The organism is Arthrobacter sp. DNA4, from assembly GCF_024362385.1.
GTDB lineage: Bacteria > Actinomycetota > Actinomycetes > Actinomycetales > Micrococcaceae > Arthrobacter.
Genome location: NZ_CP101466.1, coordinates 1,015,721 through 1,072,193 on the forward strand (window position 1 = coordinate 1,015,721; position 56,473 = coordinate 1,072,193).

Annotated in this window: 53 protein-coding genes and 3 rRNA genes (1 of these 56 only partly in view); 32 read left to right on the forward strand and 24 right to left on the reverse strand. The window is 65.7% G+C overall.

From position 1 onward, the window contains the following. Positions 1-103: 103 nt before the first annotated feature. The 11 genes from NMQ03_RS04780 to NMQ03_RS04835 all read right to left on the reverse strand — a co-directional run bounded on the left by NMQ03_RS04780 (position 104) and on the right by NMQ03_RS04835 (position 11,314). Positions 104-874, reverse strand: coding sequence for a glycerophosphodiester phosphodiesterase family protein (locus NMQ03_RS04780; protein WP_255174610.1), 771 nt, complete (start codon positions 872-874; stop codon positions 104-106). Further along, the gene (locus NMQ03_RS04785) at positions 816-1,181 is read right to left on the reverse strand and encodes a glycerophosphodiester phosphodiesterase family protein (RefSeq protein WP_303694808.1); all 366 of its coding nucleotides are present in this window, start codon (positions 1,179-1,181) and stop codon (positions 816-818) included. Before NMQ03_RS04785 ends, NMQ03_RS04780 begins: the two co-directional genes overlap by 59 nt. Before the next feature lie 197 nt (positions 1,182-1,378). Continuing rightward, positions 1,379-2,620: an MFS transporter gene (locus NMQ03_RS04795; protein ID WP_255174611.1), complete on the reverse strand. Its 1,242-nt coding sequence runs from the start codon at positions 2,618-2,620 to the stop codon at positions 1,379-1,381. A gap of 182 nt (positions 2,621-2,802) precedes the next feature. After that, the gene (locus NMQ03_RS04800) at positions 2,803-4,056 is read right to left on the reverse strand and encodes an AGE family epimerase/isomerase (protein ID WP_255174612.1); all 1,254 of its coding nucleotides are present in this window, start codon (positions 4,054-4,056) and stop codon (positions 2,803-2,805) included. 43 nt (positions 4,057-4,099) lie between these two features. Continuing rightward, positions 4,100-4,843: a sulfite exporter TauE/SafE family protein gene (locus NMQ03_RS04805; protein WP_255174613.1), complete on the reverse strand. Its 744-nt coding sequence runs from the start codon at positions 4,841-4,843 to the stop codon at positions 4,100-4,102. Next, positions 4,844-6,283 carry an NAD-dependent succinate-semialdehyde dehydrogenase gene (locus NMQ03_RS04810; protein ID WP_255174614.1) on the reverse strand — a complete coding sequence of 480 codons (1,440 nt, stop codon included), beginning with the start codon at positions 6,281-6,283 and terminating at the stop codon, positions 4,844-4,846. Between the two features lie 64 nt (positions 6,284-6,347). Continuing rightward, on the reverse strand, positions 6,348-7,163 hold the full coding sequence (locus NMQ03_RS04815) for a carbohydrate ABC transporter permease (protein ID WP_255174615.1): 816 nt from the start codon (positions 7,161-7,163) through the stop codon (positions 6,348-6,350). A 4-nt stretch (positions 7,164-7,167) separates the two neighbouring features. Beyond that, positions 7,168-8,124, reverse strand: a complete 957-nt coding sequence (locus tag NMQ03_RS04820) for a carbohydrate ABC transporter permease (RefSeq protein WP_255174616.1) — start codon at positions 8,122-8,124, stop codon at positions 7,168-7,170. After that, complete coding sequence (locus NMQ03_RS04825; protein ID WP_255174617.1) at positions 8,121-9,410, reverse strand: ABC transporter substrate-binding protein; 1,290 nt, start codon at positions 9,408-9,410, stop codon at positions 8,121-8,123. The genes NMQ03_RS04820 and NMQ03_RS04825 overlap by 4 nt, the downstream gene beginning before the upstream one ends. A 92-nt stretch (positions 9,411-9,502) precedes the next feature. Next, positions 9,503-10,387 carry an aldolase gene (locus NMQ03_RS04830; RefSeq protein WP_255174618.1) on the reverse strand — a complete coding sequence of 295 codons (885 nt, stop codon included), beginning with the start codon at positions 10,385-10,387 and terminating at the stop codon, positions 9,503-9,505. Between the two features lie 12 nt (positions 10,388-10,399). Further along, complete coding sequence (locus NMQ03_RS04835; protein WP_255174619.1) at positions 10,400-11,314, reverse strand: PfkB family carbohydrate kinase; 915 nt, start codon at positions 11,312-11,314, stop codon at positions 10,400-10,402. Positions 11,315-11,453: 139 nt separating this feature from the next. Here NMQ03_RS04835 and NMQ03_RS04840 point away from each other — a divergent pair, with 139 nt between their 5' ends. From NMQ03_RS04840 to NMQ03_RS04875, 8 genes are all read left to right on the forward strand, one after another. Further along, the gene (locus NMQ03_RS04840) at positions 11,454-12,596 is read left to right on the forward strand and encodes a Gfo/Idh/MocA family protein (protein ID WP_255174620.1); all 1,143 of its coding nucleotides are present in this window, start codon (positions 11,454-11,456) and stop codon (positions 12,594-12,596) included. 69 nt (positions 12,597-12,665) lie between these two features. Further along, the gene (locus NMQ03_RS04845) at positions 12,666-13,448 is read left to right on the forward strand and encodes a DeoR/GlpR family DNA-binding transcription regulator (protein ID WP_255174621.1); all 783 of its coding nucleotides are present in this window, start codon (positions 12,666-12,668) and stop codon (positions 13,446-13,448) included. Then, on the forward strand, positions 13,445-14,362 hold the full coding sequence (locus tag NMQ03_RS04850) for a 2-hydroxyacid dehydrogenase (protein WP_255174622.1): 918 nt from the start codon (positions 13,445-13,447) through the stop codon (positions 14,360-14,362). The genes NMQ03_RS04845 and NMQ03_RS04850 overlap by 4 nt, the downstream gene beginning before the upstream one ends. Positions 14,363-14,393: 31 nt before the next feature. Further along, a complete protein-coding gene (locus NMQ03_RS04855; protein WP_255174623.1) occupies positions 14,394-14,861 on the forward strand; it encodes an SRPBCC family protein in 468 nt (155 codons plus the stop codon). 8 nt (positions 14,862-14,869) lie between these two features. After that, positions 14,870-15,214, forward strand: a complete 345-nt coding sequence (locus NMQ03_RS04860) for an iron chaperone (protein WP_255174624.1) — start codon at positions 14,870-14,872, stop codon at positions 15,212-15,214. Positions 15,215-15,332: 118 nt separating this feature from the next. Further along, positions 15,333-15,656, forward strand: coding sequence for a hypothetical protein (locus tag NMQ03_RS04865; protein ID WP_255174625.1), 324 nt, complete (start codon positions 15,333-15,335; stop codon positions 15,654-15,656). Positions 15,657-15,893: 237 nt separating this feature from the next. Beyond that, positions 15,894-16,280, forward strand: a complete 387-nt coding sequence (locus tag NMQ03_RS04870; RefSeq protein WP_255174626.1) for a VOC family protein — start codon at positions 15,894-15,896, stop codon at positions 16,278-16,280. Positions 16,281-16,460: 180 nt separating this feature from the next. After that, the gene (locus NMQ03_RS04875; protein ID WP_255174627.1) at positions 16,461-16,769 is read left to right on the forward strand and encodes a cupin domain-containing protein; all 309 of its coding nucleotides are present in this window, start codon (positions 16,461-16,463) and stop codon (positions 16,767-16,769) included. 24 nt (positions 16,770-16,793) lie between these two features. Here NMQ03_RS04875 and NMQ03_RS04880 read toward each other — a convergent pair whose 3' ends face one another. Continuing rightward, positions 16,794-18,050, reverse strand: coding sequence for an MFS transporter (locus tag NMQ03_RS04880; protein WP_255174628.1), 1,257 nt, complete (start codon positions 18,048-18,050; stop codon positions 16,794-16,796). Beyond that, a complete protein-coding gene (locus NMQ03_RS04885) occupies positions 18,047-18,508 on the reverse strand; it encodes a MarR family winged helix-turn-helix transcriptional regulator (RefSeq protein WP_255174629.1) in 462 nt (153 codons plus the stop codon). The genes NMQ03_RS04880 and NMQ03_RS04885 overlap by 4 nt, the downstream gene beginning before the upstream one ends. A gap of 132 nt (positions 18,509-18,640) precedes the next feature. Here NMQ03_RS04885 and NMQ03_RS04890 point away from each other — a divergent pair, with 132 nt between their 5' ends. Then, positions 18,641-19,147: a DUF3592 domain-containing protein gene (locus NMQ03_RS04890; RefSeq protein WP_255174630.1), complete on the forward strand. Its 507-nt coding sequence runs from the start codon at positions 18,641-18,643 to the stop codon at positions 19,145-19,147. A gap of 63 nt (positions 19,148-19,210) precedes the next feature. Further along, positions 19,211-19,810: a heme-binding protein gene (locus NMQ03_RS04895; protein WP_255174631.1), complete on the forward strand. Its 600-nt coding sequence runs from the start codon at positions 19,211-19,213 to the stop codon at positions 19,808-19,810. Between the two features lie 77 nt (positions 19,811-19,887). On the opposite strand, the gene NMQ03_RS04900 is transcribed toward NMQ03_RS04895, so the two are convergent. Continuing rightward, positions 19,888-20,280 carry a VOC family protein gene (locus tag NMQ03_RS04900; RefSeq protein ID WP_255174632.1) on the reverse strand — a complete coding sequence of 131 codons (393 nt, stop codon included), beginning with the start codon at positions 20,278-20,280 and terminating at the stop codon, positions 19,888-19,890. 282 nt (positions 20,281-20,562) lie between these two features. Between NMQ03_RS04900 and NMQ03_RS04905 the strand changes: the two genes are divergently transcribed. The 5 genes from NMQ03_RS04905 to rrf all read left to right on the forward strand — a co-directional run bounded on the left by NMQ03_RS04905 (position 20,563) and on the right by rrf (position 28,855). Next, entirely contained in the window at positions 20,563-21,969 is a 1,407-nt protein-coding gene (locus NMQ03_RS04905; protein WP_255174633.1) for a DUF1524 domain-containing protein, read from the forward strand. Between the two features lie 67 nt (positions 21,970-22,036). Next, on the forward strand, positions 22,037-22,774 hold the full coding sequence (locus NMQ03_RS04910) for an excalibur calcium-binding domain-containing protein (protein WP_255174634.1): 738 nt from the start codon (positions 22,037-22,039) through the stop codon (positions 22,772-22,774). 648 nt (positions 22,775-23,422) lie between these two features. Next, positions 23,423-24,939: ribosomal RNA gene (locus NMQ03_RS04915) — 16S ribosomal RNA — on the forward strand. Positions 24,940-25,452: 513 nt separating this feature from the next. Continuing rightward, positions 25,453-28,580, forward strand: a 23S ribosomal RNA gene (locus tag NMQ03_RS04920). 158 nt (positions 28,581-28,738) lie between these two features. Then, positions 28,739-28,855, forward strand: a 5S ribosomal RNA gene (gene rrf / locus NMQ03_RS04925). Together the 16S, 23S and 5S rRNA genes form the textbook arrangement of a ribosomal RNA operon. Positions 28,856-28,929: 74 nt before the next feature. Here the strand turns inward: rrf and NMQ03_RS04930 are convergent. Next, positions 28,930-29,538, reverse strand: a complete 609-nt coding sequence (locus NMQ03_RS04930; protein ID WP_255174635.1) for a class I SAM-dependent methyltransferase — start codon at positions 29,536-29,538, stop codon at positions 28,930-28,932. Positions 29,539-29,664: 126 nt separating this feature from the next. Here NMQ03_RS04930 and NMQ03_RS04935 point away from each other — a divergent pair, with 126 nt between their 5' ends. The 10 genes from NMQ03_RS04935 to NMQ03_RS04980 all read left to right on the forward strand — a co-directional run bounded on the left by NMQ03_RS04935 (position 29,665) and on the right by NMQ03_RS04980 (position 38,931). Next, positions 29,665-30,438, forward strand: coding sequence for a phosphotransferase (locus NMQ03_RS04935; RefSeq protein WP_255174636.1), 774 nt, complete (start codon positions 29,665-29,667; stop codon positions 30,436-30,438). An 82-nt stretch (positions 30,439-30,520) separates the two neighbouring features. Continuing rightward, positions 30,521-31,279, forward strand: a complete 759-nt coding sequence (locus NMQ03_RS04940; RefSeq protein ID WP_255174637.1) for a LamB/YcsF family protein — start codon at positions 30,521-30,523, stop codon at positions 31,277-31,279. A 2-nt stretch (positions 31,280-31,281) separates the two neighbouring features. Further along, complete coding sequence (locus NMQ03_RS04945) at positions 31,282-32,973, forward strand: 5-oxoprolinase/urea amidolyase family protein (RefSeq protein WP_255174638.1); 1,692 nt, start codon at positions 31,282-31,284, stop codon at positions 32,971-32,973. Further along, a complete protein-coding gene (locus NMQ03_RS04950; protein WP_255174639.1) occupies positions 32,966-34,732 on the forward strand; it encodes a biotin carboxylase N-terminal domain-containing protein in 1,767 nt (588 codons plus the stop codon). The genes NMQ03_RS04945 and NMQ03_RS04950 overlap by 8 nt, the downstream gene beginning before the upstream one ends. A 74-nt stretch (positions 34,733-34,806) precedes the next feature. Next, entirely contained in the window at positions 34,807-35,484 is a 678-nt protein-coding gene (locus tag NMQ03_RS04955; RefSeq protein WP_255174640.1) for a GntR family transcriptional regulator, read from the forward strand. Positions 35,485-35,693: 209 nt separating this feature from the next. Then, positions 35,694-35,945, forward strand: coding sequence for a 5-oxoproline transporter, DUF969 family subunit (locus tag NMQ03_RS04960; RefSeq protein ID WP_255174641.1), 252 nt, complete (start codon positions 35,694-35,696; stop codon positions 35,943-35,945). Continuing rightward, positions 35,938-36,408 carry a 5-oxoproline transporter, DUF969 family subunit gene (locus NMQ03_RS04965; RefSeq protein WP_255174642.1) on the forward strand — a complete coding sequence of 157 codons (471 nt, stop codon included), beginning with the start codon at positions 35,938-35,940 and terminating at the stop codon, positions 36,406-36,408. The genes NMQ03_RS04960 and NMQ03_RS04965 overlap by 8 nt, the downstream gene beginning before the upstream one ends. Further along, entirely contained in the window at positions 36,405-37,376 is a 972-nt protein-coding gene (locus NMQ03_RS04970) for a DUF979 domain-containing protein (RefSeq protein ID WP_255174643.1), read from the forward strand. Before NMQ03_RS04965 ends, NMQ03_RS04970 begins: the two co-directional genes overlap by 4 nt. A 21-nt stretch (positions 37,377-37,397) precedes the next feature. Beyond that, on the forward strand, positions 37,398-38,495 hold the full coding sequence (locus NMQ03_RS04975; protein ID WP_255174644.1) for a DUF2891 family protein: 1,098 nt from the start codon (positions 37,398-37,400) through the stop codon (positions 38,493-38,495). Between the two features lie 172 nt (positions 38,496-38,667). After that, entirely contained in the window at positions 38,668-38,931 is a 264-nt protein-coding gene (locus NMQ03_RS04980) for a hypothetical protein (protein WP_255174645.1), read from the forward strand. Here NMQ03_RS04980 and NMQ03_RS04985 read toward each other — a convergent pair. The 5 genes from NMQ03_RS04985 to NMQ03_RS05005 form a co-directional block, all read right to left on the reverse strand. Then, complete coding sequence (locus NMQ03_RS04985) at positions 38,928-39,074, reverse strand: hypothetical protein (RefSeq protein WP_255174646.1); 147 nt, start codon at positions 39,072-39,074, stop codon at positions 38,928-38,930. The two genes, NMQ03_RS04980 and NMQ03_RS04985, sit on opposite strands and share 4 nt — an antisense overlap. Continuing rightward, complete coding sequence (locus NMQ03_RS04990; RefSeq protein ID WP_255174647.1) at positions 39,067-39,708, reverse strand: hypothetical protein; 642 nt, start codon at positions 39,706-39,708, stop codon at positions 39,067-39,069. The genes NMQ03_RS04985 and NMQ03_RS04990 overlap by 8 nt, the downstream gene beginning before the upstream one ends. A gap of 105 nt (positions 39,709-39,813) precedes the next feature. Beyond that, the gene (locus tag NMQ03_RS04995; RefSeq protein ID WP_255174648.1) at positions 39,814-42,639 is read right to left on the reverse strand and encodes an FAD-binding and (Fe-S)-binding domain-containing protein; all 2,826 of its coding nucleotides are present in this window, start codon (positions 42,637-42,639) and stop codon (positions 39,814-39,816) included. 16 nt (positions 42,640-42,655) lie between these two features. After that, complete coding sequence (locus tag NMQ03_RS05000; protein WP_255174649.1) at positions 42,656-43,402, reverse strand: FadR/GntR family transcriptional regulator; 747 nt, start codon at positions 43,400-43,402, stop codon at positions 42,656-42,658. 69 nt (positions 43,403-43,471) lie between these two features. Then, complete coding sequence (locus NMQ03_RS05005; RefSeq protein WP_255174650.1) at positions 43,472-45,217, reverse strand: L-lactate permease; 1,746 nt, start codon at positions 45,215-45,217, stop codon at positions 43,472-43,474. A 186-nt stretch (positions 45,218-45,403) separates the two neighbouring features. Here NMQ03_RS05005 and NMQ03_RS05010 point away from each other — a divergent pair, with 186 nt between their 5' ends. The 5 genes from NMQ03_RS05010 (at position 45,404) to ppsA (ending at position 51,778) form a co-directional block, all read left to right on the forward strand. Further along, the gene (locus tag NMQ03_RS05010; protein ID WP_255174651.1) at positions 45,404-46,207 is read left to right on the forward strand and encodes a (Fe-S)-binding protein; all 804 of its coding nucleotides are present in this window, start codon (positions 45,404-45,406) and stop codon (positions 46,205-46,207) included. Then, complete coding sequence (locus NMQ03_RS05015) at positions 46,204-47,763, forward strand: LutB/LldF family L-lactate oxidation iron-sulfur protein (protein WP_255174652.1); 1,560 nt, start codon at positions 46,204-46,206, stop codon at positions 47,761-47,763. The genes NMQ03_RS05010 and NMQ03_RS05015 overlap by 4 nt, the downstream gene beginning before the upstream one ends. Then, positions 47,760-48,392 carry a lactate utilization protein C gene (locus NMQ03_RS05020; RefSeq protein ID WP_255174653.1) on the forward strand — a complete coding sequence of 211 codons (633 nt, stop codon included), beginning with the start codon at positions 47,760-47,762 and terminating at the stop codon, positions 48,390-48,392. Before NMQ03_RS05015 ends, NMQ03_RS05020 begins: the two co-directional genes overlap by 4 nt. A gap of 9 nt (positions 48,393-48,401) precedes the next feature. Continuing rightward, positions 48,402-49,220 (forward strand): pyruvate, water dikinase regulatory protein, encoded by an 819-nt coding sequence (locus NMQ03_RS05025; RefSeq protein ID WP_255174654.1) that lies wholly within the window; start codon positions 48,402-48,404, stop codon positions 49,218-49,220. Between the two features lie 146 nt (positions 49,221-49,366). Then, positions 49,367-51,778 carry a phosphoenolpyruvate synthase gene (gene ppsA / locus NMQ03_RS05030; protein WP_255174655.1) on the forward strand — a complete coding sequence of 804 codons (2,412 nt, stop codon included), beginning with the start codon at positions 49,367-49,369 and terminating at the stop codon, positions 51,776-51,778. A gap of 25 nt (positions 51,779-51,803) precedes the next feature. Here ppsA and NMQ03_RS05035 read toward each other — a convergent pair whose 3' ends face one another. Further along, the gene (locus NMQ03_RS05035) at positions 51,804-52,238 is read right to left on the reverse strand and encodes a nuclear transport factor 2 family protein (protein WP_255174656.1); all 435 of its coding nucleotides are present in this window, start codon (positions 52,236-52,238) and stop codon (positions 51,804-51,806) included. 168 nt (positions 52,239-52,406) lie between these two features. On the opposite strand from NMQ03_RS05035, the gene NMQ03_RS05040 reads away from it, so the two are divergent. Both NMQ03_RS05040 and NMQ03_RS05045 read left to right on the forward strand, forming a co-directional pair. Further along, entirely contained in the window at positions 52,407-53,456 is a 1,050-nt protein-coding gene (locus NMQ03_RS05040) for a LuxR family transcriptional regulator (protein WP_255174657.1), read from the forward strand. A gap of 15 nt (positions 53,457-53,471) precedes the next feature. Continuing rightward, the gene (locus NMQ03_RS05045; protein WP_255174658.1) at positions 53,472-54,389 is read left to right on the forward strand and encodes a CPBP family intramembrane glutamic endopeptidase; all 918 of its coding nucleotides are present in this window, start codon (positions 53,472-53,474) and stop codon (positions 54,387-54,389) included. A gap of 1 nt (position 54,390) precedes the next feature. On the opposite strand, the gene NMQ03_RS05050 is transcribed toward NMQ03_RS05045, so the two are convergent. The 3 genes from NMQ03_RS05050 to NMQ03_RS05060 form a co-directional block, all read right to left on the reverse strand. After that, the gene (locus tag NMQ03_RS05050; protein WP_255174659.1) at positions 54,391-55,128 is read right to left on the reverse strand and encodes a hypothetical protein; all 738 of its coding nucleotides are present in this window, start codon (positions 55,126-55,128) and stop codon (positions 54,391-54,393) included. A 90-nt stretch (positions 55,129-55,218) separates the two neighbouring features. Next, positions 55,219-55,725: a DinB family protein gene (locus NMQ03_RS05055; protein ID WP_255174660.1), complete on the reverse strand. Its 507-nt coding sequence runs from the start codon at positions 55,723-55,725 to the stop codon at positions 55,219-55,221. Between the two features lie 54 nt (positions 55,726-55,779). Then, positions 55,780-56,473 carry the 3' portion of a CdaR family transcriptional regulator gene (locus NMQ03_RS05060; protein ID WP_255174661.1) on the reverse strand. The gene runs 929 nt beyond the window's last position, so the window shows 694 of its 1,623 coding nt (coding positions 930-1,623); the start codon falls outside the window, past its right edge; its stop codon occupies positions 55,780-55,782.

The following is a 56,473-nucleotide window of genomic DNA, read 5'->3' on the forward strand; positions in this document are numbered from 1 at the left end:
CGGCAGGACGACGGCAACTGCCGGACTTCCCCCAGCGGAAGTCCGGCAGCCGCCGTCGGGCTGTAGCGCAGGAGGGGCCAGCGCAGGGCCCTGATCCGCGGAACTATGCCTGCGGGGCGTAGGCCTTGGGCAGCTTCAGGCCGCGCTCATCCATGAGGGTGCGCAGGCGGGTGGGGTAGTCGGTGATGATGCCGTCCACGCCCTGGTCCATCAGCCGTTCCATGTCTGCGGGCTTGTTGACGGTCCAGGGGATGACGGCGAGGCCCAGCTGGTGTGCCTCGGCGATCATCTGCGGGGTGACAGAGCTGAATGTGGGGGAGATGACGTCGTACCCCTGGGCGGCGGCAGCCTTGGCGAGGGAGCCGTCGTAGTTGTCGATGTCGATGCCGCCCAGCTCAGGCGCGGCACCCGGCTTGCCCACCTGCATCCACGCGTCCCCGCTGGAAAGCGCAACGAGCGTGAGCTCCGGCGCCAGTTTCCTGGTGAGGTTCAGCGAGGACCAGTCGAAGGACTGGATGGTGGTGCGTTCCGCGGCGCCGGACGCCTGCACTTCTGCCACCACGGCTTTGGTCAGCGCCACCATGCCTTCGCCGCCGGCCTTGCCGTCCTCCACCTTGGTCTCCACATTGAAGCGGACCTTTTTGGCGTTGTACTGCTCCGCCAGCTGGTAGACGTCCTTGAGCTCGGCGATGCGGTTCCCCTCGATCACGTCCTGCTCCGGGAAGCCGGGCAGCTGCATGAAGCCGCAGTTGAGGGTCTTGACCTGGGCCAGGGACAGCTCCGCCACCCTGCGGCCGACGTACGGGAACTCAGGGTCACCGGCGGTGGCCGGGGCCGGTGTCGATGCACTTGTTGGCCTGGATGGTGTCGTCATGCCAGACGATGATCTTCCCGTCCTCGGTGAGGTGGGTGTCCAGTTCCAGGGTGCTGACGCCGAGCTTCAGGGAGTTGCCGAACGCCGCCAGCGACTCCTCGGTCCACTCGCCGCGGCCGCCGCGGTGCGCCTGGAGGTCGAAGGAGCCGTTGCGCTCGTTCGTTGTGATGGCTGAGGTGGCGGTACCGGCAGCGTTCGACGACGGCGTGCCGGCGTCAGCGGTTCCGGCGGCAAAGGCGGCGCCGGGGGAGGCGACGGCGGCGGCGAGCAGGGCGGCGGTTGCCGCAGCGGTCAGGACTGTGCGCATGGGAATGGTTCCTCCTGGTGACGGGTTTCGGCAGTGCCGGTTGACCCGCCTACGCTAGGCCAGCCAGGTTGCGGCCGGGGTTCACACAGTTGGAGGGGAGATTAACGCCAGGTTCTGCCCTGCCCCCCGCATCGATTGCTCCGTACCGGTCGTTTTGGCGGCTCGAAACGGCACTTACGGAGCAACCGATGCAGGGATCAGGCGGGGTCCTTGACCTTGTCAGTGACCGGCCGGGGTTCCAGCCAGATGCGTTCGCGCGGGCCCGGCGGGTAGGCGTACCGCTTGCCGGCGAGCGTGATCACGAATGCGGCGACCACCGGGATTGCCGCCGCGGCCGGAACCAGCAGCGGGCCCCCAACCACCAGGGCCGCCGAGCCGTAGAGCGCGCCGATGGTGATGCCCAGCTGGATGGTCAGGACCGTGAGCCCGTTGGCGGCCTCGCTGTACTCCCCGCCGGCCCGGAGGATCGCGGACTGGTTGTAGATGCCGATGGCGCCCAGGCCCGCCCCCCAGACGGTCATCAGGACCAGGGCCACGGGCAGGTTTCCCACGGCGAGCGGCAGCAGGAGCATCGATGCGGCGATGGCCGCCGTCGTGATCAGCAGCGAACGGCGGGGCCGCGAATCCACGGTGAGCCCCGCAATCCAAATGCCCAGCAGGCCGGACCCGCCCAGCACTGTGAGGGAGAGGCTCGTGGCGTAGTCCGGGAGGTTCGCCTCGCGGATAAAGGGTGCAATGTAGGTGAACAGGGCGAAGTGCGCCAGGACCAGCAGCGGCCAGGCGACCGCCACCGACTTCACGCCTGGCTGGCCGATCGCCTTGCGCAGGGACGGACGGGCGGCGTCGGAAATGCGCTGGACGCGGGGGAGCAGCCAAAACGCGAGGACCGTCAGGACCACGCCGAACCCGGCGAGCACCAGGAATGCGGCACGCCAGCCCAGGAATCCGCCCAGGGCCGTGCCCACCGGTGCACCGATGGCCAGGCCCACGCTGTTGCCGCTGAACACGATTGCCAGCGCCTTGCCCACTTTGTCGGCCGGAACCACGCGGGATACGAACGGCGCCATGGTGGTCCAGAGCAGTCCGTGCGCCAGCCCGCCCACCAGCCGGGCGATCATCGCCGACGTGAAGTCCGGTGCCAGTCCCACCAGTGCGTTGCTGAGCGCGAAGGTCAGGACCAGCCCCACCAGCAGGGCATGCCGCGGGATCTTCCCCAGCAGCCGTGCCGCCGGGACCACCGTGACAACGATGACGGCGGCGTAGGCAGCGGCAAGATAACCGGCCACCGGCTCGGAGACGCCAAGGCCGGTGCTGATCTGCGGCAGCAGCCCGGACGGGAGGAGTTCGGTGGTAATGGCGGTGAACGCAATGGTGGCCAGGACCACCATTGCGGCGTAGGGAAAACGGGCAGGGGACGGCGCGGAAATCGCGGAAGACATGGGGGAGCGTCCATTCAAAGGGTGGGGTTGGAACGCGGCTATGCTCGCCTGCAATTCCTCCCTTAAATTTACAGGATCAAATGGCGTGTCATAGCTGTGACACGTCGCCGCGCGGCCGCCCTGCCCCGCCCCGTTTCGTTGCCCGCCGGTTCCCGCTGCCGGCGGGCAACGCTGCCCTCTTCTTAAGCCCGGGTTCCGCTGATGCGCGCGTCAAGCAGCCCGGCGGCAACCGCCGGAGCCAGCCCGGGTGCCAGTGGAAGGCGGGGAACCACCAGGCAGTGCCACAAGTGGTAGATGTCAGCCTTGCCCGACCACACGGTGGAGGTGACGTTTCCGTTCTCGTCGAGTTCCTGCTTCCAGGATCCATGCTCGTAGTCGATGAACCAGTCGCGGGCGTGGTCCCAGATCCGCTCGTACCAGTCCGCGTACTTCTTCTCGCCGGTGGCGATGTACAGGGCCGCTGCGCCTCCGATTGCCTCGGCTGGTACCCACCGGATGCGGGTGGTGACCACCGGCTTGCCTTCCCAGTCCACGGTGTACACGAAACCAGGATGGCCATCCGGTTCCCAGGCGTCGCGGATGGCTGCATCGAACAGGCCGCGGGCGTCTTCGAGGAGCCAGTCCGGGACGTTCATGCCCCTGGCCTCAAGGCCGGCCCGGATGTGCAGGAGCAGGCGCGCCCACTCCACCCAGTGGCCCGGCGTTCCCCCGTAGGCACGGAACTGGCTGGCACGGTCGTCCGTGTTGTACTCCGGCATCGGCTTCCACTCGGGGTCGAAGTGCTCAAACACCCGGTAGTTGTTGTTGCGCGCGAAGTCGTGGATGAGCACCTCGGCGATGTGCAGGGCCCGTTCCAGCCAGCGGTTCTCGCCGGTCACATCGGCCACGATGAGGTATGCCTCCACCGAGTGCATGCTTGCGTTCCCGCCGCGGTAGGCCTCGGTCTCGGTGAAGTCCCGGTTCCACGAGTCGAAGCACATGTTGGCCTTGTGGTCCCAGAACTTCGTGTCGGCTACCCGCAGTGCCTCGTCGAGCAGTTCACGGGCACCCGGGCGCCCTGCGGCGACCGCGCTCGCAGCGGCCAGGAGCACGAAGGAGTGCTGATAGCCGGACTTGGTGTCGTTGACCGGGCCATTCTCATCGACCTCGGCGTACCAGCCGCCGAACTCATCGTCGTGGAGGGCCCCGTTCAGGGCTGCGATGCCGTGGTCCACCAGTGTGGCAGCGCCCGGCCGGCCCATCAGGGCGGCAACGGCAAAACTGTGGGTCATCCGTGCAGTAATCCACAGATGGGTGGGCTTCTCGGCGAACACCTTGCCGTAGTTGTCCAGCCAGCCGAATCCCGTTGGGACCTTGGAGGCCTCGGCGAAGTGGATCAGCCGGTCGGTTTCCGCCTCGAGCCATCGGGCGTGGGCGGGGCTGTCGAGCCACGTCATGTCATGTCCTCTTTCTGGTGTTGGTGCAAGTGAAAAGGTCGGGTCAGCCCACGGCGTCGGATACGCCGCGGATGATGGTGGCGGCCGCTCCCAGGTAGGCCAGGATGATCAGGAGGATCTGCGCGGCGCGGGCCGGGACGTGTTTGGCGGCGAGGTCGCCGAGTACCAGCCCTGCCAGGCAGGCAACGGCGACGGCGAGCCACATGGCCAGCGGCAGCACGGGGAAGGTCGCGGGAGCCGTGATGGCCTTCGAGATCAGCGAGAACGTACCGATGGTGAAGAAGTACGGCTGCATGGTGGCCGCAAAGGATTTGTGCTGCCACCGGGTGGCTATCGAGTACATGCTGACGGCAGGGCCACCCACCCCGGCTGCTGTGTTCATGAAGCCGCTGAGGCCGCCGGCGGTCAACAGGTAGCGGCGGCGCTCCGGCAGGGTGGCGGATTTCAGGACCAGCAGGACGGTCAGGCCGACGGCGAGGATCACTCCGATGGAGATCTCCAGCACAGGTGCCGGAATGAGCCGGATCAGGAAGGCTGCTGGAATGATGCCCAGCAGCGCCGAAGCCGCCAGTGCGGCGTAGCGCTTCCAGTCGATGTCCTTTACCACCCGGAAGATGATGGCCCCCGCCGTCACGGCCCCGCACACGTTCACCAGCACCACTCCCTCCACCGGCCCCAGGAGCAGGACCAGGAAGGGGGCGGCCACCAGCGCGAAGCCCATGCCGGTGACGCGCTGCATCCCGGCACCCATGACAACGGCGCCCAGCACCAGGCCGGTGGTCAGCATTTACGGCCTCCAGGCCACGTACTGGACCTCCTCGAACTCCTCCAGGCCCAGGCTTGATCCTTCCCGGCCCAGGCCGGACTGTTTGGCACCGCCCATGGGCGCGAAGGCCACGGACGGGAGGGGATCGTTCACGCCCACGATGCCGGCTTCGAGCTGCTCGGGGATGTCCCAGCCGCGCCTGGGGCTGCCGCTCCAGACGTAGGCGGCCAGGCCCATCTCGGTGGCGTTGGCCTTCCGGATCGCTTCTTCCTCCGAGGAGAAGGTGACGACGCCGGCCGCCGGGCCAAAGACTTCCTCGGTCACCAGGAGCGCGTCGTCGGGGACGTCGGCCAGCAGCGTGGGTGCCATGAAGGCACCTTCGCCGGGTACGGAAGTCCGCTCGGTGGCCCGCCGGGCGCCGCGTTCGATCGCGTCGTCCACCAGTGCCTGCACCGCGGACACCCTTTCGGCGTCGATGACGGGACCGAGATCCGGGACCGGACCGCCGTCGTCGGGAACTCCATGGCCGATGCTCATGGCATCAAAGCGGGCGCCCAGCTTCCGTGCGAATTCCTCCGCAATGCTGTCCTGGACCAGGAACCGGTTGGCGGCCACGCAGGACTGGCCGGTGTTGCGGAGCCGGCCGAGGACGGCACCGTCCACGGCGGCGTCCAGGTCGGCGTCCTCGAAGACGATGAAGGGTGCGTTGCCGCCGAGTTCCAGCAGCGGCCGGACCACGCGCTCCGAGGCGGATGCCATGATCTGCCGTCCCACCCCGGTGGAGCCGGTGAAGCTGACGGCCCGGACTGCGGGGTGTGACATCAGGGCGGCGGCGATTTCGCGGGAGGGGCCGTGGACCAGGTTCACCACACCGGCGGGGAACCCGGCGTCATGCAGGACCTCGAACAGGCCGGTGGCGGCCAGCGGGGCCTTCTCTGACACCCTGCCCACCACTGTGCAGCCGGCGGCAAGCATTGCGGCAAGCTTCCGGGCCTGGATGGACACCGGAAAGTTCCAGGGCGTCAGGCTGAGGGCCACGCCGAGGGGTTTGCGGGTGCTGAGGTGGCGGCGGCCCTGCAGTTCGGGCGGGCTGACGGTGCCGGTGGCGCGGCGGGCCTCCTCGGCGAACCAGCGGAAGTACTCCACGGAGAAGTCCACTTCCCCCTGAGCTTCGGGGAGCCGTTTGCCGGCCTCGAGTGCCAGGGTGTGTGCGAGCTCGTCGCGGCGTTCTGCCAGGAGATCGGCAGCGTTGCGCAGCAGGTCGGCGCGGTGGCGTGCGGTGGTGTGCGACCAGGACCTGAAAGCCTCTGCCGCGGCGTCGCCGGCTGTCGTGGCTTCCTGGGCGGTGCCCCAGGCCACCTCACCTACCGTGCTGCCGTTGCCGGGGTCCGTCACGTCCCTGGCGGTTCCGCCGGTGTGCCAGCTGCCGTTGATCAGGTGCCGGGCTGACTTGAGGTTCATGAATGGTGCCTTTCGTTGGCTGGGAGGGGGCTGCCGCCGCAGGTGCTGCCCGCCGTCGTCGTACTCATCCCTTGCTGGCGCCTGCCGTGATGCCGGCAACGAAGTAGCGCTGCAGGAAGACGTACGCCACTACCACGGGCAGGGACGCCAGGATGACGCCGGCGAACAGAAGCGGGTAATTGGTCTGGAACTCGCCCTGGAAGCTGAGCAGCGCCAGCGGCAGCGTCCGGTTCCCGGGGGTCTGGATGAACAGCAGCGGGTAGAGGAGTTCGTTCCAGTGGATGACGAACAGGAAGATGGCGGCCGCAGCGATGGAGGGTGCTGACAGCGGCAGGGCAATGGAGGAGTAGGTCTTCCACGGACCGCTGCCATCAATCGAGGAGGCTTCGTAGAGTTCCTTGGGCAGGGTCCGCATGAACCCGCCCAGGATGAACACGGCGATGGGCAGCGTGGAGACCACGTTGGCCAGGATCAGGCTTACCAGGTTGTCCAGCAGGCCCAGCCTGCCGAAGAGCACATAGAGCGGGACCATGTTGGCCTGCGCCGGGATGGCCATGCCCAGGACCAGGAACCCGAAGATGGCCCAGGACATGAACCCCTTCAGCCGGGACACCGCGTACCCGGCCAGGCTGGCCAGGAAGAGGGTGAGCGGCACGGAGATGCCGGTGACGATCACGCTGTTCATGAAGGACGAGCCGAGGTTCTGGCCGCCCACCACTTCGGTGAAGTTGTCTGCGGAGAGCGAGTGGGGCAGGCTGAAGGGCCCTGCGAAGAGTTCCTGCGTGGTCTTGAAACTGCCGAAGGCCACCACAGTCAGCGGAACGATGATGATGACCGCGTAGATGGCCAGGATGGCGCGGCGGCTTAGTGAGGCGAGCATGCTGCTAGTCCCCCTTCGGGGTCAGCCGGAGCAGGCGGCGCTGCAGCCAGGTGACCAGGGCGATCATCGCCATGAAGATGATCGACTGGGCGGCGGCGTAGCCGAATTCCGAGTTGGCAAAGGTGCTGTAAATGCGGGTGGACAGGATGTCCAGGGAGCTCTTGGGCGGATTTCCCGCGATGCCCAGGATCAGGTCGAACGCCTTGAAGGACTGCACGGTGGTGTAGGCCACCACAATGGATGTGGCCGGGGCAACGAAGGGCCAGGTGATGGATTTGAACTGCTGCCATTTGTTGGCACCGTCCATCTCCGCCGCTTCGTAGAGTTCCCGGGGGATGGCCTGCAGCCCGGCAATGTAGACCACCATCATCTGGCCCGAGTGGAACCACACCTGGGTGACGGCCACCCAGTACAGGGCCTGGGCGTCGTTGCCGAGATAGGCGCCGCCGTCCACTCCGACGGTCCTGAGGACCGAGTTCGCCAGCCCGAAGTTGGGGTCGTAGATGAACTTCCAGATGAAGGCCACCGACACCGAGGACAGGATGGTGGGGAAGAAGAACAGCGCCCGGAGCAGGATGCTGCCCCGGGAGTTCTTCGTCAGGAGCAGGGCGAGGATCAGCGAGAAGAGGGTCTGCGCGATGACCACCAGCAGCACGAACTTCAGGTTGTTGGTCAGGGCATTGGTGAACAGCGAGTCCTTGGTGAACGCGCGGATGAAGTTGTCCAGGCCAACATAGTTGAATGCCGCCGAGAAGCCGTTCCAGTCCGTGATGGCGTACTGGAAGGCCTGCAGCGTGGGCATCACCAGGAAGAAGGCGACGACGGCGACGGCCGGCAGCGGGAAGAGGTACAGTGCCGGATTCACGCGGGTGGGGGAGCGGCGGCGCACCTTGGCCGCGCTGGCGGCGGTTTGGTCCTCCGGCGCCTTGTGCTTCGCAGCGGTTCCGGGATGGATGCTCATAGCCGTTCATCGACAATCTTCTGGGCGGCAGCGGCTGCCTGCTCCGGGCTGGTGCCGGAGATGACGGCCGTGGCGCTGGCCTCCACCGCGTTGCGGACATCAAGGTTGTTGAACTGGAAGCGGGCGGCGAGCGCGGTCTTCTTCTGCAGCCAGGGGCTCAGCCGCTTCAGGTCCGGGTTGGTGTATTCCACCTTGTCCACCGAAACGTGCTGGGCGGTCTGGTTGGCGTAATAGCCCGCATTCTCGGGCTCGGAGAGGAAGTCGATCCAGGCTGCTGCGGCGGCCTGGTTCTTGCTGGCGGAGTTGACGCCCAGGATGAAGGTGGCGTTGTAGGCGCCTTCATACTTGCCCTTGCCGTCGGAGGTGGTGTTGGGGAACACCAGGTCGATGGGGAACTTGGCACCCAGGCCGCGGACTGCGGCGATGTGGTACGAACCGGTGGCCAGCATGGCGGCCTTGCCCTGCGAGAACAGGTTCTGCGCCGGCTCCACGGCGGTGCCCGTGGCGTTCGGCTGTACGAAGGGCTTCAGGTCCTTGTACTGGTTGAGCATCTTGATGAACCAGTCATCGGTGCACTTGAGCTTGCCCTGTTCGATCTGGGCGCACATGTCGTCCACCGGGGCATTGTTGGCAATCATGCAGTTGAACAACTGGCCGCCGTTGCCCACATCGCCGCCCGGCCAGGAGATGGGGATGACCCCGGCGGAGGCGAGTTTTTCACACATCGCCAGGAACGCATCCCAGTTCTTGGGGGCGATTTCCGCGCCGGCCTTGTCGAAGAGGTCCACGTTGGCCATGGGCATGGGGAACACCACCTGGTACGGCAGGCCCAGCTGGTTGTTGCCGCTCTGGCCCGCGGACAACAGTCCCTTCTGGTAGTTCGCCACGGCTTTGCTGTCCTTGAGGTCGGTGTAGATCCCGGCTTCGCTGAAGTTCTTGAACTGGGCGCCGCGGAAGGTGGCGAACGCGTCACCGATGGAGCCTCCGCGCAGCTTCTGCAGGGCTTGTGCGTTGTAGTCGTTGGAGGTGGAGATGTCCTGGGCCACCTCCACGCCGTCGTGCTTGGCGGCGAAACGCTTAATGAGCTCGTCGAACACGGCCTTGTCCTCGCCGCGCCAGTGGGCGAAGGACACCTTGCCGGTCACTGCGCCGGTGGACGGGGCTGCCGGTCCGGAGGCGCCGGCCGGCGAGGTGGAACCGCCGGGGCCTGCGCACGCCGCCGCCGTGGCGCCGAAGCCCAGGGCTCCGAGAATGGCCATAGCCTGCCTGCGTGAAATCTGACTCACAATAATCTCCTCGTTGAGTGTTTGCTGTGCCTTGTGTGCTTACTGCGGAAACGGGTTGCCCCGGGGAGGACGCTGTGGCGCCTGGACGGTGCCTATGCGTGGGCCCGTTGTGCTGAAACGACGTCGTCAACCACGGCGCAGAGGCGCTGCAGCCTGCGGACGGCGTCGGTGGACAGGGACTCGACGACGTCGGGGGCTCCGATGCAGGATGCCCAGACGGCGCGTCCGGAGAGGAAGCCGCTGGCGCCTTCCAGGCAGGCCCACCGGACGGCGTCGGGGAAGACGTCCTCGGGAACGCCGCTGGATAGGACCACCCAGGGGCCGTCGATGGCTTTGGTCAGTTCGGCGCAGGCCGCGCGGACATCATCCTCGGAGGCCTGTCCTTTGAAGGGGACCTCGGCCTTGTAGAGGTCGGCGCCAAGGCTGCCCAGTTCCTTTGCTGCGGCCAGGATTCCGGCGTTCCAGTCGAAGTCGCCACCGGCAAGGGGCTTGCGGGACACGGGCTCAATGATGCTGATCAGCCCGGCGGACCGGCAGCTGTCCACGAATTCGCGGACCATGGCCACCCGGCCCTCGGCGGGCTCGTCCGGGCGGTAGAGCACCAGCAGCTTGAGGGCCTTGACGCCCAGGGCCTTGTACTTGTGCGGGTCCACCAGCCGGTCGATGGTCACCTCGCCCACCAGCTCGCCGTGCGCGGATTCGAAGTGGTCCGCGGAGGCGATGAGCCCGCAGCTGGAATCCACCACACCGGCGTCGATGGCCTGGTCCAGCGCGAACTGGCGGTCGATGAGGATGCCGGAGGCGTAGGGGGTGAGGATACGGGCGGCCTCGAGCTTGAAGTCGCGCAGGTCATCGTCGGTGACGGGCTGGTCGGTGTGCTCGGCGAACATGTTGCGCATGGCTTCGCGCTGGTCGACGGCAAGCATCGCAAAGGCGCCGGACGGGCGCTGCAGGGGGGAAAGATCGGTGTGGCTCATGGGCTGCTTCTTTCAGCTGGACAGGTTGGAAACTGGGACAGGGGCGATGGTCTGGTGCGGGATGGCGGAGCGGCCGTCCAGTCCGCCACACGAGGCGGAAGCGGTGCGGCCGGCGAACACTGCGGCGTCCACCAGCGGAAGGCCGGCGGCGACGGCCGCCAGCAGGGCGCCGTGGTAGACATCGCCGGCGCCGAGGGTGGAGACGATGGTGGCGGGGGCGGCCGGGATGTGGACCGGTTCGCCGCCGCGTTCCACAACCCAGGCTCCTTCGGAGCCGGCGGTGGCGACGACGGCGGAGGCGCCGTCGTCAAGCGCTTTGCCCAGGAGGGCCTCGGGGGAGAGGCCCGCGCCGTACTCCGCCTGGAGCCTTTCAATGGTGGGCACGTAGAGCGCCACGCCGCGGGGGGTGAAGGCGGGGATCGGATTGCCTGCGTCAACGCTGAGGTTCAGGTCCTCCGGGTTGAAGCCGGGCACCGTGGCAACAGCGTTCCAGCCCAGGTGGTCCACGTGGACCCAGGCCGCGGACTGCAGCAGCTCGGTAAAGCGGCTGGCGGCGGGAAAACTGACGGGCGGCACTGGCCGGGTGACGATGGCCCGGCTTTCGGTGGCCTTGCTGACCACGATCACGCTGGCTCCGGTTTTGACGCCCGGATCGCGAATGACTGCGGAGGTGTCCACGCCTTCCCCCTGGAGCCCGGCAATGATGCGGTCTCCTTCTTCATCGGTGCCGAGGACGCCGGCGAAGGCGGTGCTGGCGCCTGCCCGGGCCGCCGCGACGGCTGCCGTGGCTGCGGGGCCGCCGCCCGCCGTCGCAAAATCCGTGGCGACGGTGCGGCTGTCCGCGGCCGGGAAATCCTCCACCAGGGCGATGGAGTCAAGGGTGGCGCAGCCTACGAAGAGCAGGGTTCCAGTTGACGGTTGGGGCACGTTCCACCTCGTTGTAGTTCCGGCTGGTATTGAAGAAATATACACACGCTATGTTGGAAAAACAACACTTTCTGTATAGTTGTGTTTGGGATGCAACGCCGCGGTCCCGCCCCCTCAACGTAGAGAAACGGAGCAGCTCATGTCATTGCCTACTGCGGAATCACCCCGGACTATCCGGTACGGCCTCATCGGAGCCGGTCACATGGCCCGCGAACATGTCAGGAACCTTGCACTAATTCCGGGCAGCCTCGTCACCGCAGTTTCGGATCCCACACCGTCGTCCCTGGAAGAGACGGTCGCGGAGATCGGACATGAGGTGCAGACGTTCGCCACCCACCAGGAACTCCTGGCCTCGGGCCTGGTGGACGCCCTAGTCATCGCCAGCCCCAACGACACGCACCTGGGCATCCTGAAGGACGTCTTCGCCAGCGGCACCAACCTGCCCGTGCTCGTGGAAAAGCCTGTGTGCACCAGCGCGGAGCAGGCGGACGAACTGGAAGCCCTCGCCGCCAACTACCCCGCACCGGTGTGGGTGGCCATGGAGTACCGCTACATGCCGCCGGTGCAGGAAGTCATCCAGGCGGCGCACGGCGGCAAGCTGGGGAAGATCCACATGCTCTCCATCGTGGAGCACCGCTTCCCGTTCCTGCACAAGGTGGACGCATGGAACCGCTTCGCCGAGCGCACCGGCGGCACCCTGGTGGAGAAGTGCTGCCACTTCTTCGACCTGATGCGGCTGATCCTGCAGGATGAGCCTGTCCGGGTGTACGCCAGCGGCGGCCACGACGTAAACCACATGGACGAGGTCTACGACGGCCGGGTGTCCGACATGGTGGACAACGCCTACGTGATTGTCGATTTCAAGGGCGGCCGCCGGGCCATGCTGGAACTGTCCATGTTCGCCGAGGGATCCAAATTCCAGGAACGGATCTCCATCGTGGGTGATGCCGCAAAGATCGAGACGCTGATCCCGGTAGCAGCCAACCACTGGATCCCAGGAGATGAGGCCGAAGCCACCGTGGAGTTCAGCCCGCGGTCCCCGCTGGGCCCCGAAAAGCACGAAGTCCCGGTGGACGAGGCCGTCCTCGCGGCCGGTGCCCATCACGGGTCCACGTACTACGAGCACCTGGGGTACCGGAAGGCCATCCTCGGCGAAGGTCCCGTCGAAGTGACAGTTGCCGACGGACTGCAGTCAGTCCGGATGGGCCTCGCGGCGGAACGTTCCATTACGGAAGGACGCCCCGTGGAGCTTGCCAATGCTGTTTCCGGGGTACGTTCATAGAAGAATTTTGTTGGAAGTCCAACATCCCGCCAGGCTCCTGCCCGGCACATTGGGGAGGGAAGAGCAGCTATGAGCACCGCACATGAAGAGGCGCCGCTGACGCCCCGCCAGCGCACCATCCTGGACGAGCTGGGCCGGAGGGGCTTCATTTCCACGAACGACCTGGCGGAGACGTTCGCGGTCTCCGACATGACCGTGCGGCGTGACACCCGGGTCCTGTCCAAGCGCGGACTGGCCCGGGTGGTGCACGGCGGCGTCAGCGCCGTGGACGGTCATGGCCAGAACGCGGACTTCGCCGCCCGGGTGAGGGAGGATTCGGATGCCAAACTCCGGGTGGCGCGTGCCTGCATCTCGTTGATTGGCGAGCGGGACGCCATCATCCTGGATGCCGGCACCACGACCTACCAGATCGCGCAGGAGCTGCCCACATCCTTCACGGGCACCATCATCACGCATTCCGCCCCCGCCATCCAGCGCTGCCTCCAGCTCACGGCAGCGCGTACCATCTGCCTTGGCGGGGAGCTGCTGCTGGACAGCCAGGCGTTCAACGGCCCCATGACGGTCACGGCGGCGGCCGGCCTGCGCGCCAAGACAGCCTTCATCGGCGTGACCGGCATCCATGACGAGGCGTTCTATATTGAGCGGGACGTGGAACGCGCCACTAAGATCGCCCTTATGAATTCAGCGGAACAGGTGGTGGTGGTCGCCACCCATCAAAAGATGCTGCGGTACGCGCTGGCGCGGCTTGCGGCCTTCGATGCGGTGGACATCCTGGTGACGGACGCCCCGCCCCCGCGGGAAATCGAGGATGCCCTGGGCGCCGCCAACGTGAAGCTGATGGTCGCCGCGTGACGGCCCCGCTGCGCGTCTGCCTGCCCGCCCAAAACCTGCTGGACGCACTGGCGCCCATGGACGGCGTCGAGTTTGTCCTGTGGGACCTGGACGGACCCGCGCCGGAGGGCCGGCTGGACCTGCTGGTGCCCGGCTACATGGGCAAACCGTCGGCGCTCGCCGCATTGGAGGGCGCTGACGTGGGCCTGGTGCAGAGCCAGTCCATCGGGTACGACGGCGTCGCCGCAGTCCTGCCCGAGGGCGTCACCTTCGCGAACGCGGCCGGAGTCCATGAAACGTCGACGGCGGAGCTCGCCGTGGGCATCATGGTGGCGTCCCAGCGGGGCATCCCGGACTTTGTCCGGAACCAGGAAACCGGAACATGGGACAACAGCCAGCGGCCCAGCCTGGCCGACCGGCGGGTGCTGCTGGTGGGCTACGGCGGAGTGGGCAAGGCCATCGAGGCCCGGCTCCTGCCGTTCGAAACCGACGTCACCCGGATGGCCAGCCGCGCCCGTGAGGACGACCGCGGGACCATCCACGGAATCGATTCGCTCTACGAGCAGCTGCCGCTGCACGAGATCGTGGTGGTCAGCGTTCCGCTGGGTGAGCAGACCCAGCAGCTGGTGGACGCCAAGTTCCTCGCGGCCATGCCGGACGGAGCCCTTTTGGTCAATGTGGCCCGCGGCCCCGTGGCGGACACCGACGCCCTGCTCGCCGAGACATCGAGCGGCCGGCTACGGGCTGCCCTGGACGTGACCGACCCGGAACCGCTGCCCGCGGACCACCCGCTGTGGACCACACCGGGCGTGCTCATCACCCCGCACGTCGGCGGCGCCAGCTCGGCCATGTTCCCCCGGATGGTCCGGCTGCTCAGGAAGCAGATCGGCCTCCTGCTCGAGGGCAAGGACCCCCTGAACGTCGTCCTCCCTTAACGCCAGCGGCTCCGGCCCCTATGCTGGGCCCATGTCCACTTTTGACGTCCGCCGCACGGCGGTCATCCCTGCCTCACCGGAGCAGATCTTCCCCCTGGTCAACAACTTCCATGAATGGACCGCCTGGTCCCCCTGGGAAACGATTGACCCGGGCATGAGCCGCCGTTACTTCGGCAACGAGGCCGGCGCCGGCGCGGGGTACGAGTGGAGCGGCAACCGCAGGGCCGGCAGCGGCACCATGGAACTCACAGAATCCATACCCGCCAGCCTGATCCGGATCCGGCTGCAGTTCACCAGGCCGTTCAAGGCACTGAACCCCACCACGTTCAGCTTCACCCCGGTGGACACCGGTACCGAGGTGACCTGGCGGATGACGGGTGAGAACAAGGGCCTGGGCAGGGTGTTCGCGCTGTTCATGGACATGGACAAGATGGTGGGCGCTGACTTCGAGAGCGGGCTCGCCGCGCTGGCCTCCACCGTTGCGGCCCGGAAGAGCTGAGGTTCCCCTTGGGCGTCGTGGACGAGGCGCTGGCCGCGCTGGATGAACCCGACCGCAGTTGCCTGCAGCATGTGGTGGAGACTGCGCGCTCTCTGGCTCCCGAGGCCACGGAAGGGATGAGCTACGGCATGCCCGCCCTGAAACTCGAGGGCAAACCGCTGTTGGCAGCCGTCCCGGCGGCAAAACACCTGTCGATCTTTCCCTTTTCCGGCGCGGTGGTGGAAGCGGTGGCCGGGCGGCTGGAAGGGTACTCGCTGTCCAAGGGGACCATCCGCTTCACCGCGGACCACCCCGTGCCCGACGACGTGCTGGAAGACATTGTTCGGCTGCGGATGGCCGAGATTCGGAAGTAAAGAAGCGGACGGCGCCGGTCAGCACGGCAGCAGGGTACCCGCTTCCCAGTGGGCCAGGAGGCTCCTCAGGACTTTTGGTCCTTCCTGCAGCCACGCCTGGCCCCCTAACGTGAGGGCCATGGCTGACACTCTTGCGTCCCTTGCAGAATCCTTCAAGAACATGGGCGTCACCCGCGCCTACGGCACCCCCGTCAACCTGGGCGGGGAGGAGATCGTGCCCGTGGCGCTGGTGTCCTTCGGCTTCGGCGGCGGCACGGAGTCGGAGGACGGCGCCTCCGGCGGGGGCGGCGGCGGGTTCGTTGTGCCACTGGGAATCTACCGTACGGTTAATGGGCGTCCGGCCTTCCGTCCCAACACCATCGTCGCGCTGGTATGCCTGGTTCCCCTCGTATCCGTAGCGGGCGCTGCCCTGCGTAAAGCAATCTGGGTGGCACGAAAGTAGCAGGGGGAGGCCGCTTCAGGGCCGTTTAAATCCCCTATTCCGTCGTGGGATTTTCGGTCCCATAATGGCCTCGTAGACTTCGGGAACCTCCCGCTGCTGTTCTGCGCCGCGGCGGACCCAGGGGTTCCAGGCGGCCGCCCCGGCAATCGGCGGGAAGGACGGCCACGACGCCCGGCGGGGGACGGCCGGACCATTTCAGGGGGAGAGCAACGCCATCAGAGCACAAGGAGATTCGTCATGCTCAAAGATATGGAAGTCATGGCTGTGCTGCTTACCAAGGACATCGACCGGGCGCGGGATTTTTATCGGGACAAGCTGGGGTTTGAGCCCGAGCGGACAATGGCGGACGGCGGCCTTGTCTATCGGTGCGGAAAGGGAACCTCGTTCCTGATCTACCAGACGGACAACGCCGGTTCGGCCAAAAACACGCAAATTGGCTGGGCCACGGACGACGTTCAGCGGGACGTGGACGAACTCCGGGCCCGCGGCGTCGTTTTCGAGGATTACGACATGCCTGGGCTGAAGACCGAGAACGGCATCGCAACGATGGAGGGGTACGGCCAGGCAGCGTGGTTCCTGGACAGCGAGGGCAACATCCTGAACATCTCCTCCATTCCGTCCTGACGGCCAAGGCTTGCAGCAGGAGGTTCAGCAATAAAGCGGTCGACGCCGGCACGTGCCGCCTAAAGCACCCGCACCCGGGTGCGTGGCAGCGGGCGGCCGGCGCCGCCGTCGTCAGCAGTCCGGAGGGAAGGGAAAGCGGTGGGCGTGGAAGAAGTGGTGCAGGAGACAAAGGGCGTCTCTATGGAGGTTCTGTCGACGGTGGATCTTGCCGGGGAGATCGAGGGCATGGACGGGCGCCAACTCCGGATGCGGATGGTGACCATCGAGCCAGGCGGAGTTTTCGGGCCCCTCCATGACCACGTGGGCCGCCCCGGGACCGTTTATGTCCTGCAGGGGACCATCACCGACCACCGCGACGGGGTGGCCACGGACTACGGGCCGGGGGTGGGCTGGCCGGAGGACCGGCACACCACCCACTGGCTGGAGAACAAGGGAACGGTCCCGGCGGTGGAAGTTTCCGTGGACATCGTGGCCGCCCCGCAACAGTGAAGCCCCGTCCCGTAACAGTGAAGCTCAGACTGCGGGCTCGCGCCTGCCGAGGGCCATCCGGAGTGCGCCGCGCAGGGTGAGCCGGTTGCGCCTGGTGACCACGATGACGGCGGCGATACCAGCGAGCAGCACCACGATGCCGCCCACCGCGACGGACCAGCGCGCGCCGAACTCGCTGCCGACCCAACCCACCAGCGGCGAACCGATGGCAGTGCCGCCCTGGAGGATGGCCAGGTAGAGGGCCAGTACGCGGCCCCGGAACTGTGGCTCCACGGAGAGCTGGATGCTGGTGTTGCAGCTGTTCAGGAAAGTGATGGACGCCAAGCCCACGGGGATCAGGACGGCCGCGTACACCCAGAATGTCGGCGCGACGCTGCCCAGGATGGTGAAGCCCCCCAGTCCCAGTGCCCCGCCCAGCAGGAACCGCAGCCGCGGTCCGGAGCGGCGTGCCGCCAGGAGCGCGCCGGCCAGCGTGCCCACGGCCATGATGGAGCCGAGGAGTCCGAATTCGCTCGGGCCCATGCTGAATTCAGTGGTGGCCATCAGCGAGTTGATCACCGGGAAGTTCATGCCGAACGCGCCCAGGATGCCCACCAGGACCATGATCAGCATCAGGTCCGGACGGCGCCGCACGTAACGGATGCCCTCGACCACCTGGTGCTTGCTCCGCTCTCCCTTGGCAACGGGGGCAGGCTGCGTGGTGCGGATCCGGAACAGCGAGACCAGGACGGCGGCGAAGCTCGCGGCGTTCAGGAGGAACACCGGGCCGGTACCCACCCAGGCGATGAGGACGCCGGCGATCGCAGGACCGGTGAGCCGGGCCGTGTTGAAGGACGCGGAGTTGAGCGCCACGGCGTTGGAAATGTTGTCCTGGCCCACCAGTTCGGAAACAAAGGCCTGGCGCGCGGGTGCATCCACGGCGCTGGCCACGCCCAGGCAGAAGGCGGCAACGTAGGCATGCCACAGCTGGGCGGTGCCGGTCACCACCAGGAGGCCGATGGCGAGGGCCGTGAAGCCCATGGCCAGCTGCGTCCACATGAGGATGATGCGCTTGCGGTAGCGGTCCGCCAATACCCCGCCGTAGGGGCCGAACAGCAACATAGGCAGGAACTGCAGGCCCGTGGTGAGGCCGACGGCGGCACCTGAGTGGTCGGTGAGGACGGTCAGGACCAGCCAGTCCTGGGCCACGCGCTGCATCCAGGTGCCGATGTTGGAGACGATCGCGCCGCTGGCCCAGATGCGGTAGTTGGGGTTCTCCAGGGCCCGGAACATCGCGCTCATTTGCCGCTCATTTCCTGCATGATGCGGGCCGCGCGGCTGAGGGTGAGCCGGTCTTCCTCGCTGAGTCCGGCCACGCGCCGGGCCAGCCAGGCGGTGCGCTGGCTCTGGGCCTCTGCCAGGACTTTCCTGCCGGCATCGGTGATTTCCACGCGGACCTGCTTACCGTCGTCGGGATTGGCGGACCGGGTAACGAAGCCCTGGTCGGCGAGGGCATTGACGATCCTGGTCATGGACGGTGCCTGGACGTGTTCACTTTCGGCAAGCGCGCGCAGGGTGCTGGGACCGCTGCCGTTCAGCAGGGCCAGCACCGTGTACTGGCCGGGGGTGATGATTTCGCCTGTTGCCTCAACGCGGAGCCGGCGCGAGGTACGCATCACGGCGGTTCGGAGATCGATGGCAAGGGTATCCGGGGCAGTGGGGTCTGCGGTTGCCTGGTTTTGCGTCTGGGTGGGGGACATGTAGGTGGATGCGCCTCCTGCGGATTTTATTAGCACTGCTAATTAGTTCTGCTAATTATTATGGCGCAGCTGGTTGTTGAGGGCAATGGGCGCCCATGTGGTTTTGCCGACAGCTCCGGCAGAATGGGAGCCGTGACTGGGCGCAGAATTGACGGAAACCGTAAACCCTGGCTGTCGTGGAAGGGGAAACTGAACCTGGCGGTGACCCTCCTGGTCCTATGCCTTGGTCCGGTGATGATCGGCGTGGGCAGCTTCATGATCAACGCCGATGAAGAGCTTGCACGGATTGGAGCGCAGACCACCGGAACGATCGCCCACTTCGACGACGTCACCAAGGCTTCGGAGCGCAGGATCAGGGTCGACTACACGGCCGCGGATGGGCTGCCCCGCAAGACGTTCGCCGCCGTGGACCACGACCAGCATCCCGTGGTGGGCAGCAGCGTCACGGTCATCTATGCCGAGACTGATCCCGGCCGGGCCATTGTGCCCGGCTATGAGAGCGATGGTGTGTGGGTCCGTGGCGTGGGCGTGGTCCTGACTGCCATATTCGGCGTGATGGGCCTCCTCCTGGTCGCACTGGTCGGCAGCGCCGTTCTGCGCGCCAGGTCCCGGGCGCGGGGGACGCAACAGGTGGTGTAGCAGAGCCTGGTCGCGGCCCCTGGTCTATCCGCTCCTGCCGGACGGGCGTAGGCTTTGCGAACCATGACTGAACAGCAGCCCTATGAGTTGATCCGACGTTATCCGCACTTCGAACTGCGCCGGTATCCGGATTACGTGGTGGCCGAGGTGACCGTGAACGCGAATTTTGACCGCGCGGGCAACGCCGCCTTCCGGTATCTCTTCAACTACATCAGCGGCAGCAACACTGCCCGGCAGAAACTTGCCATGACCGCCCCGGTGATCCAGGAACCGGGACCACAGAAGCTCGCAATGACAACGCCCGTACTCCAAAGCGGTCCGCTGCCCGGCGCCGGGCAGGCCGCCGAATTCTCGGTCGCCTTTGTCCTGCCTGCCGGCGTGACCGCGGAAACTGCTCCGGTGCCCGACGACCCCAAGGTCAGGGTGCGGGCGGTGCGTGGTTCTTTGGCGGCGGTGCTGGGCTTTTCGGGCAGCGGCTCGGCATCGGCCTTTGAACGGCGCAACAACGGACTGCAGGCGGCGCTCACGCTGGCGGGCCTGACTCCCGTGGGCGCGCCCAGGTTCGCCCGCTTTGACCCGCCGTTCAAACCCTGGTTCCTGCGCCACAACGAGGTGGTCCAGGACGTGCTGGAACCCGTTGAGGCCGTGCCGCCGTCGTCGTAACGGCGTGCCGCTGCTGACGCCCGCTCAGCTTTGGTGGGTTTGCGGCTGACGCCCGCTCCACCGTCGGTCCGCTCTTCCTACGACCTGTGTGCGTCCCGGACGTGCTCCTGCGTCTGGCCCTGCATGACCCAGCGGTTGCCGTCAGGATCGCTGAAGTAGGCGAACAGGACGCCGCCAAGGTCCTGGATCTCGCTGATATCTGCACCGCGCCGGACCAGCTCGCTGCGGACTTCGGTGAGATCGGGAACAACCAGTTGGAGGCCCTCCAGGCTGCCCGGCGTCATGGTGGTCATGCCGGTGCCGATCACCACCGATGTGGCAGAACCCGGGGGAGTCAGTTGGACCACGCGCATGCCCGGAATGTGCTCCACATCGTGGTCCAGGATGAATCCCAGTTTTTCCGTGTAAAACGCTTTTGATTTGTCGACGTCTGAAACCGGTACCTGTACAACCTCGAGGCGCATCTGCATGCAGCCCACTCTATCTTCGGCCTTGTTCCAAGGGAATGGAGGCTGAAAATGCCGTCGATGGCCTTGCCGGGCGCGAATTTATTAAGCAGCAGCAGCGTATTGCGACAGTCTTTCCTCAAGCTCGCATCAAGAATTCCTGAATGTTCGCTGAGGATCCTGAAAGGCCGCGTATTGAGCCCGGAACGGGGCATAGGCTCGTCGACGATGACTTTACCGGGCTAAGCAGCAGGCCCGGCAAATGCGGGGGCGCGGGTTTTCGGGCCTCCTGTAAATGGGGAAAGAATGTCCGACTACGAAACCCTTATGGGGTTTGTTCCGTCCGCTCCGGCACCGAAGCCGCCGCGGAAACCACGCTATTCAACGTTTATTGTTGGGGCGATTACCGCGCTGTTTATGCTTTTGGCGTCAATGGGCAGCGGATTCGCGGGGGCCCTGGTTGTCCTGGCCATCTCGCTGGCCCTCACCGGCCTCTACGTCCTCCTTACCGGACGCCGATCCTGGGCATGGCTTCCCGCAAAACGGAAAGCCGGAGCCGTCGCGATAGCCGCGTCTTTGGCGCTCTTCATCGGGGGTGCCGTCGCAATGCCGCGGGTGGCCGGCACTGACCTGCAGGCCGCCTCATCGGAGAGCACTGCCAAGGCCACCCAATCGACAGCGAGCCCAACCGCAACAGCCAAGGCGTCGCCGTCGTCCACGCCTAGTCCCACTGCCGACGCCACGGGCGAACCGCTGGACCCGGAGAACCCATACGTTCTTGCCTCCGGCGTCACCGCAACCGCGCCCAACGCGCAGCCTGCCTACGCCACCAAGGCGTTGGATCTGCTGGCTGCCCTGCCCATCAAGGGCCGCGCACCGAAGACCGGATACGACCGGGCGCAGTTCGGCCAGGCATGGGCAGACGTGGACCGGAATGGCTGCGATACCCGCAATGACATCCTCAAACGCGACCTCACCGGCATTTCATACACGAACAGTGTGCCGTGCAAGGTGCAGTCGGGAACCCTGGCCGATCCTTACACGGGCAAAACCATCAGCTTTGTGCGGGGTTCCGCGACCAGCAGTGCCGTCCAGATTGACCACGTCGTGGCCTTGAGCGACGCCTGGCAGAAGGGCGCGCAGCAGCTAACGGCGGAGCAGCGGACAGCTTTTGCCAACGATCCGCTGAACCTGCAGGCCACGGACGGGCCCACCAACCAGCAAAAAGGCGACGGCGACGCGGCCACCTGGCTGCCTCCGGCGAAGGGCTTCCGGTGCGAGTACGTTGCGCGGCAGGTTTCGGTGAAGGCGACGTACGGGCTGTGGGTCACCCAGGCGGAGCACGATGCGATTGCCCGGATCCTTGGCGACTGCGCCGGGCAGTTGGCGCCGACAAACCAGCAGGCTCCGGCTCCTGTTGCGGCTGCCCCGGCACCCGTTGCGGTTGCACCCGCACCCGTTGCGGTTGCACCCGCACCTGCCCCGGCTCCAGCAGCACCGGCACCGGCACCGGCACCCGCACCCGCTGCCGTGGCGCCTGCGCCTGTTGCACCAATGCCCGTGGCCCCGGTTCCTGCCGCGCCGGCACCTGCTGCTGCCTACTACGCCAACTGCGCAGCGGCGAAGGCTGCAGGCGCCGCGCCGCTCTACGCGGGGCAGGCCGGCTACCGCCCTGCGCTGGACCGCGACTCCGACGGCGTCGCCTGCGAGTAGGCACGTCACGTCCGGTCATTCCGGGCCCTGCTTTTTACCACCATCACAAGCATTCCCAGGGGGAAACATGAAAGAAAACACCGTTCCAGCGACGGGCAGGATGAAGGCGTCACTGGCGTTGGTTCTGCTGACCGGACTCATGCTGACAGGGTGCGGCGGCAAGCAGGCGGCGACGCAACCGACGGGGACGGCCACCGCTACGGCTGTCTCGCAGACGACCGAGACGGTCGTAGTGCTTACCGTGGTGAATCTGACGTTGGATAAGGCCAAAGACCAGTTGGAAAAGCTGGGCTTCACGGTTGAGGCTGTGGATAGTGCCAAGGGCAAGTCGATCATCGTCAAGAGCAACTGGCAGGTGATCTCCCAGGATCCTGCCAACGGGGCGCAGGCTGCCAAGGGCTCCACGGTGCACCTCGGCGTCAAGAACCTCGACGATGTGGCGGCGGAGAAGGCCGCCGCTGAAAAGGCAGCAGCTGCGAAGGTTGCAGCCGAACAGGCTGCAGCCGCGAAGGCTGCTGCTGAAAAGGCGGCAGCTGACAAGGCCGCCGCCGACCAGGCTGCCGCTGCAAAAGCTGCAGCCGATCAGGCGGCCCGGGACGCAGCTGCCAAGGCAGCAGCCGACCAGGCAGCGGCGCAGAAGTTTGTCCAGGCGCCAGTCCAGGCACCGGCCCAGGCGCCTGCAACTGCTTACTACGCCAACTGCACCGCCGCGAAGAATGCCGGCGCCGCCCCGCTGTACAGGGGGCAGTCGGGATACAGCTCGTCTCTTGACCGTGATGGCGACGGTGTTGCCTGCGAGCGATAGGCGACGCGCGCAGTACTAAGACGAGCTGTGGGCGCTTCCCATTCAGGGAGGCGTCCACAGCTCGTTCGGTTACTGGGTACAGCGACGGTCATGGCCGTGGTGGCGCACTGTGCGGCAGCACACACAGCGGAATTACGACACCGGCAGGCCGCTTGAGTGCCCGGAACGCCCCTTCTGCCCCGGAATTCCGCGGATTCTGCCCTTCCTTCCGCCCGATTTGCGGTGGGGGTTGTGTGCGGGTATTGTTTTCTGAGTCGCCGCCGCTGAAGCGGAAAAATAGCGGCCAACCCCCCTTTTTGAACGGCCTGGAAAATGGTTCGCTTTTATGCGTGCTGTTGCTGGGTGGGGGCGGTCTTCAATTCGGTGTGGGTCCTGGAAGATGGATTTGCTTCGGGGGTGGGGATCGGGTAAGTTTGAAAAGTTGCTCCGGAGCGATCCTGAACGTTGGTTTGGGTGGTGCCGGGTGTGTCTGTTGTTTGAGAACTCAATAGTGTGCCAAGTTTGTTGATACCGATTATGTATGTAATTGGTTGAATTTGCCGAATCGTGCCGCCCCTGTGGTGTGGTTTGGTGTTTTTAGCTGGTTTCAAATTTTGTGCAGCCTTTGTCGCCGTTATTTCCGGTGGTTTTGGTTGTGTCTGTTTGTTTTCAACGGAGAGTTTGATCCTGGCTCAGGATGAACGCTGGCGGCGTGCTTAACACATGCAAGTCGAACGATGATGCCAGCTTGCTGGTGGATTAGTGGCGAACGGGTGAGTAACACGTGAGTAACCTGCCCTTGACTCTGGGATAAGCCTGGGAAACTGGGTCTAATACCGGATATGACTGATCATCGCATGGTGGTTGGTGGAAAGCTTTTGTGGTTTTGGATGGACTCGCGGCCTATCAGCTTGTTGGTGGGGTAATGGCCTACCAAGGCGACGACGGGTAGGCCTGAGAGGGTGACCGGCCACACTGGGACTGAGACACGGCCCAGACTCCTACGGGAGGCAGCAGTGGGGAATATTGCACAATGGGCGCAAGCCTGATGCAGCGACGCCGCGTGAGGGATGACGGCCTTCGGGTTGTAAACCTCTTTCAGTAGGGAAGAAGCGAAAGTGACGGTACCTGCAGAAGAAGCGCGCTAACTACGTGCCAGCAGCCGCGGTAATACGTAGGGCGCAAGCGTTATCCGGAATTATTGGGCGTAAAGAGCTCGTAGGCGGTTTGTCGCGTCTGCCGTGAAAGTCCGGGGCTCAACTCCGGATCTGCGGTGGGTACGGGCAGACTAGAGTGATGTAGGGGAGACTGGAATTCCTGGTGTAGCGGTGAAATGCGCAGATATCAGGAGGAACACCGATGGCGAAGGCAGGTCTCTGGGCATTAACTGACGCTGAGGAGCGAAAGCATGGGGAGCGAACAGGATTAGATACCCTGGTAGTCCATGCCGTAAACGTTGGGCACTAGGTGTGGGGGACATTCCACGTTTTCCGCGCCGTAGCTAACGCATTAAGTGCCCCGCCTGGGGAGTACGGCCGCAAGGCTAAAACTCAAAGGAATTGACGGGGGCCCGCACAAGCGGCGGAGCATGCGGATTAATTCGATGCAACGCGAAGAACCTTACCAAGGCTTGACATGAACCGGAAAGACCTGGAAACAGGTCCCCCACTTGTGGTCGGTTTACAGGTGGTGCATGGTTGTCGTCAGCTCGTGTCGTGAGATGTTGGGTTAAGTCCCGCAACGAGCGCAACCCTCGTTCTATGTTGCCAGCACGTGATGGTGGGGACTCATAGGAGACTGCCGGGGTCAACTCGGAGGAAGGTGGGGACGACGTCAAATCATCATGCCCCTTATGTCTTGGGCTTCACGCATGCTACAATGGCCGGTACAAAGGGTTGCGATACTGTGAGGTGGAGCTAATCCCAAAAAGCCGGTCTCAGTTCGGATTGGGGTCTGCAACTCGACCCCATGAAGTCGGAGTCGCTAGTAATCGCAGATCAGCAACGCTGCGGTGAATACGTTCCCGGGCCTTGTACACACCGCCCGTCAAGTCACGAAAGTTGGTAACACCCGAAGCCGGTGGCCTAACCCCTTGTGGGAGGGAGCTGTCGAAGGTGGGACTGGCGATTGGGACTAAGTCGTAACAAGGTAGCCGTACCGGAAGGTGCGGCTGGATCACCTCCTTTCTAAGGAGCGCCTACAGCACCGGCCTGGATGTATGTCCGGGTGTGGGGGTTGTCAGGAAGCAAGCCCGTTGCGCAGGCGATTGTCCTGCGGCGGGTGCTCATGGGTGGAATATCAACAAATAGCGGCCGTTGTGTTGTCGTGTCCTTCTCTAGTACGAATCCCACCTGGTGGTGGTTCTGGAACGGTGGGCGTGGTGATGTGGTGGTTTTCGTGTTTGGCACACTGTTGGGTCCTGAGGCAACAGGACCACGGGTTCGCTGTCTTCGCCTTTCGGGGTGTGGGTGGTGTTCTGGTGGGAGTGTTTGTTTCTGGTTTCCCTGCCATGACGGTCCATGCACGTGTGTGTGGGGTGTGTGGTGTGGGGTTGTTGTTTGAGAACTACATAGTGGACGCGAGCATCTTGTATAAGAAGCAATTTCCAAGATAAATGAACCTGGATCTGGTTCGTGTGCCTTTGGGTGCGCGGGACAGTTTTCGTGGTTCTCTCGAGTGAGCTTGTTTTTGATCTTTGTGGTCAAGTTTTTAAGAGCACACGGTGGATGCCTTGGCATTAGGAGCCGAAGAAGGACGTAGGAATCTGCGATAAGCCTGGGGGAGTCGATAACCGGACTGTGATCCCAGGGTGTCCGAATGGGGAAACCCCGCCAAGCGCGCGAGTGACTTGGTGACCCGTACCTGAACACATAGGGTGCGTGGGGGGAACGCGGGGAAGTGAAACATCTCAGTACCCGCAGGAAGAGAAAACAATAGTGATTCCGTTAGTAGTGGCGAGCGAACGCGGATCAGGCTAAACCGTTCCATGTGTGATAGTAAGCGGGCGTTGCATGGTCGGGGTTGTGGGACTTTCCATACCAGTTCTGCCGGGCTGGTGGGGTGTGATGTGCGCGCATAGGTGAACGGTTTTGAAAGGCTTACCAGAGAGGGTGTTAGTCCCGTAACCGTAATGTGTTTGTACCGCCTGTGAGAGTATCCCAAGTAGTACGGGGCCCGAGAAATCCCGTGCGAATCTGTCAGGACCACCTGATAAGCCTAAATACTCCCTAATGACCGATAGCGGACCAGTACCGTGAGGGAAAGGTGAAAAGTACCCCGGGAGGGGAGTGAAACAGTACCTGAAACCGTGTGCTTACAATCCGTCGGAGCCAGTCTGATTCTGGTGACGGCGTGCCTTTTGAAGAATGAGCCTGCGAGTTAGTGTTACGTCGCGAGGTTAACCCGTGTGGGGCAGCCGTAGCGAAAGCGAGTCTGAATAGGGCGTGTGAGTGGCGTGATCTAGACCCGAAGCGAAGTGATCTACCCATGGCCAGGTTGAAGCGACGGTAAGACGTCGTGGAGGACCGAACCCACTTCAGTTGAAAATGGAGGGGATGAGCTGTGGGTAGGGGTGAAAGGCCAATCAAACTTCGTGATAGCTGGTTCTCCCCGAAATGCATTTAGGTGCAGCGTTGCGTGTTTCTTGCTGGAGGTAGAGCTACTGGATGGCTAATGGGCCCTACAAGGTTACTGACGTCAGCCAAACTCCGAATGCCGGTAAGTGAGAGCGCAGCAGTGAGACTGTGGGGGATAAGCTTCATAGTCGAGAGGGAAACAGCCCAGACCACCAACTAAGGCCCCTAAGCGTGTGCTAAGTGGGAAAGGATGTGGAGTTGCCCAGACAACCAGGAGGTTGGCTTAGAAGCAGCCACCCTTAAAAGAGTGCGTAATAGCTCACTGGTCAAGTGATTCCGCGCCGACAATGTAGCGGGGCTCAAGTACACCGCCGAAGTTGTGGCATTCAGATATTTAGCTAAGCCCTTGTGGTTCAGGCGTCTGGATGGGTAGGGGAGCGTCGTGTGGGCGGTGAAGTCGCGGTGTAAACCAGCGGTGGAGCCTACACGAGTGAGAATGCAGGCATGAGTAGCGAAAGACGGGTGAGAAACCCGTCCGCCGAATGATCAAGGGTTCCAGGGTCAAGCTAATCTGCCCTGGGTAAGTCGGGACCTAAGGCGAGGCCGACAGGCGTAGTCGATGGACAACGGGTTGATATTCCCGTACCGGCGAAAAACCGTCCATGTTGAACAGGGGATACTAACCGCCCGAGACCTGCCCGATCACCCTTGTGGTGTGAGGGTTTTGGTGGAGCGCGGGACCTGATCCTGGGAGGCAAGCGTATTAACAGGTGTGACGCAGGAAGGTAGCCGAGCCGGGCGATGGTTGTCCCGGTCTAAGGATGTAGGGCGAGTGGTAGGCAAATCCGCCACTCATATAGCCTGAGATCTGATGGGACCCCCGTTTGGGGGGATTTGGTGATCCTATGCTGCCGAGAAAAGCATCGACGCGAGGTTTTAGCCGCCCGTACCCCAAACCGACACAGGTGATCAGGTAGAGAATACTAAGGCGATCGAGAGAATTATGGTTAAGGAACTCGGCAAAATGCCCCCGTAACTTCGGGAGAAGGGGGCCCCAACCTTGATCGGACTTCGCGTCCGGGAGGGGATCGGGGCCGCAGAGACCAGGGGGAAGCGACTGTTTACTAAAAACACAGGTCCGTGCGAAGTCGCAAGACGATGTATACGGACTGACTCCTGCCCGGTGCTGGAAGGTTAAGAGGACCGGTTAGCCTCACGGCGAAGCTGAGAATTTAAGCCCCAGTAAACGGCGGTGGTAACTATAACCATCCTAAGGTAGCGAAATTCCTTGTCGGGTAAGTTCCGACCTGCACGAATGGAGTAACGACTTCCCCGCTGTCTCAACCATAAACTCGGCGAAATTGCAGTACGAGTAAAGATGCTCGTTACGCGCAGCAGGACGGAAAGACCCCGAGACCTTTACTATAGTTTGGTATTGGTGTTCGGAGTGGCTTGTGTAGGATAGGTGGGAGACGTTGAAGCCCGGACGCCAGTTCGGGTGGAGTCATCGTTGAAATACCACTCTGGTCACTTTGGACATCTAACTTCGGCCCGTAATCCGGGTCAGGGACAGTGCCTGATGGGTAGTTTAACTGGGGCGGTTGCCTCCTAAAAAGTAACGGAGGCGCCCAAAGGTTCCCTCAGCCTGGTTGGCAATCAGGTGTCGAGTGTAAGTGCACAAGGGAGCTTGACTGTGAGAGAGACATCTCGAGCAGGGACGAAAGTCGGGACTAGTGATCCGGCGGTACATTGTGGAATGGCCGTCGCTCAACGGATAAAAGGTACCTCGGGGATAACAGGCTGATCTTGCCCAAGAGTCCATATCGACGGCATGGTTTGGCACCTCGATGTCGGCTCGTCGCATCCTGGGGCTGGAGTAGGTCCCAAGGGTTGGGCTGTTCGCCCATTAAAGCGGTACGCGAGCTGGGTTTAGAACGTCGTGAGACAGTTCGGTCCCTATCCGCTGCGCGCGCAGGAAATTTGAGAAGGGCTGTCCTTAGTACGAGAGGACCGGGACGGACGAACCTCTGGTGTGTCAGTTGTACTGCCAAGTGCACCGCTGATTAGCTACGTTCGGATGGGATAACCGCTGAAAGCATCTAAGCGGGAAGCTCGCTTCAAGATGAGATTTCCATACACATTATGTGTGAGAGGCCCCCAGCCAGACCACTGGGTTGATAGGCCGGATGTGGAAGCGAGGACTAACGACTCGTGAAGCTGACCGGTACTAATAGGCCAATAACTTACACCACACAGATACATACAAAATTCTGCTTGCGTCCACTATGTGGTTCCCAACCAACAACCCCCCCAACACGGGGCATTGGCACACGGAACCAACACAACTGAATACAACACCACATGTTGTAACCACAGATTTCCCAACCCCCAGGGGTTCGGGTACAAGGGTTACGGCGGTCATAGCGTGGGGGAAACGCCCGGTCCCATTCCGAACCCGGAAGCTAAGACCCACAGCGCCGATGGTACTGCACCCGGGAGGGTGTGGGAGAGTAGGTCACCGCCGGAACATCATTCATGGTCGAGGCCCCAACCACACACGGTTGGGGCCTCCCACATTTAACCCGAAAAACCAGAGGACCCTTAAAGGGCAGTCGCTGTCATGGCAGCATGGGGCCGCCGCCCACCCTCGTCCCTGCGCATTTCAGTGTCGAGGACCTTGAAACCGGCGTTCTCCAGCAACACGCGCATCCGCGGCACGGACCAGTAAAAGGCCTCGGCGACGGCATGTTGAAACGGCTCAGCAGCCGGCCCTTCGAAGAAACCGACAAGAAGGCGCCCGTCCGGTCTTAGAACGCGCCGAAACTCGGCGAGAGCTGTGGGCAGCTCTGTTGGTTGGAGATGGATCAATGAATACCAGGCGAGCACTCCACTGAGGCTTTCGTCCTGCAGAGCAAGGGTGTGGAACGAGGAAGTCCGAAAGGGAACAGCGGGGAAGCGGGAGCGGGCCATTTCAATGAATTCTGGAACGAGATCAACGCCGCAAATATCGACACCGCGCTGATGCAGAAAATCTGTCCAATGCCCCGGACCACATCCTGCGTCGATCACTGGTCCGTCAATCTGCAGAGCCCACCCGCTAATGCGGTCGCGGTCACGCTCATCCATATCCGCGATATCGCCTAGGAGACGGGTGTACTCGGCAGCACGCCCGGCGTAGGCCCGGCGGACCTGGTCCTCAATATCAGCCACGCAGCAAGTCTAGGCTTGGGTGCGGCCCGGACCGGGTAGTCTGCCGGAATGGAATCCTGGCACAGCAACCGGCTGAGTACACGGCAGGCTGGCCTCGTGGAAACCTGCCTTCCGGGGGTCCGTCTGGTGAGTGATCTTTCCTGGGACCTCATTGATACCGCGGTTCTTGAGGTGGAGAGCGCACGGGGCAGATGTATCGTCAAGGCCGGCGGTCCTGCCAACCACCACATTGAGCGTGAGATCAGAGCCCACCAATCCTGGGTCCGTGTCTTGTCCTGTCAGAACCGTGCACCAAAACTCATACACGCGGACAGCTCTGCGAGCGTCCTGGTATCGGAGTATCTGGGAGGGTGCCTGGTAGAAGGCACCGAAGCCGAATATGCGGCGGAGACGTACGTTCAAGCCGGTGCCCTCCTACGCGCTTTTCACCACCAGGCCGTGCGCAGTGACCCGGACTATGAGGCGGCCGCGACTGCCAAGGTCCTCGCATGGCTCGGAGAACCCCACCGCATCGAGGACTCTGACGCAGCAAAGGCGCGGGCCATACTCGGCACCTATGAGCCGAGGCCAGTCGATGTTGTTCCGACCCACGGTGACTGGCAGCCGCGCAACTGGCTCGTAGACGGCAACGAGGTAAGGGTCATCGACTTTGGGAGGTTTGAGTTCAGGCCGGCTGCCAGCGATTTCTGTCGTCTTGCAGTACAGCAATTGCGTACTGATCCGCAGCTGGAGCCAGCCTTCTTTGCGGGCTACGGCTCAGATCCCAGGGACAGTGAGCTCTGGAACGTCATGCAGCTGCGGGAAGCCGTTTCCACGGCCGCTTGGGCATACAACGTTGGCGATCACGAGTTCGAAAGACAAGGCCGCCAGATGCTCCATGACGCCTTGCACAGATTCTGAAGCAGTCGTCTTTCTCGGATTGTTGAACAATCTGGCTTTTTAGGGCATTCTTGAAGGACACCAATCCGAGACGGAGATCACAATGCCCAGCATCGACCTGAACAGCGACGTCGGCGAGTCCTTTGGGAACTGGTCCTTCGGCGATGACGCCGCCATTTTCGAGAGTGTGTCCAGTGCCAACGTAGCCTGCGGCTTCCACGCGGGCGATCCCGTGGGCATCATGGCCACCTGCCAGGCCGCCGTGAAGGCCGGCGTCACCGTCGGTGCACACCCCGGCTACCGGGACCTGGCCGGATTCGGCCGCCGCTTCGTGGACATGACCCCGGAAGAGCTGACCGCTGACGTCGTCTACCAGATCGGCGCCCTCCAGGCAGTAGCCCTCGCAGCCGGAACAGCCGTCCGCTACGTCAAGCCCCACGGCGCCCTCTACAACACCATCGTGAACCACCCCAACCAGGCCGGTGCCGTGGTGGCAGCGATCCTCGCCGTTGACCCCACGCTGCCCCTCATGGTGCTCCCGAACTCCGAGATCCAGCGCCAGGCCGAAGCTGCCGGACTGCGCACCGTGGCCGAGGCGTTCGCCGACCGGGCCTACAATCCGGACGGCACCCTGGTCTCCCGGCGCGAACCCGGCGCCGTGCTGCACGAGGTGGCGGACGTCGTCGAGCACGTCCTGCGCCTGGCCACCGACGGCGTGGTCCGTGCCATTGACGGCTCCCTGGTCCCCGTCAAGGCGGAGAGCATCTGCCTGCACGGTGACACTCCCGGGTCCGTGGCGATGGCCGCTGCCGTCCGCGCCGCATTGGTGGACGCCGGCATCCAGATCCAGAGCTTCGCCTAGCCATGACCGCGCAGCAGCACGCAGCCTACGCGGCCGCCCACGCGGCCCTGACCGGAATCCGCCCCGCAGGGGACAGGGCCATCCTGGCGGAGTTGCCGTCCCTGGACGCTGTCCTCAGCCTCCAGGCGCAGCTCACCGCACATCCGCAGCCGGGCCAGGTGGACGTCATCGCTGCCGCCTGCACGGTCCTCATTACGACGGACTCGCCGCGGGCAGCGCAGGCACTGGCCGCGCACGTCCGCAGCCTGGACCTCGAGGTGCCCGCGGAAACCGCGAGCACGCTGGTCACCATTGACGTGGTGTACGACGGCGAGGACCTGGATGAGGTGGCCGCGCTCACCGGGCTGGACCGCGGGGGAGTAGTTGCAGCGCACACCGGCCAGCTGTGGACGGCGGCCTTCGCCGGCTTTGCTCCGGGCTTCGCCTACCTCACCGGGCAGGATTCCAGCCTGGAGGTTCCCCGCCGCCGCTCGCCGCGCACCGCCGTCCCCGCCGGAGCTGTTGCCCTGGGCGGCGCCTACTCGGCCGTCTACCCCCGGCAGTCCCCGGGCGGCTGGCAACTGATCGGCCGGACCGATGCCGCCATGTGGGACCTGGGCCGGGAGAGTCCCGCTCTGGTCCGGCCCGGGGACACCGTCCGGTTCAACGCCATCCGTGCCCAGGCGACCGTGACCCACCACCAACAGTCCGGTACCGGCGCGGCTTCAAAAGAAGAACAAGCCACCGAAGGCCTCGCCGTCCGCAAGCCCGGACTGCAGTCCACCATCCAGGACCTGGGCCGCCCGGGCTATGCGTCGCTGGGCGTCAGCAGCGCCGGCGCCATGGACCGCGGAGCACTCCGCCGCGCCAACCGCCTGGTGGGCAACAGCGAAGGCGACGCCGGAATCGAACTCCTCTTCGGCGGACTCGAACTCGTTGCCCTCAGCGACCAGGTCCTTGCCGTCACCGGCGCAGCCGTTCCGTTGGAGATCACGCCCCCGGAAGAGCCGCGGACTGCGGAAGAGCAGGTGGCCATCGAAGCAGAACAGCGGACGACGGCGGTACGCCAGCCGGCGTGCGACACCCCCTTTGCCCTCCTGGCAGGGGAGCGGCTGACCGTCGGCACCCCCGCCGCAGGCCTCCGCTCCTACGTGGGTGTCCGCGGCGGACTCGGCGGACCCGAAGCCCTGGGCAGCCGTTCCACGGACACCATGTCCGGCATCGGCCCCGAACCGCTTCAAGCGGGCACCATCCTGCCCGTGCGGACTCCCGCACCCGGGAGCATCGTGGGCCACCCCGAGGTCTCACCCCTCCCGGACCGGGACGAAGCCACCGTGCTGCGGGTGGTCCCCGGGCCCCGGCAGGACTGGTTCAGCGACGAAACCCTGCAGGACTTCCTCAAACAGGAGTGGACCGTCACACCGCAGTCGAACCGGATCGGCCTGCGGCTGAACGGCCACGCGCTCACCCGAAACCGGGACGGTGAACTGGCCAGCGAGGGAACCGTCCGCGGCGCCGTGCAGGTACCCCCGGAAGGCCAGCCCGTCCTGTTCCTCTCCGACCACCCGGTGACCGGCGGGTATCCGGTGATTGCCGTCGTCGTCCACGCAGACCTGGACAAAGCCGCCCAACTTCCCCCCGGCACCACCGTGCGGTTCGCCGCCACGCTCCCGGCAGAACTGCCCGAAACACCTAAGGAAAGCCCCCATGCGTAAAGTCCTCATTGCCAACCGAGGCGAGATTGCCGTCCGGATCGCCCGGGCCTGCGACGATGCAGGCCTGGAAAGCGTGGCCGTCTACGCCGATCCCGACGCCCATGCACTGCACGTCTCCGCCGCCACCGAGGCGTACGCGCTGCCCGGTTCCAGGCCCCAGGACACTTACCTGGACATCGAGAAGATCCTCGCCATCGCGGCGAAAAGCGGCGCCGACGCCGTCCACCCCGGCTACGGCTTCCTGTCCGAAAACGCCGGCTTCGCCCAGGCAGTCATCGACGCCGGCCTGACCTGGATCGGCCCGTCCCCGGAAACCATCCGGCTCCTGGGCGACAAGGTCAGCGCCCGCGAAGTGGCCATCCGCGCCGGCGCTCCGCTGGCCCCGGGCAGCGACGGCCCGGTGGCCAGCGCCGCCGAGGTCCGGGCGTTCGCGGAGCAAGTGGGACTCCCCGTCGCCATCAAGGCCGCCTTTGGCGGCGGCGGCCGCGGCCTGAAGGTGGTCCGGAACCAGGCCGACATCGAGGAGAGCTTCGACTCCGCCGTCCGCGAATCCCTCGCCGCCTTCGGCCGCAGCGAATGCTACGTGGAGAAATTCCTTGACCGGCCCCGCCACGTCGAAGCCCAGGTCATCGCTGACACGCACGGCAACGTGGTGGTGGTGGGCACCCGCGACTGCTCGCTGCAGCGCCGCCACCAGAAACTCGTGGAAGAGGCCCCCGCACCCTTCCTCACCCCCGACCAACGGGCGGCGATCCACGCTTCGGCCAAGGCCATCTGCCGCGAAGCCGGCTACGTGGGCGCCGGCACGGTGGAGTACCTGCTGGACGGCAGCGGCTTCCTGAGCTTCCTGGAGGTGAACACCCGGCTGCAGGTGGAGCACCCCATCACGGAGGAGACCTCGGGCGTGGACCTGGTGGCAGCCCAGCTGGCCATCGCGGCGGGGGAGGAACTTCCCATCCTGGAGGACCCGGAACCGCGCGGCCACGCGTTCGAGTTCCGGATCAACGCCGAGGACCCGGGCCGCGGCTTCCTGCCGTCCCCGGGCACCGTCACCGGGTTCGAGGTGCCCACCGGGCCTGGCATCCGCGTCGATACCGGTGTCCGCGCCGGTTCCGTGGTGCCGGGGCAGTTCGACTCCCTGCTCGCCAAACTGGTGGTCACCGGCGCGGACCGGCAGCAGGCCCTGCGCCGCGCCCGCCGCGCCCTGCGCGAGTTCCGCATCGGCGGCCTGGCCACCGTGCTGCCGTTCCACCGGGCCGTGGTGGAGGCCCCGGACTTCACCCGCACCGACGGGCTGGACATTTACACCACCTGGATCGAGAGCGGGTTCGCCGCATCCCTGGAGGCAGACCCTGCCTTCAGCCCCGCCGCCCCGGAGGAGCCCCGCAGGACCATCGGCATCGAGGTGGACGGCAAACGGATGGAGCTGGGGCTGCCCAAGGCGCTGCTGGATTCACTGCTGGACGGCGGCGGCCGACGCGGTGCAGCCGGCCGGGACGGTGCGGACGGCCCGCAGCAGAAGGCGGAGGAAGAGTCGGTGCAGAACGACGGCGACCTGCTGGCCACCATGGCCGGCACAGTGGTCAAGTGGCTGGCCCAGCCCGGAGCCTCGGTCGAGGAAGGGGAAACGGTCCTGGTGCTCGAAGCCATGAAGATGGAGACCGCCGTCGCCGCCCACCGGGCCGGCACGCTGGGTGAGCAGTTCGCAGCGGCAGGGGACCCCGTCGCGCCCGGCCAGGTGCTCACCAGCATCGGGTGATGCCGGCGACTGGATGAGCGGGTCCCGGGTGGCAGCAGGCCTTTGGTGCGGCCGCGGGCCGATATCGTGGTGCCATGACGTTTGACGAGGTGCTGGCCGATCTCCAGGCCCAGGCCAGGACCACAAAGCACTCCGAGACCGGGCTTTGGGTGGCTGCCCAGCTCCGCAGCCGCATCGCGGTAAGCAAGCTCAAGCCTGGTTCCAAGCTCGCGGAGGAAGCCCTCCGCGAGGCCCTTGGCGTGTCACGCAACACCCTGCGGGAGGCGTTCACCGCGCTCCACGCCGAGCACATCGTCACCCGCATCCCCAACCGGGGCGTCTTCGTCGCCCATCCCACGGCGGATGACATCCGCGAGATTTACCGCGTCCGCCGCTTCCTGGAACCTGCGGCGGTGCTGTGGTCCGGAGAAACGTCCATGGAGCCCCTGGCCGCGATCATCAAGGCAGCGAGGGCTGCCGCTGTGGAGGGGGACATTCCCGGCATGGCGGGCGCCAACCAGGACTTCCACCGTGCCCTCGTAGACCGTGCCGGCAGTGAGCGGCTCAACAGCCTCATGGACCAGGTCCTGGCCGAAATGCGCCTGGTGTTCCACTCCATGGCCGCCAACCCCGCATTCCATGAGCCGTACGTGGAGGACAACGCCAGGATCGTGGAGCTCATGGAAGCCGGAGACCGGGCCGCGGCAGCGGACTTCCTGTCCGCCTACCTGGACCGCGCCGAAGCGCAGCTGCTCGCCGCAGTCGAACGCTGACCCAGGCCCTTCCAAGGGAGGGGTTGCAGGATTGTTGAACAAAACGGTATGCTGTGGATCACACCGTTGTTCTGCAGCTCACTACATTCTGCAGCTCTGACGTAACCGGGGCTCCCGCCCCTCGGCGCCGCCCAACCAGTCAACCGGGCACGGACGCGCCGGCCCCCACTTTCGCAGACCCGTCACGGGTCCCCTGGGAAGGGATAATCATGCTTGTACTCATCGGGGTGCTGCTGGTGATCGTTGGCTTCGCCATCCGCCTGAACCCCCTGATTGTCGTCACCGTCGCCGGCATCGTCACCGCACTGCTGGGCGGGATGAACCCCGCACAGATCCTCGATTCGTTCGGCACCGGCTTCGCCAGCAGCCGTTCTGTCACCATCTTCGTGGCGGTGCTGCCGGTGGTGGGCATCATCGAGTTCTTCGGACTGCAGGAGCAAGCCAAGATCCTCATTGGGTAAGCTCGCCAAGCTGACTGCCGGCCGCGTCCTGATCGGCTACCTGGCCGTCCGCCAGATCACTGCCGCCGTGGGTCTGACCAGCATCGGCGGCCACGCCCAGACCGTCCGCCCGCTGGTGTTCCCCATGGCCGAGGGTGCAGCGCTGCGGCGCTACGGGCACGTGCCGGAAAAGATCAGCGAGAAGATCAAGGGCCACTCCGCCGGCGCGGACAACGTGGGCGTGTTCTTCGGCGAGGACGTATTCGTGGCCGTCGGCTCCATCCTGCTGATCACCACGTTCGTCGACACCACGTACCACCTCCACCTGGAACCGCTCCAGCTGGCCCTCTGGGCCATCCCCACCGCCATAGCCGCGTTCCTCATCCACGGCTTCCGGCTCCTGCGCCTGGACAAGCAGCTGGACAAGGAATACCGCGAGTTTGAGCTCACCGCCCAGAAGGAAACCGCAGGAGAAGCCAAATGATCAACGTTGAAGCCGTTTACTGGCTGGTCGGCATTCTGTTCGTCGCTTGGGCATCGCTGATCGCCGCCGACGCCAATCACCCGCGCCGCTGGGGAAGCTCCGCCTTCTGGGGCATCCTGGGCCTGTGCTTCTTCTACAGCACCTGGGTCCAGGCCGGCACCGCGCCGGGGTGGATCCTGGGCATCGCCGTCCTGGTCCTGGTGGTCCTGGCCTCCACCGGCCTGCTGGGCCACGGCAAGCACCGCACCTCCACCGGGCCGGAGCGGGAGGCCTACGCCAAGCGCTTCGGCAACAAACTCTTCATCCCGGCCCTGACGCTGCCGCTGGTCACGGTCATCCTGGTGCTCGCCGCGCCGGTGCTGAACTTCGGCGGCACCCCATTGCTGGATCCCAAGAACACCACGCTGGTAGCCCTGGCCATCGGCGCCGTGGCCGCCGTCGTCGTCGCCCTCCTGATCCTCAAGCCCAAGAACCCGGCGACGCCCATCTTCGAAAGCCGCCGCATCCTGGAATCCATTGGGTGGGCCGCGCTGCTGCCGCAGATGCTCACCACGCTGGGCATCCTGTTCACCAAGGCCGGCGTGGGCGTCGCAGTGGGGACCCTTGCCTCCGGCCTGCTGCCCAAGGGCTCCCTGATCGCCGGCGTGCTGGTCTACTGCATCGGCATGTTCCTGTTCACCGTGTTGATGGGCAACGGCTTCGCGGCGTTCCCCATCATGACCGCGGCGATCGGCTGGCCGGTGCTGGTGCAGACGTTCCACGGCGACCCCGCCATCGTCTTCGCCATCGGCATGCTGGCCGTCTTCTGCGGCACGCTCTGCACCCCCATGGCCGCCAACTTCAACCTGGTGCCGTCCGCGCTGCTGGAAATGAAGAACAAGTACGGCGTCATCACGGCGCAGGTGGGCACGGCCATCCCGCTGCTGGCGGTCAACATCGCGCTGATGTACTTCCTGGCCTTCCACTAAACCCCTTCGCAAAGGAGCACCATGGACAACGATCTTCGCGCACAGGCGGCACCGGATTATGCGGCCGTGGTGCTGGGCAACCTTTCCGAGGCCTTCCCGCACTCGGCCCACCACACCCAGGTGTCCGCTGACGACCGGCCCACTCCGGAGCAGATCCACCCCGCCTTCTACACCTCCTTCGACTGGCACTCCTGCGTGCACATGCACTGGCTGGGGGCCAGCCTGTTGGGCGGCACCCACGGGTCGCCTCCTGCAGGGGCTGCCCCGGCGGGAGCGTCCGACGGCGGCACGGCAGCCTGGGTGGACAGCTCCACCGGGGCGTCGCTCCGGGAAGCACTGGGCGCCAACCTGACGCCGGCCAAGCTGGCAGTGGAACGGGACTACCTGGTAGCCAACCCCTCCTGGGAGCGGCCCTACGGGTGGGCGTGGCTGATGCGGCTGGCCGCCACGTGTGCTGGCTCCTCCGATGCACAGCTCCGTGAATGGGGCACCGCGCTGGATCCGCTGGTGGACGCCGTGGCGGAGCTCAGCGTGGCGTGGATGGCCAAGGCCCAATACCCGGTGCGGCACGGGCTGCACACGAATGCTGCATTCGGCGTGGGCTACATGCTGGATGCCTTCCGCTCGCTCGGCCGTACTGATGCGGCGAAGGCCTGCGAGGAAGCGGCCCGCACCTGGTTCGCGAATGACCGCGGCTGGCCGGGCGACTGGGAGCTCAGCGGCCAGGACTTCCTCTCCGCCGGCCTGAGCGAGGCGGACCTGATGCGCCGCGTCCTGACCGCTGATGAGTTCGCCGCCTGGTTCGCAGCGTTCCTCCCGGAGCTTTCCGTGGAGTCGCGGATCCTGCAGCCGGTGGGCGTCACAGATGAGACCGACGGCTACCTGGTGCATCTGCACGGGCTCAACCTGACCCGCGCCGGACAGGTGGCACGCATCATCGCCACGCTCCGCGAATCCACCAGGCCCGAGGCCTCCGCCGCGGCGGCTGTGCTCAACGAGGCCTTGGATCCGCTGCTGAAGGCCGGGCTCCACGGGCTGGAGAGCGGCGACTTCATGTCCACGCACTGGCTGGCCAGCTTCGCCTGGGACGCGCTGGGATCCGTGGCGGCGCTGGACTGACCATCCAGCAGGTGACGGGATCAACCAGTCACATTTGGTTTGAAAGGACGCGGCGGTGCCCATATGGGCACCGCCGCGTTAGTCTTTTCCCACCACGCCCAGCGCGTGACCTGGGAGCAGCGGGCAGGGTCGTAATGAGCTGACCGTCCGCCCGCGAGCCCAGAGGAATCCCATGCGCCAGCACGTCAGCACCTGCACGTCAGACCCTGCGACGGCAGGGCAAACCGCCCTCAAGCCCAGGAGGAAGCGGACCAGGCATCCCCGGATCGCCGCGGGGGACAGAGTCCGCTTCGCCGAGGGAACCGTCTCCGGCACCGGGGTGGTGGATGCCGTGACATCGGACTACTCCGTTATCTGGGTGTGGACCGACGAAGGCCAGGGCCGGCGGATGTTCCTGCAGGGGTACGGAAGCATCGTCACCGCGGTGGAGGCCTAATTCAGCTGTTCGGAGCGTCTCGCGCGCCGCTCGTCGGCTTGCAGGATTCCATCGCGGACCGCGGCGCGGATCACGCCGTACAGGATGTAGAATAAGACGGCCCCGACGAGGACAAACAGGACAAGCCCGGTAAAGTCACCCATCAGTGCGCTCCTCCTCCGGCCAGTACGGCTGAACGGACGCCGCGGCACTCCGCAGCGTCCCGCCGTCGAGCATTAATGACGTTTCCGCCAGGCCGAAATCCGGCCACTGGCAAACCAGCCGGAGGTCCCCGTCCGGCGGGAGCGGCCACAGCCAGAGCGTGCCGCTGCCGGAGAACTCCTCATCGCCACCGCCGCCACCACCGCCGTTCAGGGCGAGGACCGGGGGTTCCGGGTTGGTGCCCGGTTCCATCAACCCGTAGGGTACCTGGCTGCCGGTGCTGGCCTTTGAACCATCGGGGAATTCGACGCCGAACATCAGCCCGGTCTGCCGTTCGCTGCGCCCATGAAAGCCCCTGCCAGGCTGGAAAAACAGCGGCTGCAAATCGTCCCAGTCCCCATCGGATTGATCGGTCCGGCGGAAGAGCCAGGACAGACTGAACAGGCACCCGGTAGAGAAGACTTCGGCGCCTTTGACCGCCACCACCATTCCCGGCGTCCGGCTCACGAACCTGCCGAGGTGGACAACAGCCGGCACTTCGTAAGCGGGAGCGGCCACCCAGGGCGGCGGGACGAGCCTGGTTGCCCGCGGCCGGGGCGGCAGGGGAGGGACGGGAAAGTCCTGGAAGAAGGTCATGATGGTCCTTGGGTCCGCTGGCTGCGACCGACCAGCGGAACAAGCGGCTGTGCCGCCCTGGATCCCCCAATCCGTCCTTGCCCGGCCAAGTCTAGCGGGGATGCCTCAGGGCCTGGTGGCCTCCTCGAGGATTTCCAGCAGGTGGCGGTAGGAGCGGCCAGTCGCCTTGGACATTCCCAGCTCGCAGGTGCGGTTTGTAGAGGCGTAGGCGTCGAACTCCCGCTCGTTGATCTCGCCGGCCTGCCGGTTGGTCGCGGAGTCGGTGAGTTCAGGATGGAGCAGGCCCCGGTCGCCGGCGAACGCGCAGCAGCCCCAGTTGAGCGGCACGAAGACATCTTCCGTGACGGCCCCGGCAATTTCGAGCAGCGCGGGGTTGGTTCCCAGCTGGGTGGATGAGCACGTGGGGTGCAGAGCCATGGAACCCAGCGGAGCAGTCACCGTGAGCTGGCCCAGGACGTGCTGCTGGACGAACTCCACCGAGTCAACAAAACGCAGTCCGGCATACCGTTCTCCGTCCGCGCCGACAAGACGCTTCATGGTGTCCAGGCCTTCCGTGCAGGAAGCGGCATCGCACACCACGGGCAGCCTGCCGCGGCCGCTGGCCTCGTACAGCTGGTCCAGGACCTTGGCTGTCATGGCGTCATAGCCCTGGGAGAAGCCCTTGGATTTCCACGGGGTGCCGCAGCACAGGCTCTCGATGCCTTCCGGGACGGTTATGCCCACTCCGGCACGTTCGCAGAGGTCCAGGAATGCCTGGGCCGAGCCCTTTCCCTTGCCTTCCGGGCCATCCGCAGGGCCGAACATGGTGCCGATGCAGGCCGGGAAGAACACCGCCACGCTGCCTAGGTCCCGGCGTTCCCGGCGCCTGGAACCGCCGCCTGGCAGCACGTCGGCGTAGGCGGGCACCGTCTCCGGTCCCAGCAGCGCACGGCCGACGGCGGTGGCGGCCTTTGGCAGCGGCGCCGGCATGGCCTTGGCTACAGTCAGGGCCAGGCCGCCGCCGGCGGTCACGGCGCCCCAGTTTTCGGCGGCCTTGTTCCAGCCGGCCGCGGCGACGGTGTTGGCATTTTCCTTGCGCAGCCGCCGCACCAGGTCTCCGGTGTTGATCAACACCGGGCAGGCGGTGACGCACATGCCGTCGGCGGCGCAGGTCTGCACGCCGTCGTAGTCATAGTCCTTGCGCAGGCTGGCGGCGAGGGCGTGGTCGCCGCGTTGCTCAGCGGCAGCAATGTCGCGCCGAAGCACGATGCGTTGGCGCGGAGTAAGCGTGATGTCCTTGCTGGGGCAAACCGGTTCGCAGTACCCGCACTCGACACAGCGGTCCACTTCCTCCTCGACGGTGGGAGCCACCTTCAGGTTCTCGATGTAGGAGAGTGGTTCGTCGGCGAGCAGCACACCCGGGTTCAGGAGATTGGGCGGGTCAATCAGCCGCTTGATCTCCTGCATGACTGTGTAGAGCTCGTCGCCGTACTGGCGGCGGACGAACGGGGCCATGATGCGGCCGGTCCCGTGCTCGGCTTTGAGTGAACCGCCCGCGCCGAGGACCAGGTCCACCATCTCGTCAGTGAAGGCCTGGTAGCGCAGCAGTTGGTCCGGATCGTCGAAGCGCTCGTTGAGCATGAAGTGGACGTTTCCGTCCTTGGCGTGCCCGAAGATCACCGATTCCTTGTAATGGTGCTCGTGGAAGAGCCGCGTCAGTTCGCCGCAGGTGCCGGCAAGGGCGGGAACCGGGACAACGATGTCCTCCAGCAGTGCGTTGGTTCCCGAGGGGCGGGCGCCGGCCACGGCCGTGTACAGGCCCTTGCGGACGTGCCAGAGGGCAGCCCGGTCTTTCGGGTCCGAGGTCAGCGCGAAGGGTGTTGCAAGATCCAGCGAGTCGAACAGCTGCTGCGAGCCTGCCCGCTTGCCGGACAGGTCGGCGGCGTCCGCGCCCTGGTGTTCCACCAGCAGCGCGGCGTGTCCTTGGACTGGCAGGTAACGGATGGCGGCGGGGGCGTCGGCGGCGGACTGGGCCACCTTCAACGCTGCCGCGTCCATGAGTTCGATGGTGGCAAGGCCGGTGGACACCAGGTCCGGCAGGGCTCCCATTGCCGCATCGAGGGTATTGAAGACGAGCAGCCCGGTGGCGACGGCGGGTTTGACCTCGACGGTCCGGAAGACAGCCTCCGCCACGAAGCCGAGGGTTCCCTCGCTGCCGATCATCAGGTGCATCAGGATGTCCACGGGACGTTCGTAATCCAGAAAGGAGTTCACGCCGTAGCCCATGGTGTTCTTCATCGAGAACAGTGAACGGATGATGCGGACGGACTCGTCGTTTCCCACCACCCGCCGGCGCAGCCTCAGGAGCCCCTCGTGGAGTTCCGGTTCCAGCTCGCGCAACCGCCGGTCGGCGTCGGCGTCGGCGGTGTCGATGACCGTGCCCGAGGGCAGCACCAGCACCATTGATTCCAGCGTCCGGTAGGTGTTGAGCTCAGTGCCGCACGCCATTCCTGAGGAGTTGTTGGCGATGACACCGCCCACGGTGCAGGCGATTTCGCTGGCGGGATCGGGGCCGAGCTTGCGTCCAAACGCAGCCAGCCGGACATTGACGCTGCGCACCGTGGCGCCCGGCTGGACACGAACCCGGGCGCCGCCGTCGAGCACCTCAACACCGCGGAAATGCTGGCGGGTGTTGATCAGCAGGCTATCACTCAGGGCCTGCCCGGAAAGGCTCGTGCCACCGGACCGAAAGGTGGCGGGAAGCCCAAGCTCCCGGCTGCGCCGGAGCAGGGCGCCAACGTCGGCGGCATTGCGTGGGGTGGCTACGCCTTGCGGGACCAGGAGGTAGTGCGAGGCGTCGTGTGCCATGGCATGGCGGTCCAGGTCCCGCGTGCTGACGGTATCCAGATCCAGCTGGTGGACGGGGGATTCGGCTCCTGCGGTGGTTCTCATGCGTGGCTCCAGGAAATCAGGTAATGGGGTGGGGCGGGGTGGCGTCCCCGGCCCGCTGGTAGAACCATTCGATGTGTTCGCGCAGCAGGCGTGCGGCGAGTTCGCCGTCACGGGACTGGACGGCATCAAAGATTCCGTGGTGTTGGGTGCGCAGTGCTGCCAGGACCGCCGGCCAGTCCTCCATCGCGTCCATGGCTCCCTTGACGTAGCCCACGATCGAGCCGCTGAGGGACTCCATGATGGTGGCCATGACTTCGTTGCCTGCGAGCGAACTCAGCGCCACATGGAACCTGGCGTCCAGCTCGTGGAAGGTTGCCCGGTCCAGTTCGGGCTGGTCCATGGCCTCCAGCAGTTGGGCCGCCTGTTTCCGCTCCGCGTCGCCGCCTTCGCGCACTGCACCGGCGCGGGCAGTCCACGTCTCCAGGAGGATACGGGTTTGGACGATGTCCTGGACTGGCAGCCGGTTGCTGGCAACATGCAGCCGGAGGGCGGAGGAGAGCCCGGCGGACGGATCGGAGACCACAATGGCGCCGGAGGTGGGACCGGAGCCCACTGAGCTTCGGACCACGCCCATGGCGTCGAGGATGCGGATGGCCTCGCGTACGGACGCCCTGGATATTCCGTAGTTTTCCGCCAGGGTCCGTTCGCCCGGGAGCCGGTCACCGACCTTGATTTTGCTTACCCGCAGATCCGCTTCAATGTCTTTCAGGAGCGCATCGTGGGTTCGACGTCGGGGGGCTGCTCCGGCTGCGGCGGGTGTCACGGGCGATCCTCTGGAGTGGGGGAGTGCGGGCCGGGAGGGCCCGCACCCCGATTGTGCGCGGGTGGAGGGCTACGGGAGCATCCAGCCCAGGACTGGGGTGGATTGCAGGTAGACGATGGTGCACAGCACCAGAAGCAACCCCACGCTCCATCCGACTACCTTACGCAGAAGGACAGACTCCTGGCCGTCAAGGTTCACGGCGGTGGCGGCAATGGCGAGGTTCTGCGGGCTGATGAGCTTGCCCACCACACCGCCGGCCGTATTGCTTACCACGAGCAGGTTCGGGTCGATGCCTGCATTCACGCCGGCAGTCTGCTGCAGCTTGGCAAACAGTGCGTTCGCGGAGGTGTCCGAACCGGTCACGGCCGTGCCCAGCCAGCCGAGCACCGGGGAGAGGAACGCGAAGAAGCTTCCGGTGCTTACCAGCCAGACGCCGATCGAGACCGTCTGGCCCGAGTTGTTCATGACGTAGGCCAGGGCGAGCACCGTGATGATGGTCAGGCCGGCCCAGCGCATCTTGAAGATGGTCCGTCCGATTTCGGCCACGGCGTTGGCTACTGTCATGTGGAAGCGGCCGCCGTCATCGAAGCGGGCGTAGACGGCCGCGACGATCAACCCCGTGATCAGCAGGAGCGTGCCCGGGCTGGACAGCCACTGGAAGACGTAGACGGTGGAGGACAGCGGCTTGCCGTCGGCGCTCACCAGGGCGTCGTGCAGGACAGGCCATGGAACCTTGACATCGGTGGCGGCGAGGGCGGCCGGAAGGTCGACGCCGAGCTTCCACAGTTTGGCGATGCCGAACACCACAATGACCAGGAAGTAGGGAAACAGTGCCAGCCACGTGCGTGCCGGGGTGAGGCTTTCGCCGTCGGCCGCCTCTACGGTGGCGACGCTGCCGGACCGGGCGCTTCGCGGACCCTGGCCTGCCGGCGTGGTGCCGGCCGCGGCAGCCTCCGCGGCGACGCCCAGCCGGTCACGCGCTGCTGTGGTGCCCCGGGGCTTCCAGAAGCGGAAGAACAGCACAGCCGCGCCCAGGCCCACCAGCGAAGCCATGATGTCGGTGAGTTCGTAGGAGAAGAAGTTTGAGCAGAGGAACTGCGCTGCGGCGAAGGAGAATCCGATGACCAGCGCGGCAGGCCAGCAGTCCTTCAAACCCTTGCGTCCGTCCAGGATGAAGAGCAGGATCAGCGGGACGAAGGTTGCCAGGAGCGGCGCCTGGCGACCCACCATGGCACCAATGTCGGTGGCGTGCAGGCCGGTGAGTCCCGCAGCGGTGGTGATCGGGATGGCCATGGCACCAAAGGCGACCGGGGCGGTGTTTGCCACCAGCACGGCAGCAGCGGCCCGGAGCGGGGGCAGGCCCAGGGCCAGCAGCATGGTGGCGGTGATGGCCACCGGCGCACCAAAGCCGGCAAGGGCCTCGAGCAGGCCGCCGAAGCAGAACGCGATCAGGACGCCCTGCAGGCGGACGTCGCCGCCGCCAATGACATCGAACACCCGGCGGAGGTCTTCAAAACGGCCGCTCAGCACCGTGACCTGGTAGAGCCAGACGGCCATGACCACGATCCACAGCACGGGGAAGGCGCCGAAGACCCCGCCCTGGGTGGCGGACAGAAGCGCCAGGCCTGCGGGCATCTTGAAAGCCAGGATGCCCACGGCCAGGGCCACCAGCAGGGCGAAGGCCCCGGCCACGTGGGCTTTGGTCCTGACGACGGCGAGAAGGACAAAGAAGGTCAGCAGCGGCAGCAGGCCGACGATGGCCGACCAGGCAACGCTGTTCAGCACCGGGTCTGTGCTGGGGGTGAAGTGGTCCACGAAGTTCCTCCACGATGAGGGCGATGGGGATGGCTTTGGTCAGACCACAATGGTCCGACCACGGAAGTGTAGCCCACTTTTGGCTGGAATGTGAGCCGGTTCACCATCTCATTGCGGGCTTGTCAGTGGCGGCCATCACGTGGTCTACTGTGGTCAGACCATACGCTCCCCCTCCGGAAGGCCGTCATGAGAATTGCCCTGTTCGCCACCTGCATCGTGGACGCGATGTACCCGGCCACGGCGAAGGCCACCGTCAGGATCCTGGAGCGGCTGGGACACGAAGTAGTGTTCCCCTCCGGCCAGGCCTGCTGCGGCCAGATGCACGTCAACAGCGGCTACCTCAAAGAAGCCGTCCCGGTGATCGCCAACCACGTGGCCGCATTCGACACCGCGGACTACGACGTCGCGGTCGCCCCGTCCGGGTCCTGCGTGGCCTCGGTCAAGCACCAGCACCCCATGGTGGCGCGCGCCTGCGGCGACGCTGCCCTGGAAGCCCGCGCCACCGCCGTCGGCACCAAAACCTACGAGCTGTCCGAACTGCTGGTGGACGTGCTGGGCGTGACCGACGCCGGGGCCCAACTGGGTTCCTACTTCCCGCACCGGGTGACCTACCATCCCAGCTGCCACGGGATGCGGCTGCTGCGGCTCGGTGACAGGCAGTCCCGACTGCTGCGGACCGTGCAGGGAATCGACCTTGCCGAGCTGCCCGAACAGGACCAGTGCTGCGGCTTCGGCGGCACGTTTTCCATGAAGAACGCCGATGTCTCGTCGGCCATGCTCCAGGACAAGGCGGCCAACATCGAATCCACCGGGGCCGAGCTCTGCACCGGCGGGGACGCCTCCTGCCTGATGCACATCGGCGGCGGACTGTCCCGCCAGGGCAGCTCCACCACGACCCTCCACCTGGCCGAAATCCTCGCCAGCACCATGGAAGAACCGGCGTCCGTCATCGGCGAAGTCCGCGTCTCCACCGGAAAGGCCCTGCGATGACCACCTTCCTGGGAATGCCCGCCCTGCCCGCCTTCGGCTCGGGCAACCTGTTCGCCGGGGAGTCCTTCCCCACGGCGGCGCACCGTGAACTGGGCAACGCGCAGTTGCGCGCCAACCTCGGCCATGCCACCCACACCATCCGCGACAAGCGCCAGGCCGTGGTCGCCGAACTGCCCGACTGGGAACAGCTCCGCGACGCGGGGTCCGCCATCAAGCAGGCGGTGATGGCCAGGCTGCCCGAGCTCCTGGAGGAGTTCGAAACGAACTTCACCGCACGCGGCGGCGTGATCCACTGGGCCCGCGACGCCCGGGAAGCCAACGAAATCGTGGCCGGACTGGTCCGGGACACCGGCGAAACCGAAGTGGTCAAGATCAAGTCCATGGCCACCCAGGAAATCGGGCTCAATGAGTACCTCGAGGAGCAGGGCATCGGGGCCTTCGAAACCGATCTCGCCGAGCTCATCGTCCAGCTGGACCACGACAAGCCCAGCCACATCCTGGTACCCGCCATCCACAAGAACCGCACCGAAATCCGGGACATCTTCCTCCGCGAAATGCCCGGTGCCGATCCTGCGCTGACCGACGATCCCTCCGTCCTGGCCATGGCTGCCCGCGAGCACCTGCGCCGGAAGTTCCTCACGGCGAAGGTGGCCGTGTCCGGGGCCAACTTCGCCCTTGCCGACTCCGGCACCCTGGCAGTCGTGGAATCCGAAGGCAACGGCCGCATGTGCCTCACGCTTCCGGAAACGCTGATCACGGTGATGGGCATCGAGAAGCTGCTGCCCACCTGGCAGGACCTGGAAGTGTTCATGCAGCTGCTCCCGCGTTCTTCCACCGGGGAGCGGATGAACCCGTACACCTCCCTGTGGACCGGAGTAACGGAGGGCGACGGGCCGCAGAACGTGCACCTGGTGCTCCTGGACAACGGCCGCAGCGCCGCGCTCGCCGATGAAATGGGCCGCTCCGCCCTGCACTGCATCCGCTGCAGCGCCTGCATGAACGTCTGCCCGGTATACGAGCGCACGGGCGGCCACGCCTACGGCTCCACCTACCCGGGCCCCATCGGCGCGATTCTCTCCCCGCTGCTCACCGGCATCGAGGCGGAGGAAAACAACTCCCTGCCGTACGCCTCCTCCCTCTGCGGTGCCTGCTACGATGCCTGCCCCGTCAAAATCAACATCCCGGACATCCTGGTACACCTGCGCAGCGTGGATGTGGACAGCAAGCGCGGAAAGAAGAAGGTCCCCAGCCAGATGGATGTGGGCATGAAAGCCGCATCCTGGGCTTTGTCCTCGGGCAAACGCCTGGGCCTGGTGGAGAAGGGGCTGCCGCTGGGCCGCCTGGCCGCGGGACCGGACAGGAAGATCACCAAGCTGCCCGGCATCGCCGCCGGCTGGACCCAAAGCCGCGACATCCCGGCGCCGCCGGCGCAGTCGTTCCGGGACTGGTGGGCCAAAGAACACCGGAACGCCGGCGGCGCTCCCGGCACGCCTGGCACACCGGAGGCCGGTCCGTCCCGCACGCCGTCCCCAGACACGAAGGAAACCCCGCAATGACCGCACGCGAAGACATCCTCTCCCGGATCAGGGCAGCATTGCAGGACAGCCCGCAGGCGCCGCAGATTCCGCGGGAATACCGGGCAGCATCGGAACTGGACACGGACGCACTGATCGAGCTCCTGGTGGACCGGCTGGTGGACTACAAGGCGCAGGTGGCGGTGGTTCCGGAAGCAGAGGTGCCCGCACGGATTGCGTCGCTCCTTGACGGGGCGCGCAGTTTCGTCGTGCCCGAAGGGTTCGACGCCGGGTGGCTGGCAGGAACCGGCGACGACGGCGGGTCCCGCCGCCGCGTCGACTCTCCGGCGGCACCGCTCAGCGTCGCCGAGCTCGATGGCATTGATGCCGTGGTGACCGGCAGCGCCGTGGCGGTCGCCGAGACGGGAACCATCATCCTGGACGGCAGCGCCAACCAGGGCCGCCGCGCCATCAGCCTGGTCCCGGACCACCATATCTGCGTGGTGAAGGCCGCCGATATCACCGGGATCCTGCCCGAGGCGCTGGGCCGGATCGACGGGACCCGGCCCGTCACGATGATCAGCGGGCCGAGTGCCACCAGCGACATCGAGCTCGAACGCGTGGAGGGCGTCCATGGACCGCGCAGGCTTGACGTCATCATTGCCCGCTAGAGTCATCCCATGACCACTGCTGCTCTACGGCCTGTCTACTTCCTGTCGGACAGCACCGGCATCACCGCGGAAACCTTGGGGAATACGCTGCTGACGCAGTTCCCCGTGGACAACTTCGACCGCGTCACCATTCCCTTCATCACCACGGCTGAACAGGCCCGGTCCGTAGTGCGTACCATCGACGGCCTTGCTGCCACCGGGCCGCAGCCGCTGGTCTTTTCCACCGCCGTCAGCAGCGAAATACGCCAGATCCTGGGCGGCTGCAAGGGCGTCATCGTGGACCTGATCGGTACGCACGTGGGAGTCCTGGAACAGGCGCTGGGGGCACCGGCCAGCGGCGAACCGGGCCGCGCGCACGGGCTCGGGAACGCCGCGCGCTACCAGTCCCGGATGGCGGCGGTGGAGTACGCGATGGAGCACGACGACGGGCAGAGCCTGCGTGCGCTGGAGAAGGCCCAAGTGATCCTGGTGGCCCCGTCCCGGTGCGGCAAGACGCCCACCACCATGTATCTGGCGCTCCAGCACGGGATCTTCGCCGCAAACTTTCCACTGGTGGACGAAGACTTCCAGCACGACGGGCTGCCCAAGCCGCTGCGGCCTTTCGTGTCGAAGTGTTTCGGCCTGTCCTCCAACCCGTTGCGCCTCAGCCAGATCCGGACCGAACGGCGGCCCAGCTCCCCGTATGCGTCGCTGCGGCAGTGCGGTTTTGAGCTGCGCAGCGCCGAGCAGCTGTACGTCTCGCACCGCATTCCGTACCTGAACTCGGCCACCGTCTCCGTGGAGGAGATGGCGGCCACCATCCTGCAGCGGATGAACCTCAAGCACTAGCCCGGAATTTCACAAACGTGGCGTAGCGCACATCATGTGGAAAGTCCGCTGAAGACCTGAAACTGTTAGCTGGATCTTTCTTCCGGTAAGCACTACCGTGCGCGGCCGGCGATGCCTACGCCACCCTCTGCAAAGGAGCAGTAAACATGACGACTGACGTTCTGTGGTTCTCTGAACTTGGACTCAAGGACCTGGACAAGGTGGGCGGCAAGAACGCCTCCCTGGGCGAGATGGTGCAGAACCTGACCTCGGCCGGCGTCCAGGTTCCGGACGGGTTCGCCACCACGGCGGACGCGTACCGCAGGTTCCTGTCCGATTCCGGCCTGGACCAGAAGATTGCCGACCGGCTGGTGGGACTGGACACGGATGACGTGACGGCCCTGGCCGCCGCCGGCCAGGAAATCCGCTCCCTGGTCCGCGATACCCCCTTCCTGCCGGACTTCGAGGCGCAGGTCCGCGAGGCGTACCAGCAGCTGGTGGACAAGCACGCCGGCTCCGCCGACCTGTCCTGGGCGGTACGGTCCAGCGCCACCGCGGAGGACCTTCCCGATGCCTCCTTCGCCGGGCAGCAGGAAACCTTCCTGAACGTCCGCGGGATCGAGAACATCCTGCAGGCCATCAAGGACGTCTTCGCCTCCCTCTACAACGACCGCGCCATCGCCTACCGCGTGCACCACAAGTTCGAGCACGCCGAGGTGGCACTGTCCGCCGGCATCCAGCGCATGGTGCGTTCCGACGTCGGTGCGTCCGGTGTCATGTTCACCATGGACACCGAGTCCGGCTTCCAGGACGCCGTGTTCGTCACCTCCTCCTACGGCCTGGGCGAAGCCGTCGTGCAGGGTGCCGTGAACCCGGACGAGTTCTACGTCTACAAACCCGCCCTGGAGGCCGGCCGCCCGGCGATCCTCAAGCGCGGCCTGGGCGAGAAGGCCCTGCAGATGACGTACACCAACAGCAGCGAAATCGGCCGCACCATCGATTTCGTCCCGGTGGAGGACTCCCTGCGCTCGCGCTTCAGCCTGACGGACGACGACGTGGAGCAGCTTGCACGCCACGCCGTCGCCATCGAGAAGCACTACGGCCGTCCCATGGACATTGAGTGGGGCAAGGACGGGATCGACGGCGGCCTGTACATCCTGCAGGCACGTCCGGAAACCGTGCAGTCCCGCCGGGCCCCCGGCAGCATGAGCCGGTTCCGCCTGAACGAAAGCGGGCCCGTGCTGGTGGAAGGCCGCGCCATCGGCCAGCGGATCGGCGCCGGCAAGGTCCGGATCCTCACCGCCATCGACCAGATGGCCTCCTTCCAGACCGGCGACGTCCTGGTGGCCGACATGACGGACCCCGACTGGGAACCCATCATGAAGCGGGCCTCCGCCATCGTCACCAACCGCGGCGGCCGTACCTGCCACGCCGCCATCATCGCCCGCGAACTGGGGATTCCCGCCGTCGTGGGCACCGGCAACGCCACTGACTCGCTGTCCGATGGCCAGGAGGTCACTGTCTCCTGCGCCGACGGCGAGACCGGCACCATCTACCAGGGCCTGCTGGACTTCAGTGTTGAGGAAACCGGCATCACCCAGATGCCTGAGGCGCCGGTGAAGGTCATGATGAACGTCGGCACCCCGGAGCAGGCCTTCACCTTCGCCCAGCTGCCCAACCACGGCGTGGGCCTGGCGCGGCTGGAGTTCATCATCAACCGGCAGATCGGCATCCACCCCAAGGCCCTGCTGAACCTGGACAGCCAGCCCGAGGACGTGGCCGCCGAGATCCGTGAGCGGATCAGCGCCTACGACAGCCCCCGCGACTACTACATCAAGCGGCTGGCCGAAGGCGTGGCCACGATCGCTGCGGCGTTCGCGCCGGAACCGGTGATCGTGCGCATGTCCGACTTCAAGTCCAACGAGTACGCCAACCTGATCGGTGGGCCGGTCTACGAGCCGCACGAAGAGAACCCGATGATCGGCTTCCGCGGCGCGTCCCGCTACCTGGAGCCGTCCTTCCGGGACTGCTTCGACCTCGAGTGCGAGGCCCTGTCCTTTGTCCGCAACGAGATGGGCCTGACCAACGTCAAGCTGATGATCCCGTTCGTGCGGACCCTGGACGAGGCGCAGGGCGTCATCGAACTGCTCGCTGAGAACGGCCTGCGCCGCGGCGAAAACGGCCTCGAAGTGATCATGATGTGCGAGCTGCCCTCCAACGCGCTGCTTGCCGACGAGTTCCTGGAATACTTCGACGGCTTCTCCATCGGCTCCAACGACATGACCCAGCTGACCCTGGGCCTGGACCGCGACTCGGCCATCGTGGCCAACAGCTTCGATGAGCGGGACGCCGCCGTGAAGAAGCTGCTCAGCATGGCCATCAAGGCCTGCCGGGCCCGGGAAAAGTACGTGGGCATCTGCGGCCAGGGCCCCAGCGACCACCCGGACTTCGCCGAGTGGCTGGTGAAGGAAGGCGTCAATTCCGTCTCGCTGAACCCGGACACCGTGGTGGACACCTGGATCCGGCTCGCCGGGGCGTCGGAGGAGACGCCGAACGTCGCCGCGGCTGCCGGCGTATAGCGGGTAGGCCCCTTACCCCTGGGCCTTACCCCTGGGCCGGCTCGGGCAGCAGCCCGAGCTGGCCCAGGAGTTCCATCTGGTCGAAGTAGGCGTGGTGCGAGGTAACCACGCGGTCCTTCACCGTAGCGACGTCGCAGCTCCTGACCCTGAGCTGTCTTCCGGTGGGCGGCAGCGTACCGCCGGTGGGCAGGCTCAGCTGCCCGGTGTTCGTGCCAACGACGAAGCCTTCGACGACGGCCACGTCCCCGGCCTCATGCGTGGCAGTCCGTTCGTACCTGACGTCCGGCATCGCTTCCCAGAAGTGTGAGTAATAGTCCGTGATGGCTTGTCGGCCGGTGATCGCGTCCTGGTCCGGGGTGCGGACCACGGCGTCCACGGCGTAACAGCCCGCCAGCGTTTCCCTGTCCTTTGCGTCCATGGCCGCCATCAGCCGGTCCATGACGTCGCGTGCCTGTCCCATTACAGCCTCCATTGATGTGCCGGCGCCGGGCCCGGTGCCCGCGTCCACGAAGGAAACGTACGACGGCGGAACGCACCGTTGCGATCCCCCCGCCGGGGGGTTCGGGTCACACCGGAAACCCCCAATTCAGGGGATTGCGGCGCTGGCCGCCGCGACGATACTGGAGGTATGTGGGAGGAGCGCGCGGAGCGTGCCCGGCGTGACATCGCCGCCATGGCCGCAGGCGGGATGGACCTGGCCGGCCTCTACGCGGCGGCGCTGGCCGTCGTGCAGCGGGAAGTGCCGTTCGAGCAGGGCTGCTGGGCCGCCGTCGACCCCGACTCCATGGTGATGACCTCCATCACCAACTGGCAGCCGTGGCCGGTGGCCAGCCACCAGTTCGAGGAATATTTCCTGCGCTTTGCCCAGTCCGAGTACACCGGCCGGGAGCCGAACACTTTCGTGGAACTGCTGCGGCGTCCCCGCCCCATCGCCAGGATTTCGGACGCGCCGCACCGGGAGGTGGTGCGCAGTGTCCGGATCAACGATCTGCTCAAGCCCCTGGGCCTGGAACATGAGCTGCGTGCCGCCTTCCGTGTGGACGAGGCGTGCTGGGGAGTGGGCAGCATCTTCCGGGAAGGCGGCCGCGACTTCACCGACCGCGAGGTGGAATTCCTGGGCGCGGTATCCGCCACCCTGGCTGCGGCGACCAGGGCGGCCGTCCGCGTGGCGCACCCCGCCGGGCCTGCCGCCGTCGGGCCCGTCATTGTCCTTGCCGGGCTGCACGGGGACCTGCGTGCAGCCACGCCCGCGGCTGCGTCCTGGCTGGCCGCGGTGGAGGACGCGGCGCCCGGCCGCTTCAGCCAGACGCTCCTTTGGGTGGTGGCGCAGGCGCACGCCGCAGCATCCGGGACGGCGCGGGCGAGGATGCGCGACGCCGGGAACAGCTGGGTGGTGCTGCAGGCCAGCCGCTTGATCACCGGCGATGACCCGGAGCAGATGGTGGTGACCGTGGAACCTGCCACCACCCATGAACTCGCCAGCCTGCTGCTGATGGCGTACGGCGTCACGGCACGGGAGCGGGACGTCTGCCTGGAGGTGCTGTCGGGCGGTTCCACCGCGGAGATTGCCGGGCACCTCTTTATCTCCCCGCATACCGTGCACGACCACCTGAAATCGGTCTTCGAAAAGGTGGGCGTCGGCAGCCGGGGCGAGCTGGTGGCGCGGCTCGTGGCGTGAGGGAAGGGAGGACACATGCATGCGCTGGCGGATTCCATGCGCAGGCACCCGTTGCCGTGGTACTTCGCCGTGACCTTCCTCCTGTCCTGGGGAGCCATCGTGACGGCCGTATGGATGGTCACCGGCGGCCTGTCGCCCACACCCGAACAGTTCCAGCGCACCATCCCCGCTACGGTGCTTACCATGCTGCTGGGGCCCGCGGTGGCAGGCCTGGTCCTGACAGGAATCGTGTCGGGACGGGAAGGGTACCGGGAGCTTTGGGCGCGGCTGCGGATCTGGCGGGTCGAGGGGCGCTGGTACCTCTTCGCCCTGCTGGCCGCTCCCGTGACGCTGGCCGCACCCGTGCTGGTGCTCTGGATATCGTCCCTGGATTATGCGCCGCGGATTGCCACGGAGCCGGACCGGGGCGGGACACTCGTTACGGGAGTGGTGCTGGGGCTGGTGGTCGGGCTTTTCGAGGAGATCGGGTGGACCGGGTTCGCCATTCCGAGGGCCCGGCAGCATTACAGCGTTCTCTGGACGGGGGTCCTGGTGGGGGTGCTGTGGGGCGCCTGGCACTTCTTCGTGAACTACTGGGGTGGTGGCGGGACGAACGGCGGAGTGCCGCTGGCGGTCTTCATGCCGCTGTGGGTTGCCGGTGTCCTGGCCGGTCAGCTGACGGCCTACCGGGTCCTCATGGTCTGGGTCTACGAGCACACGGGGAGCGTGTTCGTGGCGGCCGTGATGCACGCCAGCCTGGCGGCATTCCAGTTCATCCTCAACCCGCTGGCACCGGGAGTTCCCCAACAGGTCTACCCGTGGGGGCAGGCGGCCACCATGTGGCTGCTGGTTGCCGCCGTGGCCCTGACAAGCCGGGGCGAGATGACGGGTCCGCGGCGGTTCCTGCCGATTCACGTCCGGTCCCGGCACCGGCCGCCGCGCCGGCGGAGGTAGCTTACGGGGTCCTGCGGGTGGTGGCGGGAAGATGCTGCGCGGGATCGAACCGGTCGAAGGACGAGGCGCCAATCACGAAGATGCCGCGCTGGGGGATCCAGAAATCACCCAGCCTGGTCTGCACGGTGAGTGGCTGCGGGGTGCCGAGGTCCTCGCCGCCGAGGGTTGCCGTGCTGCGGGAGATGAACCACATGCGCCGGGGTTTGGCCCGGAAGCCCTGTTTGTTGGGAACACTGCCCGTCAGTCCGAGGTGTCCAGCGCTGAGCATGGGGCCTGCGGCGGAACCCATCGACTTCAGGAATGCCTTGTTGGACAAAAGCTTGTTCGGCAGCGCCGTCATCACCGCGCTCATAGCAGCGGTGATGGGCGTCGACCCGAGTTCCACGTTCCAGGTGAGGTTCACTTCCTGGCCGATGGTCACGGTGAAGGACGTGTCGCCGGTCCAGTCGACGCCGACGTCGCACTGGACGGCATCAGTGAGGCCGGCGCTGAAATAGCGGGCGCAGGAAACATCCGGTGCTGCGTTCGCGTAAATGGTCCAGGAACCGGAGGGCTGGCGCAGCCAGACCGAGGTGTAGCCCGGCCCCACGCTGGTCACGGGGAAGCGACGCATGGCCAGGACATGGCCGGTGCTGAACGTCAGCCCCATCACGCCGTACCCGGAGAACCGTTCGTCGTCGCCGGGACTGAGCGTGGCGTGGTGTTCCGCTTCGAGGGCCCGCGTCCGGATGGTCTTCATGGCTTTTCGCCTCCGCATGGATGGTGGGCTGAGTTTACGCCCGGCCCCGCTCGGCTACAACGGACTGCGCTGACGGGCCGGGGACGCCGCTCAGCCCGCGTTCGCCTCCGCCATGATCTGCTCGCGCAGGATGTCCGCATGGCCGCAGTGCTGCGCCAGTTCGCGAAGCATATGGAGGTAGACCCAGCGCAGCGGCACAGGTCCCCGCCGGTTTCCTGTCACCAGGTCATCCAGGCCAAGAGGGGCGGCAGCGGCCCGGGAGACGGCGCAGGCCTCCCGGTGGGCCGCGCGGACGGAGGCGACGGTATCGTCGTCGTCCAGGATGAATGATTCGTCCGGGGTGGCCGGAATGCCGATCTCCCTGCGCGGACGTCCGGTAAAGGCCTCATCGAACCAGACCTTTTCGACGAAGGTGGCATGCTTCACCAGCCCCAAAAGGGTGGTCCGGGACGGAACCAGCCGGCGCCTGGCCTGCTCCTCGGTCAGCCCGTCCAGGCACTCATCCAGCGCAGCCCGGTGCTCGTCCAGGAAGAACTCGAACTGGACGCGCTCAGGTTCGTAAATGACGTCATCCATGGAATGGGAATGGGGTGCCATACGCAGACCCTACCAAGCAGGGGGGATGCCGCCGTGGCCCGACTAATCCGCGCTTTAGTTGTGCCTCGCCCAGAGCTGCAGCCACACGAGCAGGCGTGTCTCGGGATCATCGAGCTCGATGCCGAAGAGCGTCTTCACCCTGGACAAGCGGTAGCGGACTGTATTGACGTGCACCTTCAGTGCATTGGCCGTATCCATCGCGTTGCCGCCGCAGCTCAGGTAGGCCCGGATGGTCTCCTCAAAGGATTTCCTGTGCTGTTCGTCGTACTCTGCAATCCTCATGGCGTGCACTCCGGGCAGCTGCCCGGCCGCGGTCAACGAGGATACAATCCGGCGCAGCTGCAGGCGCGAGCCCAGCGATTCATCGTCGGCCACCACCTGGTCCGAGTCCGGGTCGATCTGTCCTTCCGCAACGGTGCGGACCAATTCGGACAGGACCGTCTCGGCATTGATCCGGGACTCTGCAAGCCGGTTTACGGTAGCCGCGCTGCCCAGTGCGGCCAGGACGGGGCGGCCGAGGGCCCGCCGCGCATTCCTGACAATGGCCAGGATGGCGCCGCGCTGGAAGTGCCAGTCGGAATCGGTTCCCTGTGGCAGTACGACATACACAATGTTGTCCGAAAGTCCGCAGACCGCAGAGGGCAACCGGATAGCGCAGGCGGTTCGGATGGTGTCGAAGAGGCGGAGGCGTGACTGCAGTGTTTGGGCAGCAACTGCGTCCGCGGGCCACGCCGTGAGCGCCGCCACC

Bases quoted from the DNA above. Each gene is read 5' to 3' on its own strand.
- NMQ03_RS04780 (WP_255174610.1), bottom strand. From the start codon at position 874: ATGACGACACCATCCAGGCCAACAAGTGCATCGACACCGGCCCCGGCC.
- NMQ03_RS04785 (WP_303694808.1), bottom strand. From the start codon at position 1,181: ATGCGCACAGTCCTGACCGCTGCGGCAACCGCCGCCCTGCTCGCCGCC.
- NMQ03_RS04795 (WP_255174611.1), bottom strand. From the start codon at position 2,620: ATGTCTTCCGCGATTTCCGCGCCGTCCCCTGCCCGTTTTCCCTACGCC.
- NMQ03_RS04800 (WP_255174612.1), bottom strand. From the start codon at position 4,056: ATGACGTGGCTCGACAGCCCCGCCCACGCCCGATGGCTCGAGGCGGAA.
- NMQ03_RS04805 (WP_255174613.1), bottom strand. From the start codon at position 4,843: ATGCTGACCACCGGCCTGGTGCTGGGCGCCGTTGTCATGGGTGCCGGG.
- NMQ03_RS04810 (WP_255174614.1), bottom strand. From the start codon at position 6,283: ATGAACCTCAAGTCAGCCCGGCACCTGATCAACGGCAGCTGGCACACC.
- NMQ03_RS04815 (WP_255174615.1), bottom strand. From the start codon at position 7,163: ATGCTCGCCTCACTAAGCCGCCGCGCCATCCTGGCCATCTACGCGGTC.
- NMQ03_RS04820 (WP_255174616.1), bottom strand. From the start codon at position 8,124: ATGAGCATCCATCCCGGAACCGCTGCGAAGCACAAGGCGCCGGAGGAC.
- NMQ03_RS04830 (WP_255174618.1), bottom strand. From the start codon at position 10,387: ATGAGCCACACCGATCTTTCCCCCCTGCAGCGCCCGTCCGGCGCCTTT.
- NMQ03_RS04840 (WP_255174620.1), top strand. From the start codon at position 11,454: ATGTCATTGCCTACTGCGGAATCACCCCGGACTATCCGGTACGGCCTC.
- NMQ03_RS04845 (WP_255174621.1), top strand. From the start codon at position 12,666: ATGAGCACCGCACATGAAGAGGCGCCGCTGACGCCCCGCCAGCGCACC.
- NMQ03_RS04855 (WP_255174623.1), top strand. From the start codon at position 14,394: ATGTCCACTTTTGACGTCCGCCGCACGGCGGTCATCCCTGCCTCACCG.
- NMQ03_RS04865 (WP_255174625.1), top strand. From the start codon at position 15,333: ATGGCTGACACTCTTGCGTCCCTTGCAGAATCCTTCAAGAACATGGGC.
- NMQ03_RS04870 (WP_255174626.1), top strand. From the start codon at position 15,894: ATGCTCAAAGATATGGAAGTCATGGCTGTGCTGCTTACCAAGGACATC.
- NMQ03_RS04875 (WP_255174627.1), top strand. From the start codon at position 16,461: ATGGAGGTTCTGTCGACGGTGGATCTTGCCGGGGAGATCGAGGGCATG.
- NMQ03_RS04880 (WP_255174628.1), bottom strand. From the start codon at position 18,050: ATGAGCGCGATGTTCCGGGCCCTGGAGAACCCCAACTACCGCATCTGG.
- NMQ03_RS04885 (WP_255174629.1), bottom strand. From the start codon at position 18,508: ATGTCCCCCACCCAGACGCAAAACCAGGCAACCGCAGACCCCACTGCC.
- NMQ03_RS04895 (WP_255174631.1), top strand. From the start codon at position 19,211: ATGACTGAACAGCAGCCCTATGAGTTGATCCGACGTTATCCGCACTTC.
- NMQ03_RS04900 (WP_255174632.1), bottom strand. From the start codon at position 20,280: ATGCAGATGCGCCTCGAGGTTGTACAGGTACCGGTTTCAGACGTCGAC.
- NMQ03_RS04905 (WP_255174633.1), top strand. From the start codon at position 20,563: ATGTCCGACTACGAAACCCTTATGGGGTTTGTTCCGTCCGCTCCGGCA.
- NMQ03_RS04910 (WP_255174634.1), top strand. From the start codon at position 22,037: ATGAAAGAAAACACCGTTCCAGCGACGGGCAGGATGAAGGCGTCACTG.
- NMQ03_RS04940 (WP_255174637.1), top strand. From the start codon at position 30,521: ATGCCCAGCATCGACCTGAACAGCGACGTCGGCGAGTCCTTTGGGAAC.
- NMQ03_RS04945 (WP_255174638.1), top strand. From the start codon at position 31,282: ATGACCGCGCAGCAGCACGCAGCCTACGCGGCCGCCCACGCGGCCCTG.
- NMQ03_RS04950 (WP_255174639.1), top strand. From the start codon at position 32,966: ATGCGTAAAGTCCTCATTGCCAACCGAGGCGAGATTGCCGTCCGGATC.
- NMQ03_RS04955 (WP_255174640.1), top strand. From the start codon at position 34,807: ATGACGTTTGACGAGGTGCTGGCCGATCTCCAGGCCCAGGCCAGGACC.
- NMQ03_RS04960 (WP_255174641.1), top strand. From the start codon at position 35,694: ATGCTTGTACTCATCGGGGTGCTGCTGGTGATCGTTGGCTTCGCCATC.
- NMQ03_RS04970 (WP_255174643.1), top strand. From the start codon at position 36,405: ATGATCAACGTTGAAGCCGTTTACTGGCTGGTCGGCATTCTGTTCGTC.
- NMQ03_RS04975 (WP_255174644.1), top strand. From the start codon at position 37,398: ATGGACAACGATCTTCGCGCACAGGCGGCACCGGATTATGCGGCCGTG.
- NMQ03_RS04980 (WP_255174645.1), top strand. From the start codon at position 38,668: ATGCGCCAGCACGTCAGCACCTGCACGTCAGACCCTGCGACGGCAGGG.
- NMQ03_RS04985 (WP_255174646.1), bottom strand. From the start codon at position 39,074: ATGGGTGACTTTACCGGGCTTGTCCTGTTTGTCCTCGTCGGGGCCGTC.
- NMQ03_RS04990 (WP_255174647.1), bottom strand. From the start codon at position 39,708: ATGACCTTCTTCCAGGACTTTCCCGTCCCTCCCCTGCCGCCCCGGCCG.
- NMQ03_RS04995 (WP_255174648.1), bottom strand. From the start codon at position 42,639: ATGAGAACCACCGCAGGAGCCGAATCCCCCGTCCACCAGCTGGATCTG.
- NMQ03_RS05010 (WP_255174651.1), top strand. From the start codon at position 45,404: ATGAGAATTGCCCTGTTCGCCACCTGCATCGTGGACGCGATGTACCCG.
- NMQ03_RS05015 (WP_255174652.1), top strand. From the start codon at position 46,204: ATGACCACCTTCCTGGGAATGCCCGCCCTGCCCGCCTTCGGCTCGGGC.
- NMQ03_RS05020 (WP_255174653.1), top strand. From the start codon at position 47,760: ATGACCGCACGCGAAGACATCCTCTCCCGGATCAGGGCAGCATTGCAG.
- NMQ03_RS05025 (WP_255174654.1), top strand. From the start codon at position 48,402: ATGACCACTGCTGCTCTACGGCCTGTCTACTTCCTGTCGGACAGCACC.
- ppsA (WP_255174655.1), top strand. From the start codon at position 49,367: ATGACGACTGACGTTCTGTGGTTCTCTGAACTTGGACTCAAGGACCTG.
- NMQ03_RS05035 (WP_255174656.1), bottom strand. From the start codon at position 52,238: ATGGGACAGGCACGCGACGTCATGGACCGGCTGATGGCGGCCATGGAC.
- NMQ03_RS05040 (WP_255174657.1), top strand. From the start codon at position 52,407: ATGTGGGAGGAGCGCGCGGAGCGTGCCCGGCGTGACATCGCCGCCATG.
- NMQ03_RS05045 (WP_255174658.1), top strand. From the start codon at position 53,472: ATGCATGCGCTGGCGGATTCCATGCGCAGGCACCCGTTGCCGTGGTAC.
- NMQ03_RS05050 (WP_255174659.1), bottom strand. From the start codon at position 55,128: ATGAAGACCATCCGGACGCGGGCCCTCGAAGCGGAACACCACGCCACG.
- NMQ03_RS05055 (WP_255174660.1), bottom strand. From the start codon at position 55,725: ATGGCACCCCATTCCCATTCCATGGATGACGTCATTTACGAACCTGAG.